The organism is Pseudomonas sp. Z4-20, from assembly GCF_051131955.1.
Classification (GTDB): Bacteria; Pseudomonadota; Gammaproteobacteria; order Pseudomonadales; family Pseudomonadaceae; genus Aquipseudomonas; species Aquipseudomonas marvdashtae.
In genome coordinates, this window is the sequence record NZ_CP071641.1 from 281,800 (window position 1) to 336,558 (window position 54,759).

The following is a 54,759-nucleotide window of genomic DNA, read 5'->3' on the forward strand; positions in this document are numbered from 1 at the left end:
GCCAGACGCCGTCGGCCACCTTGATCTTGCCACGGCCGTCGACAATCGCTTCATGCACCAGGAAGGCCTTGCCGATGAGCTCCTGGCCACGCAGGTTCAGGTGCGGCTGATCGCTTTGGCGAACAGCGCTGCGCTGGCGTCGCCACCAGTACAAGGCTGTCGCGATGGCGAACAGGCCGAACAGCAGGAACTGCATCTCCCAGGGCAGCTGCGGCAGGACGAACGTGAGCACGCCGACGGCGGCAGCTGCCATGCCGATCCACAGCAGGTACCCGCCGGCGCCAAACACTTCCAGGATCAGCAGGATGACGCCCAGCGCCAGCCAATCCCAGTACGACATTTGCTGCAGGAATACCCACATACGCGCGCCTCAGGCTTTCTTGCTGTCGAAAGTGGCCTTGACGATTTCGCCGATGCCGCCCACTGCGCCGATGACCTGACTGGCCTCCAATGGCATCAGGATCACCTTGCTGTTGTTGGCCGAGGCCAGGCGGCCCAAGGCGTCGATGTATTTTTGCGCGACGAAGTAGTTCACGGCCTGGACGTTGCCGTCGGCAATAGCCTGTGAAACCACTTGGGTCGCCAGGGCTTCGGCTTGCGCCTGGCGTTCGCGGGCTTCCGACTCAAGGAACGCAGCCTGACGGCTGCCCTCTGCCTCGAGAATCTGCGCCTGTTTCTTGCCTTCGGCGGTCAGAATCGCCGCCGCTCGCAAGCCCTCGGCTTCGAGGATCTGGGCGCGCTTGATCCGTTCGGCTTTCATCTGCCCGGACATGGCGGCCATCAGGTCGGCCGGTGGGCTGATGTCCTTGATCTCGATCCGCGTGATCTTGATGCCCCACGGCGCCGTGGCTTCATCGACGGTGCGCAGCAGTTTTTCATTGATGCCGTCGCGTTGGCTTAGCATGGCGTCCAGTTCCATGGATCCGAGCACCGTGCGGATATTGGTTTGCAGCAGGTTGCGGATGGCGTGTTCGAGGTTATTGACCTCGTAGGCGGCCTGGGCCGTGTTGACCACTTGGAAGAAGCACACGGCGTCGATCTGTACCGTGGCGTTGTCGGCAGTGATGACTTCCTGAGGCGGGATGTCCAGCACGCTTTCCATGACATTGATCTTGCGACCGATGCGATCCATCACGGGAATGATGATGTTCAGGCCGGGCTTGAGCGTGTTGGTGTAGCGGCCGAACCGCTCGACGGTCCATTGGTAGCCTTGGGGCACGACCTTGAACCCCATGAACAGGATGGCGACCACGAGGCCGATAAAAAGTAGAAGTACGCTACCGATTTGCATGACTGTTCCCTGTGCGAATTGAATGGACCTGCGAAGCCCCAGTGTAGGGCAAACGGCCATTATCTTTGCCATGGTCGTTTCCGGTTTATTTGTGGGACCTTTCCGTTCCTTCGCCGGACGCTGCCTACTTCTGCTCGCTCTGCGGCGTTACCCGCAGCACTTCCTCGACGGTGGTCAAGCCCGCCGCGACCTTTTGCGCCCCTGAAAGTCGCAGGCTGCGCATGCCTTCCTTGAATGCCTGGCGGCGCACGGCCAGTAGGTCGGTGTCGGGGTGGATCAAGCCTTTGACGCTGTCTGTCAGTTGCATGATTTCGTACACCCCGGCGCGCCCGCGATAGCCGGTGTCGCGACATTCCGAACAACCGACGGCTTGATGGGCGTTGGTGGGCAGGGGAGCCTGCCAGGGACGCGTCAGGGTTTGCCAGTCGTCTTCGTCCAGGGTCAAGGACGCTTTGCAATGCGGGCACAAGGTGCGGACCAGACGCTGGGCCATGACCCCGAGCACCGTGGCCTTGATCAGGTAATGCGGCACGCCGAGCTCTAGCAGGCGGCTTATGGCACTCGGCGCATCGTTGGTGTGCAACGTCGATAGCACGAGGTGCCCGGTGAGTGCTGCCTGGATCGCCATTTCCGCGGTTTCGAGGTCACGAATCTCACCGATCATGATGATGTCCGGGTCTTGTCGCATCAGCGCGCGCACGCCCGCGGCAAAGGACAGCTCGATATTGTGCTGCACCTGCATCTGGTTGAAGGACGACTCGACCATTTCAATCGGATCTTCGATGGTGCAGAGGTTCACCTCAGGCGTCGCCAGTTTCTTCAGCGTGGTGTAGAGCGTGGTGGTCTTGCCGGACCCGGTGGGGCCCGTTACCAGGATGATGCCGTTGGGCTGGCGGGTCATGTCCTGCCAGCGCCGCAGGTCGTCGGCGGAAAAGCCCAGTTGGTCGAAATCCTTGAGCAGCACTTCCGGATCGAAAATCCGCATGACCATTTTCTCGCCGAACGCTGTCGGCAGGGTCGACAGCCGCAACTCCACTTCACCGCCGTCCGGGGTCTTGGTCTTGACGCGGCCGTCCTGCGGCTTGCGTTTTTCAGCGACGTTCATTCGGCCCAGGCTCTTGAGTCGGCTGATGATGGCCATCGTCACTTGTGGCGGGAACTGGTAGACAGTGTGCAGCACCCCGTCGATGCGGAAGCGCACGGTGCCTTGCTCGCGGCGTGGTTCGATGTGGATATCGCTGGCGCGTTGCTGGAAGGCGTACTGGAACAGCCAGTCGACGATGTTGACGATATGCGCGTCGTTGGCGTCCGGCTCCTGATCGCTGGCGCCCAGGTTGAGCAATTGTTCGAAATTGGTCAGGTTGCTCGGTTGCTGGTCGACCGTGGTGGCGCCGCTGACCGACTTCGCCAGGCGATAGAACTCCACGCTCAGGCGCTGGATATCCACCGGGTTGGCGACCACCCGCTTGACCGGTAGCTTGAGCACGTGGGTCAGGTCCGATTCCCAACTGTTGACATAGGGCTGGGCACTGGCGACGGTGACGGCGTCACGATCGACCGCCACGGCGAGGATCTTGTGACGTTGCGCAAAAGCGTAGGACATCAGCGGCGTAACGGCCGCCACGTTGATTTTCAACGGATCGATGCGCAGGTAGGGCTGGTCGGCCTGCTGGGCCAGCCACAGGGTCAGGTTTTCCAGGTCCAGGCGCTTACCGGGACGACTGAGGTCGTCGAGGTGCTGGTTGGCGATGAATTCCAGCGGGTGCAACTGGCTGTTGGCGTTATGACGTCGACGGGCGTTAAGCGCCGTTTCGGCTGAATCCTGGCTGATGATGCCCTGGGCGACCAGCTGGCGCAGCAGATCGTTGAGGTCCAGCCAGCGATCCTGAGTGGCATGTTTGGTGGACATGAGCGTTCGAGTTCCTATTGGACAGTTGCAGCAAAGCCGCGATGCAGACGCTTCGGCATTCCGGCTTGTTCTGCAAAAGAATAGTCCCGACCCTATGAACCGTTGGGCCACTACCCGACCAATACGTTTCCAATTCTTGCCCGAGCCCCCTCAACCAGCCGCTTGAACCGGCCCGGCCCGCGCAACTTCGGCGTCTTGTACGTCCACCGCACAGATGCTGATCAAGTTACGCAATTTCTCAGCAAGCACTTGGGCACGGTGCCAGCTCACGCCGCCCAGAAGGATCGCCATGGACAGCAAATCGTCGTGACGCTCGATCTGCGCCGCGTCCAATGTCAGGCCCTGCAAGGCAAACAGGTTCAGCACTCGGCAGGGCAGATCCGGCTCGGCTTCGCCCAGCAGCTGAAATTGAACGCGACAATGTGTGTTGGCGGTGTGCCAGACATCGGCGCGGGTCGGGGCTGTTACGACGGTTTCGAGTGAAGGCATGTGCGTTCTCCTGAGGGCGGAGAAATGTTTACATGCGTGGCGGGGTATTTCTTATCTAAGATGCGTAAAATTACTAAAAATACGAATTGATCAAGTCCATGATTGGCTAGTTAAAGGTTTATTTATGCAAATTGAGCTGGACGGCTACGACCGCAGGATATTGGCCCTGCTGCAAGAGGATGCATCCCTTTCCAGCGCACAAATCGCCGAGCAGGTAGGTTTGTCCCAATCACCTTGTTGGCGGAGGATTCAGCGGATGAAGGAAGAGGGGGTCATACGTGGGCAAGTGACGCTTCTGGATCGCAAGAAAATTGGCCTGAACACGCAGATTTTCGCCGAGATCAAGCTCAACGCCCATGGCCGCTCGAATTTCACCGAGTTCACCGAGGCGATCCGTGGCTTTCCCGAGGTGCTGGAATGCTACGTGCTGATGGGATCGGTGGATTTCCTGCTGAGAATTGTCACGGCGGATATCGAGGCCTATGAGCGATTCTTTTTCGAGAAACTGTCGATGGTGCCGGGGATTCAGGAAGTGAATTCGATCGTGGCGCTGTCGGAGATCAAATCGACGACGAGCTTGCCGGTTGTGCGCTGACCGGCCGTTTCTGTGGCGAGGCAAGCAAGCTCCCTCGCCACAGTTTCAGCGCATCACAGGCGCAACAACGTCTTCCAGGCCCGATTCTGATACACCGCGATAGCCTGCTGCTTGCGCGCATCCAGGGTTTCGTCGGTGATCGGCTCGTTGGCCAGTTGCGCCAGTTTGTTCAGTTCGCCATAGAGGCGGTCCATCTCCGGGATTTCCAACACTTGGCGAGCATGGTGAAGCCAGGCCTGGATGCGCTCGATGCGCGGCAATTGCTCCGCGAGGTCTTCCGGCTGCTGCTGGTAACGTTGCAGTTGCAGCGACGAGGCCTCCGCGCCAAGCAGGCGTGGCAGCCAGCTGGCCAGTTGCGCCGCGCCCTGGCGATCGCCACGGGTGTTGCGGCCGGTGGTCCAGCTACGGGCCAGCAGCCAGCGTGAAGCGGTCAGCGAAAAGAGGCCCCAACGTGGGTCTTGCAGTTCTTCGAGGAACTGCTCCGGCGCTGCCTTGCGCACGTCTTCGTCATCCAGCCCAGCCTGGACCAGCGGACGCCAATCTTCCAACAGCGCATCCAGGGCGACGCGCAAGTCGTGGGTCGATTGGCGCGGCGCGGCCTGGCCAAGGCTGCTGAGCAAGGCGCGCAGTTCGGCGAGGTTCTCCACCCAGTCCTGCAACAGCCGCCAGTGCCCGTTGAAGCGATATTGCTCGGCCAGGCGCTGGCTGCTGCCGAGCAAATGCCAGCTCAACGCGGCGAAGGCGTCGTCCAGCGGTGTCTCGCCGGTCAGTTGCGGGGCAGGCAGGCTCAGGGCGTAACTGCTGGCGTCATGCAGACGATAGCCACGTTCGGCCTTGCTGATGTCGCAAGGCATCAAGGGCAGGGTTGCGGCCAGCTCGGCGGCCAGTTCCAGCAGGGCAGCCGGCTCGCCTTCGCGCAATTCCAGCTCCAGCTCGCAGATTTCTTCCTTTTGCTTGCCGACTACGACGTGACCCAGGTCCAGCGCGGCTTCGATGACGACTTTGCTTTTGCCACGGCCCCAGGCGATCTCGGCGCGTTCGCGGACGAAATCCGTGGTGAAGATTGCCTTGAGGGTCTTCTTGTCCAGTTCGGCCAGCGCCTCTGGCCAGCATTCGCCTTCCAGTTTCTTGATGTCGAGCTTGGCCTTGGCCAGGTGCCAGTCGTATTCGTTACGCTCGGACAGGCCGGCGACGCTCTGGCCGCGAGTCTTGAGGGTCTGGATCACCTCTTCGCCGTCGCGACGCAGGCGCAGGGCGACTTTGGCCCGGGCCAGGTCACGCTCCGGCGTGTCGAAGTACTGGTTCATCAGTTCGTGGCGTTCCCAGCCACTCTTGTTGCGCTTTTTCAGCAGCGGATGCTCGCGCAGGGCTGCCAGGGTCTCGCGGCTGACGCGGAGTTTGATTTCGGTTTCTTTCTGCATGGCCGGAAAATCCAGGGATCAGGTGCGCAGCCGGGGGAAGGTGTGGCTGCCAAGGTCGTGCAGTGTACAGGACTCGTCCATCCTACGCGCCGCGACGGTTCCTTCCTGACTCCCGATGGTTCTATGATGGGCGTCAAATTTGTATGTCCCGGAGCCAGCGATGCCTTTGCCATCCATGAAAGATCAGTTCGCTGCCCTGATCGCCGCGCCTTCGGTCAGCTGTACCCAGCCAGCGCTGGACCAGTCCAATGCTGCCGTGATCGAACTGTTGGCGGGCTGGCTTAACGAGCTTGGATTTTCCTGCGATATCCAGCAGGTCAGCCCTGGCAAGTTCAATCTCTTGGCCGGTTTCGGCACCGGCCCCGGCGGGCTGGTGTTGGCCGGCCACAGCGACACGGTGCCGTTCGATGGCGCGCTGTGGCGGACCGATCCCTTGAAGCTCACCGAGATCGATGGGCGTTGGGTGGGCCTGGGCAGTTGCGACATGAAGGGCTTCTTTGCCTTGGCCATCGAAGCGGTCAGGCCCTTGCTGGATCAACCGTTCAAGCAACCGTTGCTGATCCTTGCCACTTGCGACGAAGAAAGCTCCATGGCCGGCGCCCGTGCCCTGGCCGATGCAGGACGTCCGCTGGGGCGCGCGGCGGTGATCGGCGAGCCGACGGGCTTGAGACCGATCCGCATGCACAAGGGGATCATGATGGAGCGCATCGACATCCTCGGGCGCAGCGGTCACTCTTCCGATCCAAGCCTGGGCCATAGCGCCCTGGAGGCGATGCACGATGCCATGGGCGAGCTGCGTGGCTTGCGCCTGCAATGGCAGCGGGAGTTCCGTAACCCTCAGTTCACCGTGCCACAGCCGACCCTGAATTTCGGCTGTATCCACGGCGGTGACAACCCCAATCGGATCTGCGGCCAGTGCTCCATGGAGTTTGACTTGCGGCCCCTGCCGGGCATGGACCCGCAGGTGTTGCGGGCGGCGATCCAGCAGAAGCTTGATCCCATCGCCGAGCGTCACAAGGTCAAAATCGACTACGCGCCGCTGTTTCCCGAAGTCCCGCCGTTCGAACAAGCCGAGGATGCCGAATTGGTCCGGGTGGCCGAACGGCTCACCGGTTATCGCGCCGAAGCAGTGGCGTTCGGCACCGAAGCGCCTTATCTTCAGCACCTTGGCTGCGAAACCCTGGTGTTGGGCCCTGGCGATATTGCCTGTGCCCACCAGCCCGGCGAATACCTTGAAATGTCACGTTTGCAACCTACCGTACAGTTGTTGCGCCAGTTGATCGGGCATTATTGCCTGACACCGGCCACCGCCGATTAAATTGCCCGCCTGCGGGCCCGTATTTCATCTCATGAGGAGAGCGCGCGTGTCGCCAAGCCTGTTCCGACGATAACCACCAGCCCGCTGTGCGTTCTGCTTCGTCTTTTTTCGGCTGTTATTTATTACAGGCCCAGGTTCATGCCCGAATACGTCAATTGGCTTCGTCACGCTTCGCCTTATATCAATGCCCACCGCGATTGCACCTTCATCGTCATGCTGCCCGGCGACGGGGTGGAGCATCCCAACTTCGGCAACATTGTCCATGACCTGGTGCTGCTGCACAGCCTCGGCGTACGCCTGGTGCTGGTTCATGGTTCGCGCCCGCAGATCGAAACCCGCCTCGCTGCGCGGGGCCTGACGCCGCATTATCATCACGGCATGCGCATCACCGATGCCGCCACGTTGGAGTGCGTGATCGACGCAGTCGGGCAGTTGCGCATTGCCATCGAGGCGCGCCTGTCCATGGACATGGCGTCCTCGCCGATGCAGGGTTCGCGGCTGCGGGTCGCCAGCGGCAACCTGGTCACCGCGCGACCGATCGGCGTGCTCGAAGGCGTCGATTATCACCACACTGGCGAGGTGCGTCGGGTCGATCGCAAGGGCATCAACCGGCTGTTGGACGAGCGCTCCATTGTGCTGTTGTCGCCGTTGGGCTACTCGCCGACCGGCGAAATCTTCAATCTGGCCTGCGAAGACGTCGCCACCCGGGCGGCCATCGATCTGGCGGCCGACAAGCTGCTGCTGTTCGGTGCTGAACAGGGATTGATCGGCGAAGATGGCCGACTGGTTCGCGAATTGCGCCCGCAACAGGTGCCGACGCATATGCAGCGGCTGGGTAGTGACTATCAAGCCGAATTGCTGGATGCGGCCGCCCAGGCTTGCCGAGGCGGTGTCGCGCGCAGCCATATCGTCAGCTATGCCGAAAACGGCGCGTTGCTGGCAGAGCTGTTCACCCGTGACGGCAGCGGCACGCTGGTCGCCCAAGAGCAATTCGAAGTGGTACGCGAAGCGGCCATCGAGGACGTTGGCGGCTTGTTGGACCTGATCAGCCCGCTGGAAGAGCAAGGAATCCTGGTGCGTCGCTCCCGCGAGGTGCTGGAGCGGGAAATCGAACAGTTCAGCGTGGTCGAGCGCGAAGGCATGATCATCGCCTGCGCGGCGCTGTACCAGATCGCCGATTCGGACGCCGGGGAGCTGGCCTGCCTGGCGGTGAACCCGGAGTATCGCCATGGCGGCCGGGGCGATGAATTGCTGGAGCGGATCGAAACCCGGGCCCGTGCCAAGGGGCTCAAGACCCTGTTCGTACTCACGACCCGAACCGCCCACTGGTTCCGTGAGCGGGGCTTTGAACCCAGCAGCGTCGAGCGCCTGCCAGCGGCGCGAGCGTCGCTTTACAACTACCAGCGCAACTCGAAAATCTTCGAAAAAACCTGTAGCCGATCGTCCTAAACTTTCCCGCGGCCGCGATCTTCTTGATTTCAGACAATGAGCAGCTAGTCTGGAACACGTCAAGATCGCGGCATGCCGAGCCGTCGTGATTCTGATCGATGCCATTGAGGCGTCGGAGCCCATCTCGCCGCCAGGATTCGCGGACCCTCGCAAATGCCCGATTAAACACTATTCAGTAATCCTCGACGTCGCCGATAAGCCATGTCACGGCTTGATGACGCTTTGATGGCAACCATATGTCGAAACGAGCTGAAAACTGGTGAAACAATTCTTTTTGGATTTATACAGAATCCATTATTCTTCGGGCCGGTGTCGCGGGGTTAGACCATGGTCGTAGTCCGAAAGGGTTACGGTTGACTTGCCAGTCACGGTCTGGCGCTAATCGCGCATCCGCGGATTCCGGGCGTTCGATCCGGAACCAACGACACACAAGAATTAGAAAACGAGAGGAGCGAAACATGAAGAAGTCCACCTTGGCCATGGCAGTGGCCGTTGGGGTATTGGCGCAGCAAGCAGGCGCCGCCGGTTTTATCGAAGACAGCAAGGCGTCTGTCAATTCTCGTACGCTGTACTTCAACAACGACAACCGTGAAACGGGCAAAGAGGACCTGCGCGAAACGGGTACCGGCCTGAAGTTCGACTACAAGTCTGGCTTCACGCAAGGTGTTGTTGGTTTCGGTATCGACGCTCAGGCACTGGTGGGTATTCGTCTCGATGGCGGAAGGGGCCGTAACAACAGCTCCTATATGCCAGCCGATACTGATGGCTCGGCGGTACATGAGTGGAGTCGTTTGTCCGGTAACGTAAAGGCGCTTTTCTCCAAAACCGAAGCTCACGTGGGTGGCGCTCTGGCACCAAGCTTGCCGATTCTGGTTGCCAACGACAGCCGTCTGCTGCCACAGACCTTTGAGGGTGGAACCATCACCTCCAAGGAAATCGACAACGTTACTTTCAACGCTGGTCAGTTGGAACACGCCACAGGTCGTGCATCGAGCAACAGCACTGGTCTGGCAGTGGCGGGCGGTACCGAGGAAAGCAATCAGTTCCGTTACGCAGGTGCTGACTGGAAAGTCACCAAAGACCTGACGCTGCAGTACTACTACGCTAATCTGCAGGATTACTACAAGCAGCACTTCCTGGGCGCGGTACACGTTTTCCCGATCAGCGAAGGACAATCCTTCAAAACCGACCTGCGTTACTTCGACAGTAGCTCGGATGGCCGTAACGGGGACGCCACCCATTTCTTCACCAATAACGGTGGTTATGCCAAGACCCCGGGTGAGGTCGATAACAAGACCTGGAGTGCGATGTTCACTTACACCCTCGGCGGCAGTGCCTTCTTGTTGGGTCACCAGCAAGTTGGCGATGACGGTGGCTTTGTCTACCTGAACCAGGCCAACGTGGTTGACGGCAATGGTAATAACGAAGGTGCGGGCGGCGCGAGCTTCTACCTGTTCACCGACAGCATGATCAACGGGTTTGTCCGTGCCGGTGAAAACACCACTTTCGGTCAATACTCCTATGACTTCGCTTCCCTGGGCGTTCCAGGCCTGAAAGCCGCGGTTTCCTACCTGCGTGGTGACGACGTCAAAACAGCCTCCGGAACGAGTGAATACTCCGAGTGGGAACGTGACATGCGCGTGGATTACGTAGTCCAGCAGGGCGCGTTGAAAGGCTTCGGTACTACCGTGCGTCACGGTTCCTACCGCAGCGGCGGTGTCGGCGACGATCAGGACCAGACTCGCGTAATCTTCAACTACACTTACAACTTCATGTAAGACGTAGCGAAGTAAAAAAGCCCCGCCCGGCAGCACGCCGGGCGGGGCTTTTGCGTTTTTGGCTCAGCGAGCCGGATATCGCCTTATTCCTTGGGCTCCGTTGCGTCCTTGCGCAAGATGAACGCGCTGAACCCCAGGAAATCGTCCAAGTGCCCGGTAATGATCGCGACCATGATGGGCAGTTGCAGGGCTTGGTAGTCATGCACCGCGATGTTTCTGAATCCCACCATGTTCTTCAGGTTTTTCACCAGGCCTTCCTCCACCCAGCCACCTTGGAAAAGGACTTCGAACACATCCCTGGCACTTTGTGGGACACCCAGTCGCTCACGGCGAATCAAATGTTGCCCCATGTCCAATGCCGCTTCACATGCACGCTGGATGTTCAGGACCGCCGAGTCCTGGCGGGTGAAATCGGTGGCGAAGGTGGCGGGATCTTTCTCGTATTCTTCCCGCACTCTGGCGACGCAACGCTCGATGCTCGCTGCTTTGTTGATCAGTACGTCATCGGCCATACACGCTGCCTTCTTCCTGAATATCCTTGAGCAAACCTGCCCGAGCCTCGTCGAAGGCGGTTTTTTCGCTGAGGATAAAGCTTTCGAACAACCCAGCCTGCACATCGTGAGCCCAAAGTCTCTGACCTCGGGTCACAATCTGGTATTGCATCACGGTCGACGCAGCCCTTAGATCAATCAGATCAACCGGACTGCCAGCAATATCCGCCAGATCCCCTGAAAGCTGCCATAACGACACAGGGTCGATTTCGCCGGCCAAGAGCACAGCCAAATCCACATCACTCTCAGGACCGGCGGTCCCATGGGCATGACTGCCGAACAGGTAGACAGCCAGTAAGCCGGGCAAGTGGTTTTGCAAATGGGTTAACAAGGCTTGAGTGTTCATGCCGCCTATCCTAGCCGCTCGCCCTGAAACCACGTCAACAATTTCCGTACTATGGCTACAAAACAAAAAAAGCCCCGCCCGGCAGCACGCCGGGCGGGGCTTTTGCGTTTCGGGTCAGGCCCACCCCTGTAGCCTTTCCCGAACCTTCTCCTCTTTCAGCAACTCGAGGCCTTCTCGAACCTCGGGGGTGATCTTCGGTTGCTATGCGCAATCGCGCCAGTGAACAGTTTTTTATATTCGCTATAAGTATAAATAAATGGATATTCATTCTTTTTCAAGTAATCAAAACCGGTGCACAGTTGGGCTCACAAAACCAACCAGGAGCCGAACCATGAGCCTCAGACTTGGCGATATCGCCCCCGATTTCGAACAGGATTCCAGCGTCGGCACGATTCGCTTCCACGAATGGCTCGGCGACAGCTGGGGCGTGCTGTTTTCCCATCCGGCGGATTTCACTCCGGTGTGCACCACCGAGCTGGGCCTGACCGCCAAGCTCAAGGACGAGTTCGCCAAGCGTGGGGTCAAGGCCATTGCCCTCTCGGTAGACCCGGTGGACTCGCACCACAAGTGGATCGAGGACATCAACGAAACTCAGAATGCCGTGGTCAATTTTCCCATCCTGGCCGATGCCGACCGCAAGGTGTCGGACCTGTACGACCTGATCCACCCCAACGCCAGTGACACGTTGACCGTGCGCTCGCTGTTCGTGATCGACCCGAACAAGAAAATTCGGCTGACCATCACCTACCCGGCCAGCACCGGCCGCAACTTCAATGAAATCCTGCGCGTGATCGACTCCTTGCAACTGACTGACAACTACAAGGTTGCCACGCCGGCCAACTGGCAGGACGGCGACGAAGTGCTAATCGTGCCGTCGCTCAAGGATGAAGCAGAACTCAAGCAGCGCTTCCCGAAGGGCTATCGCGCCGTGAAACCCTACCTGCGCCTGACACCGCAGCCCAACAAGTAGTCATCGAAGAGATCGTTCCCACGCAGGGCGTGGGGACGATCTACACCTGTGCACCAAGGGTTTTGGCCGTTCCGACGGCCTTTTTTTACGCCTCGAATAAAGTATTTTTAATATCTCTTTATCGAATAACCAAATGAATAAATATGATTTAAAGATATATAAATCCGCTGTTATGGTTTGCTCCATACAGCGAGATCGCCCACCGCGAATCGCACGTGACAGTTAAGGAAGGGTAGGCATGTTGGTCGTCTCACTCGGTGGCAGTCCCAGCCTGCGCTCCCGTTCAGGCGTGCTGTTGGAGCGCTCGCAACGTTGGTTGCAACAGCAGGGTGTGGAAGTGGTGAGCTATCAGGTGCGGGATTTTCCGGCCGAGGATTTGCTCCATGCTCGCTTCGACAGCCCCAAGGTGATAGACCTGCTCGCCCAGATCGAAAACGCCGATGGGCTGTTGATCGCAACGCCGGTTTACAAGGCATCTTTTTCCGGCGCATTGAAGACGGTACTGGACCTTCTGCCGGAGCGCGCACTGGCCCATAAGGTTGTGCTACCCATGGCTACCGGCGGCAGCATCGCCCACATGCTGGCGGTGGATTACGCCCTCAAGCCGGTGTTGTCAGCGCTCAAGGCCCAGGAAATGCTTCACGGGATCTTTGCCGAGGACAGCCAGATCGCCTACGGCGAAGGCAGCGCCCAGGCGCAATTGGCACCGGCCCTGCAACAGCGCCTGGATGAGGCACTGGAACAGTTTTTCAGCGCCATGGCCCGTCGGCCCAGGCCGTTGGACCCGCATGTATTGAACGAACGTTTGCTGAGTGCTCGCTGGAGCATTTAAACCCGAAACACCACCGATTCAACTCACCTTACTCAGCCGTCAACGGCCAAGCAGGTGCAGCCAAAACCCCACAGCAAAAAGGAGAGGCGCCATGCGCACTGTCATTTTGCGTCGCGGGCTGGTCGCTCTGTTTGCTGCGGCTGTGTCCTTCGGCGCCATCACCCAGGCTCAAGCCGAAACCTTGCGGATCGGTTATCAGAAGTACGGCACGCTGGTGCTGCTCAAGGCCAAGGGCACCTTGGAAAAACGCCTCGCAGCCCTTGGCGTGGATGTGCAATGGACCGAGTTCCCCGGCGGCCCGCAGCTGCTTGAAGGCTTGAACGTCGGCTCCATCGATTTTGGCGTGACCGGCGAAACCCCGCCGGTGTTCGCCCAGGCCGCGGGCGCCGACCTGCTCTATGTCGCTTACGAGCCCCCGGCGCCAAACAGCGAGGCGATTCTGGTGCCCAAGGGGTCGCCCATCCAGTCGGTGCAAGACCTCAGAGGCAAGAAAGTCGCGCTGAACAAAGGCTCCAACGTGCATTACCTGCTGGTTCGTGCCCTCGAAGATGCCGGCCTCAAGTACACCGATATCCAGCCCGTTTTCCTGCCGCCGGCCGACGCCCGTGCCGTGTTCGAACGCGGCAGCGTGGACGCCTGGGTCATCTGGGATCCGTACCAGGCTGCCGCCGAACAACAGTTGCAAGCGCGCACCCTGCGCGACGGCAAGGGCATCGTCGACAACCACCAGTTCTACCTGGCCACCAAACCCTATGCGCAAAAAAATCCCCAAGTGATCACGACGCTGGTGGAAGAGGTGCGCGCGGTGGGGGAGTGGTCCAAGGCCAATCCTGAAGACGTGACCCAGCAAGTCTCGCCGCTGCTCGGCCTGCCTGCCGACATCACGCTCACTTCCGTCAAGCGCCAAGGCTACGGGGCGCTGTTTCTCACCCCGGAGGTGGTGGCGGCGCAACAGAAAATCGCCGACAGCTTCCACCAGCTCAAATTGATTCCCAAGCCCTTGAGCATCAAGGACGTGATCTGGACGCCGCCGGCGGCCGTTGCGAACGCGCAGTAATTCGATCCCTTAGGAGACCACTCCATGAGCCTCAATATCTTCTGGTTCCTGCCCACCCACGGCGATGGCCATTACCTTGGCACCGCTGAAGGCGCTCGCGCTGTTGATCACGGTTATCTGCAACAAATCGCCCAAGCGGCGGATCGGCTGGGTTTCGGCGGAGTATTGATCCCCACTGGTCGTTCCTGCGAAGACTCCTGGCTGGTGGCCGCTTCGTTGATCCCGGTGACCCAGCGCCTGAAGTTCCTCGTTGCCCTGCGCCCCGGGATCATCTCCCCGACGGTAGCGGCGCGGCAGGCCGCGACCCTGGACCGGTTGTCCGGCGGGCGGGCGCTGTTCAACCTGGTCACCGGTGGCGACCCGGACGAGCTGGCCGGCGATGGGCTGTTCCTTGATCATGAACAACGCTATCAGGCGTCCGTGGAATTCACCCGCATCTGGCGCCGGGTGCTCGAAGGCGAGACCGTGGACTACGACGGTGAGCACATCAGTGTGAAGGGCGCCAAATTGCTCTATCCGCCGATCCAGCAACCGCGTCCGCCGCTGTATTTTGGCGGCTCGTCCGAAGCCGCCCAGGACCTGGCCGCCGAGCAAGTGGAAATGGTCCTGACGTGGGGCGAGCCGCCGGCCGCCGTCGCGCAAAAGATTGCCCAGGTGCGAGCCAAGGCCTCGAAGCTGGGGCGCACCGTGCGCTTCGGCATCCGCCTGCACGTGATTGTGCGTGAAACCAACGCCGAAGCCTGGCAAGCGGCGGATCGGTTGATCTCTCATCTGGACGACGAGACCATCGCCCGGGCCCAGGCGTCGCTGGCGCGCTTCGACTCGGTGGGCCAGCAGCGCATGGCCGCGCTGCACGGTGGCCGGCGCGATAAATTGGAAGTCAGCCCCAACCTGTGGGCCGGCGTCGGCCTGGTCCGGGGCGGCGCCGGTACGGCGCTGGTGGGCGATGGCCCGACCGTGGCCGCGCGGGTCAAGGAATACGCGGAGCTGGGCATCGACACCTTCATCTTCTCCGGTTATCCACATCTGGAAGAATCCTATCGGGTCGCGGAGCTGCTGTTCCCGCACCTGGACGTCGAGCGTCCCGAGCTGCCAAAGAGCCAAGGCTACGTGAGCCCGTTCGGTGAAATGGTCGCCAACGACATCTTGCCCAAAGCCGCGTCCCAGAGCTGAGGCGGCCATGAAGAAAATCATCCACAACCTCGCGCCCTGGGCGGTGCCGCTACTGTTGTTGGCGGTGTGGCAACTGTCGGTATCGGCGGGCTGGTTATCCACGCGAATTCTGCCGGCGCCGTCAGCGGTGATCGAGGTCGGAGTGAGCCTGGTGCGCAGCGGCGAAATCTGGACGCACCTGGCGATCAGCGGCTGGCGAGCCGCAGTCGGCTTTTTGATTGGCGGCGGCATCGGCTTGGCGCTGGGCTTTATCACCGGCCTGTCGAAATGGGGCGAGCGACTGTTGGACAGCTCCGTACAGATGGTCCGGAACGTGCCGCACCTGGCGCTGATTCCACTGGTGATCCTGTGGTTCGGCATCGATGAGTCAGCGAAGATTTTCCTGGTCGCGCTGGGCACGCTGTTCCCTATCTATCTCAACACCTACCACGGCATCCGTAACGTCGATCCGGCACTGGTGGAGATGTCGCGCAGCTACGGCTTGTCCGGCTTCAGTCTGTTTCGCCAAGTGATCCTGCCGGGCGCCTTGCCTTCGATCCTGGTGGGCGTGCGGTTTGCCCTGGGTTTCATGTGGCTGACGCTGATCGTGGCGGAAACCATCTCGGCGAGTTCCGGCATTGGCTACCTGGCGATGAATGCCCGGGAATTCCTGCAAACCGATGTGGTGGTGCTGGCGATTCTCCTGTACGCCGTACTCGGCAAATTGGCCGACCTTGCCGCCCGTGGCCTCGAACGGGTCTGGCTGCGCTGGCACCCGGCGTACCAAGTGAACAAGGGAGGTGTCGCATGACCGCCCAACAACCGCCGCGCCTGCTGCGGGGCATTGCGCTGGCGGTGCGCAATCTGCAAAAGACTTTTGGCTCGCGCCAAGTGCTGCGTGACATTGATTTGCACGTTCCGGCTGGGCAGTTCGTCGCGGTGGTCGGTCGCAGCGGCTGCGGCAAGAGTACGCTGTTGCGATTGCTGGCAGGCCTCGATCAACCCACGGGCGGCCAGCTGTTGTCCGGTTCGGCGTCGCTGGATGCTGCACGGGAGGACACGCGACTGATGTTCCAGGAGGCGCGTCTGCTGCCGTGGAAAAAGATCATCGATAACGTTGGCCTTGGGCTCAAAAGCAATTGGCGGCCGCAAGCCTTGCAGGCGCTGGAGGCCGTAGGGTTGGCTGATCGCGCCCATGAGTGGCCGGCGGCGTTGTCCGGCGGGCAGAAACAGCGAGTGGCCTTGGCCCGCGCGCTGATCCATCAACCGCGCCTGTTGTTGCTCGATGAGCCCTTGGGCGCGCTCGATGCGCTGACACGGATCGAGATGCGGCAATTGATCGAACGCCTGTGGCAGCAACACGGTTTCACCGTACTGCTGGTGACCCATGACGTCAGTGAAGCGGTGGCAATTGCCGACCGGGTGATCCTGATCGAAGACGGCCAGATCGGCCTCGACTTGGCCATCGACCTGCCACGTCCACGTGCTCGCGGCTCCCATCGGCTGGCGAGCCTGGAAACCGAAGTGCTCAATCGCGTGTTGTCCTTGCCCGGCCAACCGCCGGAACCCGAACTCATTTCACCCTTGCCCACGCAGTTACGGTGGGCGCAATGAAGCAGCTTCAAGCGGCAAGCTACAAGCTGCAAGAAGAAGCGCAGTGCTCTTACTTGCAGCTTGTAGCTCGAAGCTTGCAGCTCATTTCGACCCTAGGAGAAAGACCATGACTATCAAGGCCATCAACGTACGCAACCAGTTCAAAGGCACCATCAAGGAAATCGTCGAAGGCGACGTGTTGTCGGAAATCGACGTGCAGACCGCTTCCGGCATCGTGACCTCAGTCATCACCACCCGCTCGGTCAAGGAGTTGGAACTGGCGATTGGCAGCGAAGTGATTGCGTTTGTGAAATCCACCGAGGTGTCTATCGCCAAGTTGTAAGCGATGCCTCACCCACAGCCCCGGACGGCGTGAGCCCTTCGGGGCTTTTTCGTTTCCACGCGAGCGTGGGAACGATCAATTCGAACGCTTGGGCAAATACGGTGGCAGATACAGCCCCAGGTACGCATCGAACACGCGCATGCCTTCCTCTGCCATGCGTGGGGTGATCTGCCCGTGTTGCTGCACCGAGCGGGCGTAGACGCGGTCGCCCAGTTCCATCGCCAGGGCAAACACATCGACGTCGCCGGGCAGGGCCGGCAATGCGAAGTGGCGGTCGAAAAGCTTATGCATCAAGTCGCTCAGCTCGAGGTCGTGCTGACGGTCAGCCTGGGTGATTTCGGCCAGGCCATGCTGGGCCAGGATCAACTGCCGCGCGGCGGCGTCGTCGCTGTAGATCATCAGCATCCGCTGCTCCACCAGCCGCGACAGGTCGTGCCAGTGGTTCAGCGCGGCATGGTCGATTGGCGCTTGCAGGCAGGCGCGGAAGGCCGCGTGTACATCGGCGGTCAGGGCTTCGAGCAAGGCCGGGACGCTGGCGAAAAAGTGATACACGGAGGAGGGCGGGATCCCGGCGCGCTCGGCGACGCTGTAGATCGACAGGCTGGCCACGCCTTCGGCGGCGAGCAGCGTACGGGCGGCGTCGAGAATCGAGTCGATCCGGGCCTGGCTGCGGGCGCGAGGTTTGCGTGGGGTGGCGATGCGCGTCATGGAGGTCTCCTGCGGGGCTGCCGGGCATTGTACGCAGAGCGAACGCGGGGTCCATAACTGCTTCATGTCGGATGGGATTTCCCGTGGCGAGGGAGCTTGCTCCCGCTCGATTGCGCAGCAATCGCAAAAAGCCGGGGCCGCTGCGCAGCCCAGCGGGAGCAAGCTCCCTCGCCACGGGAACGGCGAAAAAAAAACGCCGCGGCCCTGGAGGCCTGCGGCGTTTTCTTTTTTACTGCAACCACTTACACGGTATGCAGGTACCAGTTGTACTCAAGGTCGGAGATGGAGTGTTCGAATTCCTCCAGCTCGCTTTCCTTGCAGGCCACGAAGATATCGATGTATTTCGGATCGATGTACTTGGCCATGACTTCGCTGTCGTCCAGCTCACGCAGGGCATCGCGCAAGTTGTTCGGCAGGCTTTGCTCGTTCTGCTCGTAGCTGTTGCCTTCCACCGGCGCGCCGGGCTCGATCTTGTTGACCAGGCCATGGTGCACGCCCGCCAATACCGCCGCCATCAGCAGATAAGGGTTGGCGTCGGCGCCGGCGACACGGTGTTCCAGGCGCACGGCATCGGAGGAACCGGTGGGTACGCGCAGGGCCACGGTGCGGTTGTCCAGGCCCCAGGTCGGCGAGTTCGGCACATAGAACTGAGCACCGAAACGACGGTAGGAGTTGACGTTCGGGCAGAGGAAAGCCATCTGCGCGGGCAGGGTCTCGAGCACACCGCCGATCGCGTGACGCAGCGCGGCGTTCTGCTCGGGATCCTCGCTGGCAAAGATATTGTTGCCCTCTTTGTCCAGGATCGAGATGTGAACGTGCAGACCATTGCCCGCCTGGCCCGGATACGGCTTGGCCATGAAGGTGGTGTCCATTTCATGGTCGTAGGCGATGTTCTTGATCAGGCGTTTGAGCAGGACCGCATAGTCGCAGGCCTTGATCGGGTCGGCGACGTGGTGCAGGTTCACTTCGAACTGCGCCGGGGCACTTTCCTTGACGATGGCGTCGGCGGGAATGCCTTGCTCCTTGGCACCTTCGAGGATGTCCTGGAGGCAATCCACGTATTCGTCGAGATCGTCGATCAGGTAGACCTGGGTCGAATGCGGGCGTTTGCCGGAGATCGGCGAGCGAGGCGGTTGCGGGCGGCCATTCACGTTCTCCTGGTCGATCAGGTAGAACTCCAGCTCGAACGCCGCGCAGATGGTCAGGCCCATCTCATCGAACTTGGTCACGACCTGGCGCAGCACTTCACGCGGGTCGGCGAAGAAAGGTTCGCCTTCGAGTTCGTGCATGGTCATCAACAGTTGCGCCGTCGGGCGCTTCTGCCAAGGCTCGTTGCACAGGGTGTCAGGGATTGGATAACAGATCCGGTCGGCATCGCCGATGTCCAGGCCCAGGCCGGTGCTTTCCACCGTAGAGCCATTGATATCCAGGGCAAATAAAGAGGCCGGCAGGTTGATGCCTTTCTCGTAAACCTTGTGGAGGCTGGTGCGTTCGATGCGCTTACCGCGCACCACACCATTCATATCCGCAATCAGAAGGTCAACGTACAGAACCTCAGGATGTTCCTTAAGGAACGCGTTCGCTTCGTTAAGCTGAACGGCACGCGGGGGTACCGACATGATGCAACACCTTTGTTGTTAAAAATATCAATCATTGATTGCTTTGAAACCCAGTCAACCCGAACGGCATGCCGAAGTCAAGCGGGGGCTTTTTTGCCCTAAAAAAGCACCTGCAGGGCTTTTTTGGGGCAATTTGGGGCGTTTTTTGCCCCGCAACGGGCTTGCCGCCCGCAGGCTTGAGCGTGCCGTGTTGTATTTTTTACGGGGGTGTTGTGTAAAAAAATGAACAAGGCTAAGCTCGATTCAAACCCATAACAGCAATAATACCGGGGTGCTTCATGTCTCGCCTGCCGTTAATCGGCGTCACCACCTGTTCCAAGCAGATTGGTTTGCATGCGTATCACACCACTGGCGACAAATATGCCCGGGCCGTGGCAACAGCTGCCAAGGGCCTGCCCGTGCTGATCCCCTCGATGGCAGACCTGTTTTCACCGTCCGATATTCTGGACGCCCTGGACGGTATTCTTTTTACCGGCTCCCCTTCCAATGTAGAACCTTTTCACTATCAGGGCCCGGCCAGCGCGCCAGGCACTGCTCATGATCCTGCACGGGATGCCATCACCTTGCCGCTGATCCGTGCCGCTGTCGATGCGGGCGTTCCGGTGCTCGGCATCTGCCGCGGTTTCCAGGAAATGAACGTTGCCTTTGGCGGCAGCCTGCATCAGAAAGTTCATGAAGTCGGAACCTTTATCGATCATCGTGAAGACGACACCCAGCCGGTGGAGGTCCAGTATGGTCCGGCCCATGCTGTGCACATCCAGCCCGGCGGCGTTCTCGCGGGCCTGGGCTTGCCGCCGATGATCGACGTCAACTCGATCCATAGCCAGGGCATCGAGCGTCTGGCACCGGGGCTGCGGGCCGAAGCACTGGCGCCGGATGGCCTGATCGAGGCGCTCTCGGTTGCACAAGGCAAGACTTTTGCTTTGGGTGTGCAATGGCATCCTGAATGGGCGGTAGGCTCTAATGCGTACTACCTTGCGATTTTCCAGGCATTTGGCGATGCCTGCCGAGCAAGGGCAACACAACGCGACGCCGATGCGTCAAACAACGCCTGACTACTAATAGCAGCCAGGAAACTCACGCCTAGAGGCATTTATGAGTAACAACCTCGACCAGCTCACCGATTGGTTGAAAGACCACAAGATCACAGAAGTCGAATGCATGATTGGCGACCTGACCGGCATTACCCGGGGCAAGATCTCGCCGACCAACAAGTTCATTGCCGAGAAAGGCATGCGCCTGCCCGAGAGCGTTCTGCTCCAGACCGTGACGGGCGACTATGTCGAAGACGACATCTATTACGAACTGCTCGACCCGGCCGATATCGACATGATCTGTCGCCCGGATGAGAACGCCGTGTTCCTTGTGCCCTGGGCCATCGAGCCCACTGCCCAGGTCATCCACGACTCCTATGACAAGCAAGGCAACCCCATCGAGCTGTCGCCGCGCAACGTGCTCAAGAAGGTGCTCAAGCTTTACGCCGACAAGGGCTGGCAGCCTATTGTCGCGCCGGAAATGGAGTTCTACCTGACCAAGCGCAGCGACGACCCCGACTTTCCTCTGCAGCCGCCCATTGGCCGCTCCGGCCGGCCGGAAACGGGTCGCCAGTCGTTTTCCATCGAAGCCGCCAACGAATTCGACCCACTGTTCGAAGACGTCTATGACTGGTGCGAATTGCAGGAACTGGACCTCGATACGCTGATCCATGAGGACGGCACCGCGCAGATGGAAATCAACTTCCGTCACGGCGACGCCCTGTCCTTGGCCGACCAGATCCTGGTGTTCAAGCGCACCATGCGCGAGGCGGCGCTCAAGCACGACGTGGCCGCCACCTTCATGGCCAAGCCCATGACCGGCGAGCCGGGCAGTGCGATGCACTTGCACCAGAGCATCATCGACAAGGAAACCGGCAAGAACGTCTTCTCCAACGAAGACGGGACCATGAGTGAATTGTTCCTGCACCACATCGGTGGCCTGCAGAAATTCATCCCCGAGCTGCTGCCGCTGTTCGCCCCCAACGTCAACTCGTTCCGCCGTTTCCTGCCCGACACCTCGGCGCCGGTGAACGTCGAATGGGGCGAAGAAAACCGCACCGTGGGCCTTCGCGTGCCGGATGCCGGCCCGCAGAACCGCCGTGTGGAAAACCGCTTGCCGGGCGCCGACGCCAATCCGTACCTGGCGATTGCCGCGAGCCTGCTGTGCGGCTACATCGGCATGGTCGAGGGCATCGATCCGAGTGCGCCGGTAATCGGCCGTGGCTATGAACGCCGGAACCTGCGTTTGCCGCTGACCATCGAAGATGCCTTGGAGCGCATGGAAAACAGCTCCACCATCGAGAAGTACCTGGGCAAGAAATTCATCACGGGCTACGTCGCGGTCAAGCGGGCCGAGCATGAAAACTTCAAGCGCGTCATCAGTTCGTGGGAGCGGGAATTCCTGCTCTTTGCCGTCTGATGCGCCGGGCGGGGCTGCCATGGGCCCCGCCCCCAATGGAATAAAAGGAGAATTCGCATGACCCGCAACAATCCGCAAACCCGTGAATGGCAGGCCCTGAGCAGCGATCACCACCTGGCACCCTTCAGCGACTTCAAGCAGCTCAAAGAGAAAGGCCCGCGCATCATTACTCACGCCAAGGGCGTGTACCTCTGGGACAGTGAAGGCAACAAGATTCTCGACGGCATGGCCGGGCTCTGGTGCGTGGCCGTCGGCTACGGTCGCGATGAGCTGGCGGACGCCGCCAGTCAACAAATGCGCGAGCTGCCGTACTACAACCTGTTTTTCCAGACCGCCCACCCGCCGGTGCTGGAACTGTCGAAGGCCATCGCCGACATCGCCCCGGAAGGCATGAACCACGTGTTCTTCACCGGTTCCGGCTCCGAAGGCAACGACACCATGTTGCGCATGGTCCGCCACTACTGGGCGATCAAGGGCCAGCCGAACAAGAAAGTCATCATCAGCCGCAAGAATGGCTATCACGGCTCGACCGTGGCCGGCGCGAGCCTGGGCGGCATGACCTATATGCACGAGCAGGGCGACTTGCCGATCCCGGGCATCGTCCACATTGCCCAACCCTACTGGTTCGGCGAAGGCGGCGACATGAGCCCCGAAGAGTTCGGTCTCTGGGCGGCCAATCAACTGGAAGAAAAAATCCTCGAAATCGGCGTCGACAACGTCGGCGCCTTTATTGCCGAGCCGATCCAGGGCGCAGGCGGTGTGATCGTGCCGCCGGATAGCTACTGGCCGCGCATGAAAGAAATCCTCGCCAAGTACGACATCCTGTTCGTCGCCGATGAGGTCATCTGCGGTTTTGGCCGCACGGGTGAGTGGTTCGGTACCGACTATTACGGGTTGAAACCGCACATGATGACCATTGCCAAGGGCCTGACCTCTGGCTATATCCCCATGGGCGGCCTGATCGTGCGCGACGATGTGGTCGCGGTGCTCAACGAAGGCGGTGACTTCAATCACGGGTTTACCTACTCCGGTCACCCGGTAGCCGCCGCAGTGGCCCTGGAAAACATCCGCATTTTGCGCGACGAGAAGATCATCGAGCGTGTCCACGGCGAAACGGCACCCTATTTGCAGCAACGCCTGCGGGAACTGAACGATCATCCGCTGGTGGGTGAAGTGCGCGGTGTCGGTTTGCTGGGGGCGATCGAACTGGTCCAGGACAAGGCCACGCGCAAACGCTACGAAGGCAAGGGCGTGGGCATGATCTGCCGGCAGTTCTGCTTCGATAATGGGCTGATCATGCGCGCGGTGGGTGACACCATGATCATTGCTCCGCCGCTGGTGATCAGCAAGGCCGAGATCGATGAGCTGGTGGCCAAGGCACGGCAATGCCTGGACCTGACGCTCAGTGCGTTGCAGAGCTAAATGCTAGGCTGTGAGCGAGGTGCCGGCATGGGCCTCGCCCGGTGAATAAAAGGCGGGGCTGTTGTTGAAAGCCTGCCCTGTAACTTGCCAGACTACCGCCTGTTCAAGTTGCCCGAGCCGGCTACTGAACTGTGGCTAAGAAGAATAACTGGAGCATTTTTTCATGAAGGCATTAGGTATGAAGATAGCTGGCAAGACCCTCCTCGCCATGTCCCTGGCGGGCGTGATGGCGGGCGCCGTCCAGGCGGACGACAAAGTGCTGCACGTCTACAACTGGTCCGACTACATTGCGCCAGACACGGTCGCCAAGTTCGAGAAGGAGACGGGGATCAAGGTCGTCTACGACGTCTTCGACAGCAACGAGACGCTCGAGGCCAAGCTGCTGGCGGGCAAGTCCGGCTATGACGTCGTGGTGCCGTCGAACAATTTCCTGGCCAAGCAGATCAAGGCCGGCGTCTACCAGGAGCTGGACAAGTCCAAGCTGCCCAACTGGAAGAACCTGGACACCGACCTGCTCAAGGCCGTTGGCGATGCCAGCGACCAAGGCAACAAGCATGCCTTCCCCTACATGTGGGGCACCATCGGCATCGGTTACAACCCGGAGAAGGTCAAGGCTGCATTGGGCGTCGACAAGATCGACTCCTGGGACACCCTGCTCAAGCCCGAGAACATCGCCAAGCTCAAGAGCTGCGGCGTGAGTTTCCTCGATTCGCCGACCGAAATGATTCCGGTGGCGCTGCATTACCTGGGCTACCCGACCGACAGCCAGGACAAGAAGCAACTGGCCGAGGCCGAAGCGCTGTTCCTCAAGCTGCGTCCATCGATCGGTTACTTCCACTCCTCCAAGTACATTTCGGACCTGGCCAACGGCAACATCTGCGTAGCCGTGGGCTATTCGGGTGATATCGAACAATCCAAGAGCCGTGCTGCCGAAGCGGGTGGCAAGGTGAAAGTGGCCTACACCATTCCCAAGGAAGGTGCCGGTTCGTTCTACGACATGGTCGCCATTCCCAAGGATGCCGAAAACGTCGAGGCCGCTTATAAGTGGATGAACTTCATCATGCAGCCGGAAATCATGGCGGAGATCACCGATAACGTGCGTTTCCCCAACGGCAACAAGGCCGCCACCGCGTTGGTGGACAAGGAAATCTCCGGTGACCCGAGCATTTATCCATCGGACGAGGTGAAGGCCAAGCTGTACGCCATCAGCGATCTGCCGGCCGCGACCCAGCGGCTCCTGACCCGCAGCTGGACCAAAATCAAATCCGGTAAATAAGCCGGCTTGAAGCAGTCTCCTGTTGCCGCGGTCACCGCGACGGCGGCAACAGGCGCAATTAAATAACTAAAAGTTTTGCTGGATCGGTTTATCGAGGGTAAGTTGCGCGCCGGTTTTGTTGCAGGGCACATCGTTGCCCGGTAACGGGGGCAACTTGGGCCCAACTATTAAAGAGGACCTCCACGTGCCTGTTTTTTCTTTGTTACGCAACGCCTTGCTGGTCAGTGCCGGCCTGACGCTCGCCGTCAGTGTCCAGGCCGCTTCTACCGTGCATATTTATAACTGGTCGGACTACATCGGCGAATCCACCCTGGCGGACTTCGAGAAAGCCTCCGGGATCAAGCCGGTCTACGACGTGTTCGATTCCAACGAAACCCTGGAAGGCAAGTTGCTGGCCGGTCGTACCGGTTACGACGTGGTGGTGCCGTCCAACCACTTCCTCGGCAAGCAGATCAAGGCCGGGGCGTTCCAGAAGCTCGACAAGGCGCAGTTGCCCAACTATGCCAACCTCGACCCTGCGCTGCTCAAGCGCCTGGACAAGAACGACCCGGGCAACCAGTACGCCGTTCCTTACCTGTGGGGCACCAACGGCATCGGCTATAACGTCGAGAAGATCAAGGCAGTCCTGGGCGTCGATAAAATCGATTCGTGGGCCATGCTGTTCGAGCCGGAAAACATCAAGAAACTGTCCAGCTGCGGCGTTTCGTTCCTTGATTCGGCTGATGAGATGATCCCGGCGATGCTCAACTACCTGGGCCTGGATCCCAACAGCCAGAACCCTGATGACTACAAGAAGGCCGAGGCCCAGCTGCTCAAGATTCGCCCTTACGTGACCTATTTCAACTCTTCCAAGTACATCTCCGATCTGGCCAACGGCGAGATCTGCGTGGCCGCCGGCTTCTCCGGCGATATTTTCCAGGCCCGCGAACGGGCCAGCGAGGCCGGCAAGGGCGTCGATATCGCCTACGTGATTCCCAAGGAAGGCGGCAACCTCTGGTTCGACATGCTGGCAATCCCGCGCGATGCCAGCAACGTCAAGGAGGCCCACGCGTTCATCAACTACCTGCTCAAGCCCGAGGTTATCGCCCAGGTCAGCGACTACGTCGGTTACGCCAACCCGAACCCCAAGGCCGGCGAACTGATGGACCAGGAAGTACGCACCGACGAGGCGGTCTATCCACCGCAAGCGGTCGTCGACAAGCTCTACGTCAACTCCGAGTTGCCGCCCAAGATCCAACGACTCATGACCCGCAGCTGGACCAAGGTCAAGTCGGGTAAATAACGTCAACATTCTTGTTCGTCCGCGTGGGGCGAGCTGCAAATTTTGTGGGAGTTTCGTAAATGGCAGTTGCCTCCGGCGCCTATAAGAAAGCCCTCGAGGGCGACCAGACACCCAAGCAGGTGTTGGTCAAGATCGACCGGGTCACGAAGAAGTTCGACGAGACGATTGCCGTGGACGACGTGTCCCTGGAAATCAAGAAGGGCGAGATCTTTGCCTTGCTCGGCGGTTCGGGATCGGGCAAATCCACCTTGCTGCGCATGCTGGCAGGTTTCGAGCGGCCCACGGAGGGGCGGATTTTCCTCGATGGCGTGGACATCACCGACATGCCGCCCTATGAGCGGCCGATCAACATGATGTTCCAGTCCTACGCCTTGTTTCCCCACATGACGGTGGCGCAGAACATCGCCTTCGGTTTGCAACAGGACAAGATCTCGAAATCCGAGATCGACGCCCGCGTGGCCGAAATGCTCAAGCTGGTGCAGATGAGCCAGTACGCCAAGCGCAAGCCGCACCAGCTCTCCGGTGGCCAACGCCAGCGCGTGGCCCTGGCCCGTTCCTTGGCCAAACGACCGAAACTTCTACTGCTCGACGAGCCGATGGGCGCCCTGGACAAGAAGCTGCGCTCGCAAATGCAGCTTGAGCTGGTGGAGATCATCGAGCGCGTGGGCGTGACCTGCGTCATGGTGACCCACGACCAGGAAGAAGCCATGACCATGGCCGAGCGCATCGCGATCATGCACCTGGGCTGGATCGCCCAGATCGGCAGCCCGATCGACATCTACGAGACCCCGACCAGCCGGCTGGTCTGCGAGTTCATCGGCAACGTCAACATCTTCGAGACCGAAGTGGTGGAGGACGCCGAGGGCCACGCGGTGCTGGCCTGCAAGGACCTGGACCGCAACATCTACGTCGGCCACGGCATCAGCACCTCCGTGCAGGACAAGGCCGTGACCTATGCCATTCGCCCGGAGAAACTGCTCGTTACCTCCGAGCAGCCGACCTGTGAGCACAATTGGTCCAGCGGCAAGGTCCATGACATTGCCTACCTGGGCGGCCACTCGGTGTTCTACGTTGAATTGCCAAGCGGCAAGCTGGTGCAGTCATTCGTGGCCAACGCCGAGCGTCGCGGCCAGCGTCCGACCTGGGGCGACCAGGTGTTCGTCTGGTGGGAAGACGACAGCGGCGTGGTGCTTCGCTCATGAACATGCGCAAACTCAAACGCCGACTCGCCCGAATAACGCCCGGTGGCCGTCAATTGGTCATCGGGGTGCCCTTCATCTGGCTGTTCCTGTTCTTCATGTTGCCGTTCTTCATCGTATTGAAGATCAGTTTCGCCGAAGCCGATGTCGCCATCCCGCCGTACACCGAGATCTATAGCTACATCGACCAGAAGCTGCAAGTGCTGCTCAACCTCGGCAATTACGTGATGCTCAGCGAGGACGAGCTGTACATCGCTGCCTACCTCGGCTCGCTGAAAATGGCCCTGATCAGCACGGTGCTGTGCCTGTTGATCGGCTACCCGATGGCCTACGCCATCGCCAACGCCCGTAAAGAGATGCAGACGGTGTTGGTGTTGCTGATCATGATGCCGACCTGGACCGCGATCCTGATCCGCGTCTACGCGTGGATGGGCATCCTCAGCAACAACGGTTTGCTCAATGGCTTTTTGATGAGCATGGGCTGGATCAGCGAACCGCTGCAAATCCTCAACACCAACCTGGCGGTGTACATAGGCGTCGTCTATTCCTACTTGCCCTTCATGATCCTGCCGCTGTACGCCAACCTGGTCAAACACGACCAAAGTCTGCTGGAGGCCGCCTCCGACCTGGGCTCGAGCACCTTCAACAGCTTCTGGAAAATCACCGTGCCGCTGTCCAAGAACGGCATCGTCGCAGGCTGCATGCTGGTGTTCATCCCCGTGGTGGGCGAGTTCGTGATCCCGGAACTGCTGGGCGGCCCGGAAACCCTGATGATCGGTAAAGTGCTGTGGCAGGAATTCTTCAACAACCGTGACTGGCCGGTGGCATCCGCCCTGGCGGTGGTGATGCTGGCGATCCTGATCGTGCCGATCATCTTGTTCAACCGTAGCCAGGCCAAAGAAATGGAGGGCAAGGAATGAAGCGCTTCCGTTTTTCAAGCCTGATGCTGGTGCTGGGTTTGCTGTTCATCTACGCGCCGATGCTGATCCTGGTGATCTACTCGTTCAACGCCTCGAAACTGGTGACGGTGTGGGGCGGCTGGTCGGTCAAGTGGTACGTCGGCCTGCTGGACAACAGCCAGCTGATGGGCTCGGTGATGCGCTCGCTGGAAATCGCCTGCTACACGGCGATTGCCGCGGTGGCCCTCGGTACGCTGGCGGCCTTCGTGCTGACCCGCATCACCCACTTCAAGGGGCGCACGCTGTTCGGTGGCCTGGTCACCGCGCCGCTGGTAATGCCGGAAGTGATCACCGGCCTCTCGCTGTTGCTGCTGTTCGTGGCGATGGCGCAAATGATCGGCTGGCCCCAGGAACGTGGCATCGTCACGATCTGGATCGCCCACACGACCTTCTGCGCGGCGTATGTGGCGGTGGTGGTCTCGGCGCGCTTGCGTGAGTTGGACCTGTCCATCGAAGAAGCGGCGATGGACCTCGGGGCGCGGCCGTGGAAGGTGTTCTTCGTGATCACCATCCCGATGATCGCGCCGTCGCTGGCGGCGGGCGGCATGATGTCGTTCGCCTTGTCCCTCGACGACCTGGTGCTGGCAAGCTTCGTTTCCGGCCCTGGCTCGACGACCTTGCCGATGGAAGTGTTCTCGGCGGTACGCCTGGGGGTCAAGCCGGAGATCAACGCCGTGGCGAGCCTGATCCTGTTGGCAGTGTCCCTGGTGACCTTCCTGGTTTGGTACTTCAGCCGTCGCGCCGAAGAAAACCGCAAGCGGGCGATCCAGCAAGCCATCGAGGAAAGTGCCGCCGATTCCTGGAAACAACCGCAGGTACGCCGCCCCGAGACCGCTTCGGTCTAACCCGACGCACGACCCACGGTGGGAGCAGGCTTGCTCCCGCAGTGGTCTGTTCGTTCACTTCTTCAGCGCATCATGGGCGGTTGATGGCCAAAAGATTCACTCCGCCCTGGCGGGTAGCAGTTTCAAGGTGCTGCGGCTATTGGCCGTGACTTCTTCCTCGGCCAGGTGCGCCTGGTGATACAAGCCCTCGATGTAGGCTTCGGCCTGGTCCTCGTAGTGCTTGTCGAACGGCACGCCGCTCTGGCCGACAGGGTTGATGGTGAGGCTGTGGGTCGGGTCGGCAAAGTCGATGATGCGTCGGGTGGAGGGGCCGTAGGTCACTGGCCAGGGCGCTGGGCCAATCTTCGCCGAGAGATTGTTGGGTACTTCATGGGTGCCGGGCGCCGCGAACGGGCCGACATTGAAGATCCGGTCCAGCGGTTTTTGCTGGCCCAATGGATGTCCGTGGGTCAGGGTGTGGGCCTTGCCCCACTGCCATTGGCTGGCATCCTGGCCCAGGGTGGCTTTCAAGTGCACCACGGTTTTGTTCCAGGCTCTGATCACCGTATCCGCACGGGTTTCGGTGCCCAGTGTCGAGCGATCATCCCACCATGGCGAGTCCTTGGCGGCGGCCAGGCGTGGAAGCGCGGCGTCAATCACGCGGGTCGACAGCGCCGTCTCGAAAAAGCCATCCCCTAGTTCATCGCGCAGGGCGGTGTCGGCCAGGTCGAACAGCATTTGGTTGAACAGCGTGGCGCTGACCGAATCCAGTGGATAGTCACCCTTCCACTGGGCCAGTTGCTCGACCCATTTGCGCTCCTGCGGGTCGCTGACCGCTTCGCGCAGTATCGGCAACAAGGGTGCAAGCAGGCGCGGGCCATAAGCGGTGGTGGTGCCCAATTGCAGCTTCTGGGTGGTCTGGAGGTCCCACTTGGCCTGCTTGTCGCTCAACTGCTGGTCGAGCTGCTGGCCGCGGTCGGGAAGATTGTAGTAGCCGGGAATTTCGATCCCGCTGGCCGGCACCGGCTGGAAATTCGCCGAGAGAACGTAGCCCCGGGCCGGATTTTCTTCCTGGGGGTTGCTGCTGAAAGGATAGAGACCTTCTTTTTCCGCTTCAGCAGCGCTGCCGTCGAGGATGAAACCGGGCTTCACGCCGTCCGGCCGCTTAGGCAATTGCGCCGCGGCCCACCAGCCGATATCGCCCTTGGCGTTGGCCCAGACCACATTCAGCCCCGGGGCATGGATCTTGGCCGATGCGCCGCGGGCCTTGGCGAGGGTGTCGGCGCGGTTGAGCTGGTAGAAAGCTTCGAGGATCGGGTTGCGACTCTCCAGGAACCCCCACCACATGGCGACCGGGGTCTTGCCGGCGTTGGCGCCGAGGGCGTCGTTGACGATCGGCCCATGGGGCGATTGGCGCAGCACCAGGGTTACGGGGGCCTGGCCCTTGACCGCGACCTGCTGTTCGCTACGGGTCATGTCCACCCATTTGTCGCGGTACCAGACTTGTTCAGGGTTGTCCGGGTTGGTCTTCTCGGCGATCAAGTCCAGGTCGTCGTTCTGGAACATGGTGATGCTCCAGCCGAAATCCTTGTTCATGCCCAGCGTTGCAAAGGGCACCAGCGCCTGGTATTGGCCGTAGAGCTCGAAACCTGGCGCCGACAAGTGCGCCTCGTACCACACCGACGGCGCGGAAAAGCGAATGTGCGGGTCACCCGCCAGCAGGGGTTTGCCGCTGTGGGTGCGACTGCCGGAAACCGCCCAGGCGTTGCTCCCCTCGAACTGCGGCAGGCCGTTATCGGCCAAGGCTTGCTCGCTCAGCCGCGCCAGGGCATTGAGGCCTTTCCAATCGGTGGCGGTCAGTGACGGAGCGCTTGCGGGACTCTGCGGCAAAACGCCCTGGGACTGCCAGTCGAGGTCGAAGATGCTCAGGTAATCGGCACCAAGCTCGTCGCGCACATAGGTCAGCAAGGGTTCGGTGCGAAAGGCGGCGGCAAAACTGTACGCCATATAGCCGACGATGCTGGCGGTATCTTCAGCGGTGAACGGACGCTTGGGAATGCCCAGTACATCGAACTCCAGCGGCCGGGCATGGGTTTGCTGATAAGTGTTGATGCCGTCCAGGTACGCCTGTGTGGCGATCCACGCCGGGGACTGGCGATCCTGCTCGGCAACGTAGCTGGCGGCGCGCTCACGAATGCGCAGGCTGCGCATCAGCTTGTCGGTGTCGAGCAGCTTCGGCCCGAGGATTTCCGCCAGTTCACCGCGGGCGAGGCGGCGCATGATCTCCATCTGGAACAGCCGGTCCTGGGCATGGACATAACCGAGGGCGCGATACAGATCAGTTTCGTTCTCGGCGCGGATGTGCGGCACGCCGCGTTCGTCGTAGCGCACCGTCACCGAGCCCTGTAGCCCTTGCACTTGCACCGTGCCCTGGCGGGTGGGCTGCTTGCTGTAGAGGTAGCCGCCCGCGACGATCACGGCGGTGACGACCAGTGACAGGAAGGCGATGAGGGTGCGTTTCATGGTCATTCCTTAGGCGAGTGGCAGCGGTCCCGTTGATCCCCTGTTTAACACGCGAGCGCTTCCTGGCGCATCGTTCCTCGGAAGGATTTTTCCCAGGCAAACCCATTCCCGTGGCGAGGGAGCTTGCTCCCGCTCGGCTGCGCAGCAGTCGTAAACCGGTCAATGCGATATCACTGAATAACCATGGTGCCTGGCTTTTGGAACTGCTGCGCAGCCCAGCGGGAGCAAACTCTCCTCGCCACGGGTCGCGGTCGAGCTGCCAAGTGAAGTGTGTCGGAGCGTGTCGCAAGGGCTGGCGCAGGAACTTCCTGCGGCCAGCGTGGAGGGAGGGATGCCGGACCATCGATGATGCTCCGGCGGCTTTCTCAGGTTGGTCGGGGGGTGGGCGTTTGTTCGTTGGACGGTCCGCCCAGGGGTGGCGCTTCGCCGCGTTCGGCCAGTTCTATGTTGTCGCCAGCGGGAGCATTTTTAGGCCTCGTGGCTACGCTTTTAACCCAATCGGCGCTCAGGTTAAGTGCGGTGACAGACGTTTGCGGGATGATCTGGCTGAAGCCTCGGGACACGTGATAGGCGTTCTCGATGGCGAGCCGCGCGCCTTCGGACTGGGTGTGCGGCAGTGTTTCCCGATTTGGATGGAAGGTGTTCTGGAGTGCTACGTTGCCTCGCTTGGTCAGGTCATCCTTGCCGTCGCCCAATGCCTTGCCTTCGAGCGGTGCCGTCACGCTGTTGGGAAAGAATGGCATCAGCGTCAGGCCGGAAGAGAAGAAGGTTGCGATGATCTGTTCCATTTTCTCCCTCACCTCCGGATCTTCGCCCACCGCGGCCGCGTCTCCCACCGCTGTGCGCATGGCTATCCCTTCGCCCGCGCCAATGATCCGGGCGGCAACATCGCTGATGTTGGCCAGGTTGAACGGGTTGAGTTTGCCTGTCGCTTCGGAGAATGCCTTGGGCAGGAGCTCCTTCCACTCGCGGTTCTCCTTGGTGACGCGATAGGTGGGGATCTGCTCATCGCCATGGGTCTGGGCATATTTGGCCACTGCCTGGCCGCCCGCCATGAAGGTGCCGCCCACCGCCGAAGCGGCGCTGCGGGCAGCGATCCCTGACGCGTTGATGGAGGTGAACAGGTCCAGCGTGTCGCGTACCGCGTGGGCGGCACCGAAGGCCAGGTAGCCGGTGAAGTCGCCACTCATGGTCCCGAAGTTGTTGGCGTTCTGTTTGAGTTTGAAATCGGCGCGCTTTTCGCTTTGTGTCGCGTCGAGGGTTTCGAACTGTGGGTTGGCGACTCGGCGGCCGTTCACGGTGATGTCTTGCAGGGCCTTGGGGTACACCGCCAGCGGATCGACTTTTTCCAACCCCCTGCCGATGGTCTTGTCGACGAGGATCTGGACGAACGGGCGAAGGCCGTCGCTGATCACCTTATGTGCGCCGCCAAGGACCGCTGAAGTTGCCGCCACATGTTCGCCAAAAGGCCGATCCGCCATCTTCTCATCGATCGCCGCAGTGCTTGCACCGAAGTGTCCGGCAGAGGCGAAACCCTGGGGGATTCCCGCATCGGCGAATACGGCCAGGCCCGTCACGAAACCACTGTGGGTCTTGAGTTCGGCCACATAATCCTGGCGTGCGACGTTCTTCAGCGCGGTGTCCAGCACCTCGTTCTTCTTCGTCGCCGTGGCCAGTGCGCTAGGGTTGTCGTCCTCTTTTTCCACGAACTCGCCAAGCTCTTCCTTGACCTTGTTCAACTGGGTCAGTTCGGCGCTCGCCTGAGTGCGTTCGGCCTCGGAAAGGTCCTGGTTGCTCGCGGCTTGTTGGGCATGCTCGATCCGGCTTGCGAGGAAGTCATCCAAGCGCTGGGGCATGTCTTGTGCCATGGCTTGCATGACGCCTTTGGCATAATTGCGGAAGGCGGCGTGACTGCTTTGCAATGACTTCAGGCCATCTCCCTCCGGGGTGCTGTCGATGACCTCCTGACACAACGAGTGGTAGGCGCCGAGGGTGTTACCCACGCGCCCGCAATGTTTGTCCCAGACGGCTGCGAAACCACCGCTTTCGTTCCTGGCGGCCTTGCTCATGCCCAGGTACTGATTGAAGTCCTTGGCGAATGCCTCGGTTTCTTCCTGTCCCGAGAGCATCGGGTGGGTCGCGCCGCCCAGGCCGGCCAGATGCTTGCGCACCTCTTGGTAGCTGGTGCCTGGCGCGTATTCCAATGCCTTGCCTTCCAGCGCCATGTGCGCCCGCGCGAAGCCGATAGGGTCGCTCTCGGGGTTCATTTTGCCGAGATTTTTGATATCCGCAGTCAGGCGGCTCTGCATGGAAGTGAATTTTTTCGCCGTCGCCTCGCTGGCGTCGCCGGCGAAATGGTAGGGCACCAACGACGTGGTGGAGGGGCGAACCTGCTCGGACAGGCTGGTTCTCACCGGCAAGATCCGATCGTCCTGTTGCGGGGGTAATGGCGCCGAACCCGAGGTTCCGCCTACTGATGCTGCTGGCATGTCGTGTTCTCCTTCCTAGATCGACAGGGCGTTGTTGAGCCCTGTGCTACGCGGGGTGGGTTTGTGCTGGGTGGGCTTGGCGGCTTCGTTTGGGCGAGTACCGTCGAAGAAGTAGCCATCGCGCCAGATCAGTGCCATGTCGGCGGCACCGCCCATCAGCCCGAGCAGGCGCTCGGCCGTGAGGCCGTCCAGGGGGACGTGGCCGATCAGGACGACCTGTTTGCTGTCGTGGTTGTACGACAGCGATGGGCAGAACGCCCCGCTCAGCAAATACAGGTTGGTTTCCAGCAGCCGTTGCAGGACCGCTTCGCGATTCGCCACGGGCAACGGTCCGAAGCCGCAGTAGATAAAAACATCTCCCTCGCCCACGCCAGGCGTGTGCTTGAGGGAAAAATCCACATCCTTGACCGACAGGTTCGCCTCTTCGTAGAACGCCGACGGGACAGGAATCATCGTGAGTTCGCACAGCTGATCGATCAGCTTGCAATAGGTGGGTGACGCCATGATTGACCTCGCATTGTCATCCAGGCACCGACGAGTGCCTGCTGCCCCTGATGAGTGACCGCAGCGTCATTTCGGTTCCACCGCATGGCGTGGAACCGCCGACAGCTGATCTGCCACCCAATGGCGCCACCTCACTCAAGGTTGACCGCCCATGCTCCGATCACTCGCACCTTTGCCAGCCCTTCGATTCGTCCCCAAAGGATTGTCCATGCTGGCCATGGGGACCTTGCTGTGCGGATGCCAGCACCTCGAACCGCAGCTGACCATTGATGATCGTTTCGCCAACGAGCCTTACCGTGCCCAACTGCGCTGGCTTGAACCGGCACCCACGGACACGATCATCGAGATTGGCGAGTCATCCCCGCAAAGCGGCGGCAGCCTGTGGGCGCGAATGCGCCAGGGTTTTTCCTTGCAGGCAAGAACCCAAGGGGTGGCACGTATTGACGAGCAACGTCGCTGGCTGATGGAACGCCCGGCCTTTCTCACCCAGACCGGACGCGCGGGCAGCCGTTACTTGCATTTCATCGTGGGCGAATTGAGCAAGCGCAACATGCCCTTGGAGCTGGCGCTGCTGCCGGCCATTGAGAGTGGGTTCAATCCGAACGCAAAATCCCCTGCCCAGGCCTTGGGGCTCTGGCAGTTCATTCCAGCCACCGGACGCCGTTACCAATTGCAGCAGCGCGGTGACTACGACGAGCGCCGGGACATTCCGTCTTCCACGCGGGCCGCCTTGGATTATCTGTCCTACCTGCACGATTACTTCGACGGTGACTGGCTGTTAGCGCTGGCCGCATACAACGCCGGGGAGGGGCGGGTGCGCGACGCCATCACGCGTAATCGCGCGCGGGGCTTGGCGACCAACTATTGGAACCTGTCACTGCCGGGCGAAACCCAGAACTACGTGCCGCGCTTGCTGGCGTTATCGCAGCTGGTGAACAAGCCTGCGGATTTTGGCGTGAGCCTGGCGCCGATCGCCGACCAGCCGTATTTCCAGATGGTCGCGTTGACGCAACCGGTGGACCTTGCGCAATTGGCGCAGTTGTCGGGTGTTCATGAACGGGAGTTGCGCATGCTCAACCCTGCCGGGCGGGGGCGGGCCAGAGGACGTTTGCTGATGCCCGTGGAAGCGTCGCGCAGGCTGCTGGCGCAACCGGACATGATCGCCAAGGCGGCGCTGCCTCGCGTCGCCGGTGATGAAGAACAGGTGGTCGCTGCTCCCGACACCGCCACGGTCGAGCCACAGGTGGCGGAGGTGGCTGCGCCACCTGGGGTGTGAGTGCACGGGTCAATACGATTCGCTTGCCGACATTTAACCCGTGGCGAGGGAGCTTGCTCCCGCTTGGGTGCGTAGCGCCCATCAACAATGGGATTGCTGCGCAATCCAGCGGGAGCAAGCTCCCTCGCCACGGATTGACCATCGCCGAATTCGGGTTCTACAAACAATCCATCGCGACATTCGCCAGGCCGCGTGCGCGAGGGTCCATCAAGACATAGGAGCCAATGGTGTTGCAGGCAAAACCGAACGCCACGCCGCGCTCGGGGTCGGCAAAGCCGATGGTGCCACCGGCGCCCATGTGGCCGAAGGTCTCGGCGCCCATGCCATAACTGCCGTTCGCCACGTTCGACTGGTTGAGCATGATGCCCAGGCCAAAACGGGTGGGGGTCTGGATGGTCGGGTCGTATTCGGCGCTGTGTTCGCGCAGCATTTCGTTGAGCAGGGGCGATTCCAGTATCCGTCCGTCGAGCAGGCCGGCGTAAAACTGCGCCAGGCTGCGCGCGTTGCCGTGGCCGTTGGCCGCCGGCTGGGCCATGCGCTTCCAGCCCGGCTCGTTACTGCGCCCCAGCGCCATCGGTGGGTTGGCGAAGGCCAATGTACTCATGGCCGTCGGCTCGGTGAGCACGTACCGCAGCACTCGGCCAAAGGCCTCATCGTCGACCTCATCCTTGGTGCGCGCCATGTAGGCGCATCGAGCGATGGTCGCGTCGTCCAGACCCATATGGAAGTCGAGGCCAAGTGGCACCGCCACCCGCTGGTGGATACTTTGCGCCGGGCTCAAGCCATCCACCCGGCGCAGCAGCTCACCCAGGATCCAGCCGAACAGCAACGGCGAGTAGGTCTGCGCTGTTCCAGCCTCGGCCCACGGCTGCTCTTCGGCGATCAGGTCGGTCATGGTGTCCCAGTCGTAAAGCGTTTCTGGCGCCAGGGGCGTGCGCAGCGCGGGCAGCCCGGCGCGATGGCAAAGCACCTGGCGAACGGTAATGGACGCTTTGCCCGCATTGGCGAATTCAGGCCAGTAGCGGCAGACCGGCACGTCCAGGTCCAGGCGTCCCTCGCCGACCAACTGCATGATCGCCACCGCCGTGAAGGGCTTGGTGCAAGAAAACAGGTTGAGCAGGGTGTCGCGCTGCCAATGCTTGTCCGGCTCCGGCCCGGCAATTCCGGCCCACAGGTCGACCACCGTTTCGCCATCAACCTGGATGCAAAGGGCGGCACCGCGTTCGAAAGGGCTTTGCATCAGCCCGATAAAAGCTTCTCTGACGGGTTCGAAGCGAGGGTCACAGTGGCCATCGAAAGCAAGTGCATGCGTCATGTCAGCTCCGCGCGGGGTAGGGGTTCCCCTTGAGTGACGGCGGGCGGGCAAACGGTTCATCAAGTTTCAAGAACTCCTGTGGGATCTTTTCAGGCGAGCCGAGCCACTCAGGAGCAACGATCCCCGCCCTTGGAGAGTTTCATGGCTTACGAGCGTACCCTTGATTTGAATAGCGACGCGTTTCGCGGCGCGGCTTATCGGCATTATGCGGCGCTGCGCCAGGAGTCTCCGGTGTTCCTCAGCCAGCCCGAAGGGCAGTCGCCGATGTGGTACGTCACCGGCGCTCGGGAAGTCGAGGAAGTGCTGCTGGACAACGAGCGCTTCGCCCGTGACCCGTCACGGATCGATCCGCAATTTGCCGCAATGCTGGGTGGCGAGCAGTCCATCGCTTTTCTCAACGATCACATGCTCAACCGCGACGGGGAGAGTCATCGCCGCTTGCGTCGCCTGGTCAACAAGGCCTTCACCTTGAAGGCGGTAAACGCCATGCGGCCGCGCATCGAACAGATCGCCGAGACGTTGCTGGGCTCCGTACAGCCGAGCGGGCGAATGGATGTGGTGAGCCAGTATGCCTTTCCTTTGTCGATCACCGTCATCGCCGAACTGCTCGGTGTCCCCGCTCAAGACCGTGAGGATTTTCGACGTTGGTCCCACACGATCGTCCGGGAAGTGGGCCATGACCTGAGTGAACTGCAGCGCTGCTACCACGAATTCGCCAGCTACATGCTCGCCTTGATCGATCAGCGTCGGGCCCATCCGGCGGATGACTTGGTGTCGGCGCTGGCCCAGGTCGAGGAAGAGGGCAGCATGCTCAGCCGAAGTGAGCTGTGCAGCATGATTGCCCTGCTGATCATTGCCGGTCACGAAACGTCGGCGTCGATGATTGGCAATGCCGTGTACACGCTTGTGCAGCATCCTGATGCGCTGGCCCGATTGCGTGATGAGCCGGCGCTGATGCCCGACGCGGTCGAAGAACTGTTGCGTTACGACTCGTCGGTGGAGCGGGCGATGGTCCGCTTCGTCACCCGAGACACGGAGTTGGCCGGGCAGCGTTTGCAGCGTGGGCAGATGCTGGTGGCGGTGGTGGGATCGGCCAATCGCGACGAGGCGATGTGTGCCAATCCTGAACGGCTGGATATCACTCGCCCGGCCTGCCCACATATGTCGTTCGGCAAGGGCACGCATTATTGCCTGGGCGCATCGTTGGCCCGGCATGAACTGGAAATTGCCTTGGACACCTTGCTGCGACGTTGTCCGGGTCTGCAATTGGCGGTTGACCCCGGCGCTGTGCGCTGGCGCTATGTGCCCAACTTCAGGGGACCGGATGCGTTGCCGGTGTGCTGGTCGGTCGATTGATTGGGTTGTGCAAAAATTGGCATGGGCCGAATGCCCATGCCAGATGAACGATACGGCTCGTCCGACACGCCGGCCGGACGAGCCGTGAACTTACGCCAGGCTGGCCTCCAGTGTCTGCACAGGCGCTGAAACAGTGGCGGATGGCGTGTCGATTGGCATCAGGTCCAGCCCGTAGAGCACGACGTCCGCACGTTTGTCAGCGAATCGGGCGATACCCGGGAAACGTCCCCATTGCGCTGCGCCCAGTCCCTGCACGCCACGTTTGCTCGCCTCGTTGTGCTCGATGATCCAGGCCACCAGCGTCTCGAAACCATACTGCCTGGCCAATACCACCGCGGCCTGGCCCAGGCGAATGCCGACGCCGCTGCCGATGTGATCGTTGCGCACGTAGATCGACACTTCGCCGGTCAATCGGCAGGCCTGGGCGCCCCAACAAAAGCGGTTGACGATCAACCAGGCGACCACTTCGCCGGCGCGTTCGAGTACGTAGATCGGATCACCTTCCTTGACGAAACAATCGACGAAGAATGTCATTTCCTTCAGGGAAAACGCTCTGAGCACCGGAGAGCTGGTCCCCCCCAGAGCGCTTTCGTTGAAGATATCGGTCATCACCGGCAAGTCGTCGGGCGTATAGCGGCGCACGCCACGTGGCAGGTCGGGTCGGCTGTTCAAACGATTACTGATCATGGTCGGGCTTCTCCGTAGACGCTTCGCTTGAGTTGTTCACGGGCGCGAAACAACCGTGAGCGCACAGTGCCAATGGGCACGCCCAGCCGTTCGGCGGCATCGCGGTAGCTGCTCTCGGTGTCCACGGCAGTCCACAGGGTTTCGCGCATGTCCTTGGGCAGCGCGTCCATGGCTGACAGCGTACGGTCCAACAGCCGCCGGTTGTCGCACAGCTCGCTCAGGTCGATGTCTTCGCTGGATGGGATGAAATCGCTTTCGTCGAACGTACTCAGCGGTGGTTGTGCATAGAAGCGACGGAAGTGGTTGCGGATCAGGTTCAGGGCGATGCCGCACAGCCAGGTGTCCGGCTTGGCCAGGCCCTTGAACTTCTCCTGGTTGCGCCAGGCTTCCAGATAGGTGAGTTGGATGATGTCGTCGGCGTCGTCTTGGTTGAGCACACGCTTTTGCACAAACAGACGCAGCTTGCGCTCGTCGCCGAAGCAGGCGCTTGGCGCGCTGGGGCGTGTCGGTGAGGCTTGCGGGGCAAGCATGAGATTCAGACTGTTCATCAATAAATCCCTCTGAATAGGTTCCATAGCGCCGACCCGTATGTCGGCGTTACCCCTTCAGCAGGACCTGTGCCAATCCCGACCTATCCTTTAACTAACTGATATTGAAGTGGTTTTAGCTGGTGCTTTTGCTCTATTTGTGCAAGGGCATGCACGGCTTTCACGGAACTCAATGCATGAAATTGCACCGGCTGGTCCCCCGAAAATGGCGTGGGAACGATGCCGCCGAAAGGATCGAAAAAGGCCTGTCCGGCGATGGAACCGAATGCGGGATCGGCGCCACCCACTGAGCGTCCGAAACCACGCTCCCGGCCATCATGAAAGTAGAAGCCCCGACCAACGCGCACACCGCCGTCAATCTCGCCCAGGCCGCTTCGGCTGTGGCGGGCATTGGCAGGCCTGTCGAATCGTCGCAGGCCGCGCAGCCCAGTTCGATGGAGGAGGTCGGCATGACCTTCAGTCATCACGTGGAGCGCAATACCAAGGCGCTGAGCCAGCGACGCATCCGCAGCGCCCGCAGTGAGGTGGGCCGCACGCGAGTTGAAACCCGGGAGCAGTTGGAGGAGTGGTACGACCAACTCGGCCATCCGGGCAAGCAGAGCCTGGGGGCCATGGCCGCCCAGGCCGGTGTGCTGCTCAATGGCCAACCGATACTCGAAGAGGTGGTCCAGTCCACTGGCGGTGATCCGGCCCGCACCGACCTGATCTTGCAACAAGCGTTGCTGGACGCCGAGGCGCAAGGTCGCCTCGTCGAAGCCAAGCGTGCCCGGGACTATCTGCAGCTATTGCGTGAACGTTATGGCGCGCAGATCCAAGCAGGCATGAACATCGCTGAGGCACTGCTCGCTTCGGGCGGCGATCCTGAACTGCGTCAGGCGGTACGGCGGCTCTATTACGACACCGTGGTGCTCAAGCAGTCGTTGCCGACCATGATGCAAGCGTTGCTTGGCCTGTTCGGCGAAGCGGCGTTCGTGTCGGGGCTGGACATGATGCGCCGCGCGCTGGCCGATGACATCGCCGCCCATACGCCTTCACGGCCCACCGCGTTGCTGCGCACGCTGTTGATCGGCCTGGCTGCCTCGACGCAATTGAGCAGCGTGCTGCAAAGCTGTCGCGGTTTGCTCGAGCGACTGGCCTACAGCTGCCCAGCCAGCCAGCTCACGGCCGTGCTGCTGCTACAGCGCATGCTGGGGTTTGTCAGCAGCGGCCTGTCTTCGGCGGAGGTCCGTCGTATCGGCCGTGAACTGGGTGGAGACCAGGAGCGAGATCAACTCGTCTCCCTGAACGGCTTGTACCCGTTGCTCAAGCGGTTGCCGCTGGCGCTCTGGCGTGATGCCAAAAGCCGCCAGAACGCCCTGAAAAACCTGTTGGTGCTGCTCGATGAGCGCTCCCGTGGCGAGACCCGCGGACAGACCGCCGAACCGGTCATTGGAGCGCGGCCATGATCGCGATACTGAACAAAGTCGCCAACGCGGCGGTGCGCCGTATCGAAGTGGCCGGGGCGTTCGTGGTGCTCGGCATCGTGTTCATGCTGATCCTGCCCTTGCCGACTTCGGTAGTCGATGCGCTGATCGCGATCAACATTTGCATTTCCTGCCTGCTGATCGTGCTCTCGCTGTACTTGCCACGGCCGTTGGCGTTTTCTTCGTTTCCGGCAGTACTGCTGCTGACGACTTTGTTTCGGCTGGCGCTGTCGGTGGCAACCACGCGGCTGATCCTGCTCCAGGGCGACGCCGGCCACATCGTCCAGGCGTTCGGCAATTTCGTGGTGGGGGGAAACCTTGCGGTCGGGTTGGTCATTTTCCTGATCCTGACGGTGGTCAATTTCCTGGTGATCACCAAGGGCTCCGAGCGGGTCGCCGAGGTGGCGGCGCGGTTCACGCTGGATGCGTTGCCAGGCAAGCAGATGTCCATCGACAGCGACTTGCGCGCCAACCTGATCGATGTCAGCGAAGCCCGGCGCCGCCGTGAGGAACTGAACAAGGAAAGCCAGCTGTTCGGGGCGATGGACGGGGCGATGAAGTTCGTCAAGGGCGACGCCATCGCAGGCTTGGTGATCGTGGTGATCAACCTCATCGGCGGCTTCTCGGTCGGCATGGTCCAGCATGATATGAGCGCGTCTGACTCGATGCACTTGTATGCCGTATTGACCATCGGCGACGGCCTGATCGCGCAGATTCCTGCACTGCTGATTTCCCTCACCGCCGGCATGATCATCACTCGCGTGTCACCGGAAGGGCAGCCGGCGGGTAGCAGTGTCGGCAAGGAAATCGGCCAGCAATTGACTGCCGAACCCAAGGCCTGGGTGATCGCTTCGGTGGGCATGCTCGGCTTCGCCGCGTTGCCCGGCATGCCAACCCTGGTGTTCATCGTCATCGCCCTGATCACAGGCACCGCGGGCATTCTCCAGTTGTATGCCCGTGCACGCCGGGCCCGTGAGGGTGACCAGCCTGAAGCGGTGGTGACGCCCGAACAGAATGGCGCCGAAGACCTGCGCAGCTTTGATCCAACCCGTGCCTATCTCTTGCAGTTTTCCAAGTTGATGGAAGGCAAGCCAGCCGCCGAAGAAGTCATCCAAGCGATCCGCAAAAAGCGCAACGCGTTGGTGGCCGGCTTTGGCCTGACCTTGCCACCGTTTGAAATCGAATACAGCACGCTCCTGGAGGACGACGAGTTCCGCTTTTGTGTGCACGAGGTGCCGATGCTGAGGGCGACCTTCGGTAACCGCGTGGCGGTAGCGCGCGGGCCACTGCCGTTCGAACCGCGGGACGCGCAGGTCGGCAGTGAAGTGCGTGACGAGCATCAGTGGCTATGGCTGGCGCCGGACGATCCGTTGCTTGCGGACGAGCGCGTGGAGGCGGTGCCGGCGGGTGAGTTGCTGGTCGAGCGCATGAGCCGCGCGATGTTTGCCACCGGGCCGCAATTCCTCGGCTTGCAGGAAAGCAAGTCGATTCTCAGCTGGCTCGAAGCAGGGCAGCCAGAGCTGGTGCAGGAGCTGCAACGAACCATGCCTTTGGCCCGTTTCGCCGCAGTGCTGCAACGCCTGGCCGGGGAAGGCGTGCCGCTGCGGGCGGTACGGTTGATCGCCGAGTCGTTGATCGAGCATGGCCAGCACGAGCGCGACGTGGGAGCGCTGACTGATTACGCGCGCATCGCTCTGAAGTCGCAGATCTATCACCAGTACCGCGACGAAGACGGCCTGCACGTCTGGCTGTTGACGCCGGAGACCGAAGGTTTGCTGCGAGACGCCCTGCGCCAGACCCAGACGGAAACCTTTTTTGCCCTGGAAAGCGTGCACACCCGCGCCCTGGTCTTGCAGTTGCGCGAAGGGTTTCCGCTGCGGGCCAAACGCGTGGCCGTGCTGTTGGTGGCCCAGGACCTGCGCGCGCCGCTGCGTGACTTGCTGCGTGACGAGTTCAACCACGTGCCCGTGCTCGCCTTCAGCGAGTTGCATAGCAATGCCCAGGTCAACGTGCTGGGGCGCTTTGATCTCGAGCAGGAAACACTTCGGGTCGAGGATGCCGCATGACGGTTTTTTTCGTTTGGCGCGCCAGCGGCGATGCCAAGCGTTGTGACGTAAATCCAGGTGCGTTCGATGGCCTGGCTGTGACAGTAGACGAGGGCCGTCCGCGCCCCGTCGTTCAACCTGATCGTGGGCGCACGTTTGTCGCGCCTTGAGGAATCGACCATGTTCGAACTGCGAGTATTGAGTGGTCTGCACCGAGGTGCGGCATTGCCGCTGGTGGGGGAGCAATGGGTGGTCGGGGCGGCGGAAGACGCCGACCTGGCATTGTACGACCCAGGCGTTTGCGCACGTCACGTGGTCCTCAAGCAGGTCCAGGGCCAATGGCTGCTGGATACGCTGGAAGGCCCCGTTTGCAATGGGCAAGGCCAGCCTTGGGCATCGACCGAGCCGTTGCAAGGCAACGCACCGTTTTCCATTGCTGGCGTCTGGCTGTGCCTGGCCCCGGCCGATCAGCCCTGGCCCGAAGAGGCGGCGCTGGATGAGGCGGCGCAGCTGACGGCGGAGCGCGAGACTGGCAAGTCTGCGACACGGCCATCGTGGCCCAAGCGCCTGGGGATTGCCGCAGCGGTGATCACCGTCGCCTCCAGCGCGTGGGCCTTTACCAGCCAACCGGCACCGACCGTGGCGCCCGGCGCGGCACAACAGCTCAAACCGTCCAAGGCGGCGTTGGGCTCTGTCGAGGCGGTCCGCCTGGAGCTCGATCGCATGCTTCAAGAGCGTGACTTGGATGCGGCTGTACGGGTCGAGGTCCAGGGCGAGCGGCTGGCCTTGGTGGGGGAGCTGCCGCGTCAACGCCTGGCGGTGGTCGAGCGCCTGATCGAGCGCTTCCATGCTCGCTACGATACGTCGGTCGGGATCACGGCCAACGTCAACGAGCGGTTGACGCAACTGCCGTTCCAGATCGCCCAGATCGTCGGTGGCAAACGTGGCCACGTCGTCACTTCCGACGGTCGCCGGTTGTTCCTCGGCGACCAGATCGACGGCCTGCGCCTGACCGCGATCGACAGCGGCAAAGTCACTTTCGAGGGCGAGCAACGCTACGAGGTGACCTGGTGATGCAAGCCGCCATCGCCCGAATGGAAACCTGGGAGGCCGGGCAGCGCGCGCATCTGCGGCGATTCGCGCCGGTCATGGTGCGTGGTCGGGTGCAGCGGGTCAGCGGGATCCTGTTGCAATGCCGGCTGCCGGGGGCGCAGATCGGCGACCTCTGCCAGGTCGAGCGCGAGGCCCGCGAGCCATTGCTCGCCGAGATCGTCGGCTTCGACCAGCACGACGCCTTGCTCAGCGCCCTGGGCGGGCTGGAAGGTGTCCGGGTCGGCGCGGCGGTGGAGCCGCTGGGCATGCCGCATCGGGTGGTCGTCGGGCCGCAGTTGCTGGGCCAGGTGTTGGACGGCTTCGGCCGGCCCTTGCTGGAAGGGGGCGTGGGTGCATTTGCCGGGCCGCGGGTGTTGCATGCCTCGCAAGTGATTGGCGAGGCGCCCGCACCCACCGCACGGCCGCGCATTCAACGGTCCTTGATGACAGGCGTGCGTGCCATCGACGGCCCACTGACGCTCGGCGAAGGCCAGCGGGTCGGATTGTTTGCGGGTGCCGGTTGCGGCAAGACCACGCTGTTGGCGGAGATCGCTCGCAACGTCGATTGCGATGTCATCGTGTTCGGCCTGATCGGCGAACGTGGGCGTGAGCTGCGCGAATTTCTCGACCATGAGCTGGACGATGAGCTGCGGTCCCGTGCGGTCCTGGTGTGTGCCACCTCCGATCGCTCCAGCATGGAGCGTGCCCGCGCGGCATTCACCGCCACGGCATTGGCCGAGGGCTTTCGTGCCCAGGGCCAGCGGGTCCTGCTGCTCATCGATTCGCTGACCCGCTTCGCCCGAGCCCAACGGGAAATCGGCCTGGCGGCTGGCGAGCCGCTGGGTCGCGGCGGCCTGCCGCCGTCGGTCTACAGCCTGTTGCCACGCCTGGTCGAGCGGGCCGGGCTGAGCAACGAAGGCGCGATCACCGCGCTTTACACCGTACTGATTGAACAGGACTCCATGAACGATCCGGTGGCGGACGAAGTGCGTTCACTGCTCGACGGCCACATCGTCCTGTCGCGCAAGCTCGCCGAACGTGGTCACTACCCGGCCATCGACGTGTTGGCCAGCCTGTCGCGCACCTTGGTCAACGTGGCCGAGGCCGATCACCTGCGAGCGGGGATCAATCTGCGCCGCCTGCTCTCGGCCTACGACCAGATCGAGCTGATGTTGCGCCTGGGCGAGTATCAGGCCGGCGCCGACCCCTTGACCGACCTGGCAGTGGAGTCTCGTGGCGCCCTGGACGCTTTCCTGCGCCAAGACCTGCGCGAGCCGGAGGCGTTTGCCTCGACACTCGCCCACCTCCAGCAGCTGACTGCTTATGTCCCGGGCTGATCTGGACGCCCTGGCGCCGGTGCGCCGGCATCGCGAGGCGCAAGCCGAACGGGCCTGGCGTCAGCAACGCGATTTGTTGCGCGAGCGCGAAGCGGCGGTCGTCGCCGCGCGGGCGCGCTGGCAGGCCGCGTCCGAACAGCAGGCAGCGCGGCGCGAAGCGTTGTACGGCGAGCATCGCGGCCGTGCGGTGAGCGTCTGCGAATTGAACGCGTGGAGCACCGAGGAGCGACGCTTGATCGGTGAGCTGGCCAAGCAAACCCAAGCCTTGCAGGCATTGGATGAGGAACAGGCGCAACAGGCGCGCAACACCGAAGCCGCCCAGCAACGGTTGCAAGGGCGCAGGCGTGACCTGGAAAAACTCAGCGCCATGATGGACTACCTGGTGGAGGCCTCCAGTGATGAATGAACGCACCGTGCATGGCGGTACGCCGCCGCATCGCCCCGCTGTCCCCGTCCGTCACGCGCCGCACGCTTACGAGCAACCCCTTGCCCAGGCGAGCCGGGCAAGTTGTCTGGCAGCACGCGAGCCCGCGCTTGCATCGGAGCGCGACCCCGAAGTGATGCCCGAGCGCAGTGACGGCTACTGGTTTCGCCAATGGGTCGACGCAACCCGGGGCCATGGCGAGGACGACACCGCAGGTACCGGTTCCCTGTCGGGGATGGCGGGCCCGGAGGGAGGCGAAGTGGAGGCTTTCGTCGATCAGTTGTCGCCACGCCTGCGCGCCACGCTCGACCAGCAATTGGACCTGCTGCTGCACCTTCCGCACTTGGGACGGATCAGGGTCTCTGCGCAGCGTTTGGGCGGGGCGTCTGGCTGGGATATCGGCCTGACTGGCGAAACCCAACAAGCCCATGCGCGGCTGTCGAGTCGCTCCGGTCGCCTTGAGGAAGCACTGGCCCAGAGCCTGGGCCAGCCGGTGACGGTGCGCGTGATGCGCGAAGAACAGGCGAACATGACATGACCGTACGTGCATTGACGCTGCCATCGGTGTGCGGCGATGACGTCGCCGCCCGCTTGTTGCTGGGAACGGGCGTCAGCTTGCCCTTCGAGGTAGCAGGCGAAACGGGTTTGCTGGAACTGACGCCGAGCAGCCGCACGGCAGGCGCGCCCTGCTTGTTGGAGTGCGCCCATGGCGCGTTGGCCTTGGCCGAGCCCGGCCCGGTACTCAGCTTGTTCGGCGAATGCCCGGTGGTCCTGCCCGCCGAGCCTTGCGCGGATGACGCCTGGTTCTGGGCGCTGTTCCAGCAAACCCTGAGCGAGTCCTTGCGCCAGGCGTTCGGCTTTCTCAAGCCCCTGGCCGGGCCGATGATCCGGGGCATCGCGTGTCGGCTCGACGTGAGGGTGGGCGCTGCCTGTGTCGCAAGTCACGTGGAAGTGACCGGCGCAACCCTGCTCGGGCTGCTGGGTGCCGCGCCGTGGCAGCAACGCAAAGCGCCTTGGAATGAAGATTTCGTGCTGCACGTTCCGGTGCTGTTGGGGCACCTGGCGCTGGATACCGGGCTACTGGCGGTACTGCGCCCCGGTGACGTGCTGGTGCCGCAAACCGCTCTGTTCGACGCATCCGGCCAAGGGCAGGTTCGCCTGGGCCGGCACTGTTTGCAGGTGCGGGTGCACAGTCGCGCCGCACCGTTGCGCCTGACCGTATCCGCTCTGGAGGAGACCGCTATGAGCACCCATGCCGACACCGATATCCTGACGCCCGACTGGGACGATACTAGCCGCTACGAACCGGATGCCCAGGCTCCCGACTCGGCCGATTACCCGGTGCCTGACGATGCGGACACTGAAACCGCGGAGGCACCGATGCAGGAGCGGGGCGTCGGCAACGAGCGCTTCAGCGACCTGCCGCTGGCGCTGACGATTCGCTGCGGTCACTTGAGCCTGAGCTTGGGCGAGTTGCGCAACCTGGCGCCCGGCGCGGTGCTAGAGGTCCAGGGTGTGGCGCCGGGTGTGGCGGCGTTGTTCCATGGCGAGCGGGCCCTGGCCCATGGCGAGCTGGTGGAGATCGACGGCCGGCTGGGCCTGCAAGTCACTCGCGTGGACGTGGCTGGATGAGCTTCCAGGGGGTCGACCCCTTTCTGCTGGCGCTGTTCATCGGCGGGATCTCATTGGTCCCCTTGCTGCTGATCATTTGCAGCGCCTTCCTCAAGATCGCCATCGTGCTGACGATCACCCGCAACGCCATCGGCGTCCAGCAGGTACCGCCCAACATGGCGCTGTATGCCATCGCGCTGGCCGCGACGCTGTTCATCATGGCGCCGGTCGGCCACGACATTGCCGAAGAATTGAAAGAGCGGCCGCTGGATTTCAGCAATACCGAGGCGTTGCAGGGTTCCGCCTTGAACGCGGTCAAGCCGCTGCAAGCCTTCATGTCGCGCAATACCAACCCGGACATCCTTGCGCATCTGCTGGAAAACACCCAGCGGATGTGGCCCAAGGAGCGCGCCGAGCAAGCCAGTCGCGACGACCTGATGCTGCTTATCCCGGCCTTCATGCTGTCGGAACTCGAAGCAGGCTTCCAGATGGGGTTCCTGATCTACATCCCGTTCATCGTCATCGACCTGATCGTGTCCAACCTGCTACTCGCGCTTGGCATGCAGATGGTCGCGCCCATGACCATTTCGCTGCCGCTCAAGCTGCTGGTCTTCGTCCTCGTGCAGGGTTGGACGCAATTGCTCGACAGCCTTTTCTATTCCTATCTCTGAGGGGCATGCGATGGACGCGCTGACGTTGTTCAAGGAAGGCATGCTGCTGGTGGTATTGCTCTCCGCGCCGCCCTTGATCGTGGCGGTGGTCGTTGGCGTGTTGACTTCCCTGGTGCAGGCCTTGATGCAGATCCAGGACCAGACCTTGCCCTTCGGCATCAAGCTGGTGGCGGTCGGGCTAACCTTGCTGGTCACCGGCCGGTGGATCGGAGGCGAGTTGCTGGGGCTGTTGCGCCGGGCCTTTGAAATGATGGCCAATACCTGATGACGGCCCAGGCGTTCGTCCCGTATTTCGACCTGCTGCTGTCGATCGCCCTCGGCATGGCGCGCATCTATCCTGTGGCCTACCTGGTTCCGGTGTTCTGTTTCCAGCATCTGCGAGGCTTGCCGCGCCATGCCGTGGTGTTCGCCCTGGGCATGCTGCCGGCGCCGGGCATCCGCCAGGCCTTGATCGACGCGCAGGTCAACTGGCTGACGTTGGGCGGCTTGATGTTCAAGGAGGTCGTGCTGGGCCTGCTGCTTGGCGTGTTGCTGGCGATGCCGTTCTGGTTGTACGAGTCGGTGGGCGCGTTGCTCGACAACCAGCGCGGTGCGCTCATCGGTGGCCAGTTGAACCCTGCCCTTGGCACGGACACGACGCCCTTGGGCCATTTGTTCAAGGAGATGACCATTTTACTGTTGGTCGCCACCCTGGGCATCGGCACGCTGACGCAGGTGATCTGGGACAGCTATCTGGTGTGGTCGCCCACGGTCTGGTTTCCGTTGCCCGGCGCGGATGGCTTCGGCGTGTTCCTCGGGCTGCTCGCCGAAATGTTCATGCACATGATCCTCTACGCCGCGCCTTTTATCGGCTTGCTGTTGCTGGTGGAGTTCGCCCTGGCCTTGCTCAGCCTGTATAGCCCGCAATTGCAGGTCTTTGTCCTCGCCATGCCGGCCAAGAGCCTGGTCGGCCTGGGCTTCCTGCTGTTCTACCTGCCCACCCTGTGGGACGCGATGACCGGGCGTCTCAGCCGATACGGAGAAATCCGCCATCTGCTGCATCTGTTAGTGCCGTCGCCCTGAAGGAGGGGCTCGTTCATGAGCGAAGACAGTGGCGAAAAGACCAAACAGGCGACACCGAAGAAAATCCGCGACGCGCGCAAAAAGGGTCAGGTCGGCCAAAGCCAGGACCTGAGCAGCCTGCTGGTGCTCACGGCAATCACCGAAGTGGCCTTGAGCCAGGCCGACAGCAGCATGCAGGCGCTGGGTGACATGGTCGCGTTCCCGCTGCACCGGTTGGATGTCGACTTCGTGCGAGCCTTCGAAGAAACCCTCGCCCATGCCGGCGGCGTGCTGCTCAATTTCACCCTGATGACCGTGGGGCTGGCGATCGCCACGCGCCTGATCGCCGGTTGGGTGCAGTTCGGCTTCCTGTTCGCGCCCGAGGCCCTGCAACCCGATCCGAACCGCTTGAACCCCTTGAACCAGGCCCAACAGATGTTCTCCGCCCAGGCGCTGATCCAATTGTTCATGGGGCTGGTCAAGGCCGTGTTCATTGCCAGCGTGCTGTATCTGGTGACCATGCCCGCCCTCGGGTCATTGATCAGCCTGGTCAATGGCGACCTGAACACGTATTGGCGCGGGTTGGCGAGCTTGTTCCGGCACATCATGCACATCTGCCTGGGCGTGTTGCTGGTGCTGGCGATTCTCGATTTCGGCTTGCAGAAATACTTCTTCGCCAAACGCCTGCGCATGAGCGAGGAAGAGGTGCGGAAAGAGTTCAAGGAGATGGAGGGCGACCCTCACGTCAAGATGCATCGCCGCAGCCTGGCCCGACAGTTGATCGACCAGCCCGCCGGTAAGGAAACCAAACCGGTGGAGGAGGCCGACATGCTGGTGGTCAATCCGACGCACTTTGCTGTCGCGCTGTTCTATCGACCTGAGGAGACACCGTTGCCGCAGCTGATTACCAAAGGTGTCGATGCCGATGCCCGTGCGTTGATCGAGCGGGCCAAGGCGGCGCGCGTCCCGGTCATCCAATGCATCTGGTTGGCGCGGACGATTTACCGGGAAGACGTTGGCGGCTATATCCCCCGGGAAACGCTCCAGGCGGTTGCGCACATCTACCGGGTATTGCGCGAGCTGGACGACGAGGCCAAGGATGACGTGATCGAAATTCCGGAACTGAACCTGCGCTGAGGCCGATGGAACCGGTGCGCACGGGTATGCCACTCAGGTAGTGAGCCGGGCTCGCCTGGGCGATGCCGGCTTGCCGACAGTATCCACCGCAAACATAGACTCGTGGAGATTCTCATGCCTGAACCCAATGCGTTATCCAGCGCCATAAGAGGCACGGGTGCCCTGCATGGCACCGAAGGCTTGCACCCATCGCGTTCACCCTCGTTGAGCCAGCAGTCTCGCGATGCGCAGCAGCGCACCGGCACTCAAAGCCTGCATGATCGAGGGCGCTCGTCCTCCGCGCCCCCTGCGGTGCACCAACGCGGCCGGACTCGTACAAGGGGCACGAACCGCACGGCCGCACCGCCTGACGATCGACCGCTGAACGACAGGCAAAGGTCCGATTCCGCTCCGGCACCTCGCACTCCCGATTCGTTCATGAGCGAGATGGAAAGCCGTCAAAAAGACCTTATGCAAAGGCAGTTCGATATGCAGATGCAGATGGAAGAGCGCCAGAGCGCCATGGTGCTCGTCAAAAGCTCCGCCGACATGACCAAGCTGATGAGCGATACGGTGACGGAGGTCACCAAGGGCTTCATGGACAGCGCAAGGAAAGTCATGCAGGAAGGAGGTGAAGCGATGAAGCTTCGGTAAGGCTCGCAATGACTTGGAAAACGATGGACCCGTGGCGAGGGAGCTTGCTCCCGCTGGGCTGCGCAGCAGACCTTTTTTGTGAGGGCTTCGCCCTCAAGCGGGAGCAAGCTCCCTCGCCACGTTTTTTCGCTGTCTAGCCCAGTCGGGTGCGGCTTGTGTTGAGCGAGGCCGGACGAGGGGCGCTCGGTGTGGCAGGCACCGCCAGGCGTCCACGAACTTCGCCGACCTGGGCGATGAAACCTACGATCCAATGGCAGAACTTCGCCTCATCGAGCAGCGACAACGGACAGTGGGCGCATAAACGAACGCTGCCCTTGTCGTCCAGGGCCAGCCAGCTGCCGCCGAGCAGATCCAATCGAAAGTTGAGCTCCAGCAAGCGTTTGTGCAGGCCAGGCGCATGGGCAGGTACGTCGATCGAACAATGGAGAATGGCGACGTCGCCGGGATCGGGCAGCTCGATGATCGCGGCTTCCCGGTTGCTCGCGTCATACAGTGCGCATACGCCACCTTCCAGTTGCAAGTCTGCATTCAGGTGTTGCGCGAGGGCATGGATCAGACGCTGGGCGAACGGTGTGACGGACATGGGAAACCTCCCTCAATAAGTTGCCGAATATTCATCAAGGTCTTCCAGGCCCAACAGCGACAACTGCCGGGACTGGATTTCATCGAGCAGTTGCGGTGATATCGATGATTCTGGCAACGCCTGCCAAACCACCAGCGCCCGCTGCGGATCCAGAAACAGGAACAGCTGCGCGTAGTCGCTCGGGTGGGCGAAGCGTCGTTCAAGGGCCCGTTGGACCTGATTCACGCCTATCACGTGGCTTTGTATCTGCAAGGCGAGCCCCACGCTGTGAGGTTCCCGGCGCAGACAGAACTCAATACCAGGGGCAATTTCCCAATACGTTGCGATGCCGGCGATGATGTTTTTCTGAAAAGCCTGGCGCGTGCTTACGCTGTGTACCGAAAAAGACATACCGTTCAGTTCTCCAATGGAACGACCGAATGGTCGAGCGGGTGTTCGGGGGAGCCCAGGCCGCCGCGCATGCCCGGCGACCACCAGATCACCAGTCGGCCGTTGTCCGGTTCGGCGCGGCTACAGGCATCGCCCTGGCAACCCCAGCGGCTTGCGCAGCCAGCGAACACCGGCAGACTCAGCAGTAAGACGAGCAGCATCAGCGTGCGCCTCATGGTGTGATCCTCGCACTGGTTTGCAAGAGAGAAGAGCGCCCACCGCCTGGCGTGCGCTTGGGTTGTTTCATGACCACGAACACTTCCGTTTCCTCGCCGGGCTCAAGCCACGCTTTTGGCCAGGCGGAGGCCGCCATGGTCCAGCGGCTGCTGCAGCTCGCCTCGTCGAAGCGCAGTCGATCCTGGCCATCGTTGCGCACCACGCCCACGGCAATGCCGTAGTCGGGACCGGCGAACCACTGCGCCCGTGAAGCGTCCAGCGATAAACCGGGCTGCAACGCACACAAGGTATCGGGCGAGTAAGGAATCGAGGCGGCTTGTTTGAACGTCGCCGGAATGTTGCCGTCGGCAAGTTGCGCAAGCACATCGCTGACTTCGATTCGACCGACGGGCCGAGTGCCGTTGCGACGTTCCTCCAGGCGCGCCATGGCGCCGTCCACTTGCTCTCGGTCAAGGGCAGAGATGTAGCGGGCCGGGTCGACCTGGTCGCCGATCAGGCGGGGCGTCAGAATGAACACCCGTTCACGGCGGCTGGTTTCGCGCGTGGTCGAGGAAAACAGCAGCGGCCCGACCAGTGGGATACGCCCCAACCATGGCACCCGCTCAAGATTGTCGCCGGTTTCCTCGGTATGAAAGCCGCCCACCACCAACGAGCGGCTTTCCCCCATCACCGCCTGCGTGCTGACAACCCCTCGCCGCACGCTCGGCGTTTGTTGGCCAACCTCCGAGGGTTCGATGCGGCCGTCTTCGATGTCGAGGAACATCTGGATCTGGTTGCGGCCGCCGGTCTCGATGGCATGGGGCACGACCTGCAAGCTGGTGCCCGCCGTAATGGGCTCGACAGTGGCCACACGCTCGCCAATGGCGGAGATGTACTCGGTCCGGCTGAAATCAATGACTGCCGGTTGGTTTTCCAGGGTCAATACCGATGGGTTCGCCACCACCGAGGCCAGGCCGCGACCTTCCAGGGCGCGCAATTGCGCGGAAAAATCGCCGTAGTCTTGAATGAACACGGTCGAGCTGGCGCCGGGTCGAATCATCGAGGCGCCGCCGATCAGGTCGCCGCTTTCGACGTTCCAGTTCGAGGCCAGTTCGGCCAGTTGGGTGCGGTCGATGTCGAGGATGATTGCATCGATCTCCACCAGTTTGCGCGGCACGTCCACATCCCGAATCAGCGGTGTATAGATCTCCCGCCGCTTGGGTGAGTCGTAGATGAGCACCGCGTTATTGCGCACGTCGGCCTCGACCCGGATCCTGCCGCGGCCGCCGGAACTTGTGTTGCCGCCGGGCTGCACGCGGTGGGTGTTCGGGCGGCCCATGCCGTTCAACGCCAACTGCTCGATGTTGCCCATGCTCATGGACTGATGGGCCTGCATGTTCTGGAACGCCGCTTGGGGGGAGGTCGCCTGCATCCCTCCGGAAACGGCGCTGCGGCTTTCCAGCAGGCCTTTGAGGATGGTCGCGACCCCGGGAATCACCAGCGTATCGCCCCGGTATTTGACGCTGCGGTCGGCGGCGGTGGCGTAGCGCAGCGGGAAACTGATCACTTCCTGCTTCTCTTCAGGTGTCTTGCGTGCTTCGGCAAACTGCGCCACCAGGCGCACGTAGCGTTCCGGGCCGGACACCAGTACGACGCCTTCGTCGGGCAGCTCACCCCAACCGAAACGCGGGTCCAGCAGGCCGATGTCGATCAAGGCTTGCTTCATGTCCGGTGCCGCGTCGGCGGACACTTCCAGGCGCTTGGAGTCCTGGTTCTGCAACGGACTGACGTACAAGGAGTTGCCATACATGAACCACTGGAAGCGATTTTCCAGGCCGAGCCGATCGAGGAACGCCTGGGGACTTTCAGCCCGCATCCGACCGTCGACGGTGCCTTTCACGGTCCCGTCGAGTACCAGTTGCACGCCGAATGTGTTGGCAAAGTCGCCAAGCACCTTGGGCAGGGCAGTATTCTGGGCGTCGTAGGCGTAAGGCGTGTTCTTCCAGTCGGTCGGCACCGCAGCCTCCACCGGCATGCCCGCACCAAGTGCGCCGGCCAATACCAGCGCGAGCAACGAAGACTTCGTCCAGCGCCGCGCGACCGAAGAGCTGCCCGCGGGCATCGAGCGGTAGGGTGCAAGCCACCTGTTAGGCATGACGGATTCCTGTTCCGAGCGGATGAAAATGCGCCGGGCGTCGAGCCCCGGCACGTGGGTCTTTGTTGAACATCGATTGCCAGGTGTCGCGCTGATTGAGCAGTGCTTCCAGCACGTCGAACAGGTCGTCGACGTGTGCATCCGGCGCCAATTGCGCCAACAGCCATAACCGGCCGTCCTGCGCCGAGCGGGCCAGTGCTCCAGGAAATCGCGAGAGGCTTGGGTGCGCCAGCCGAAGCACGTTTTCCAAGGATGCTTCTTTCGCTTGTGCTGCCATCAGTTCGACCGACACCAGCAGGCCGCCGTCGAGCTTGTTGAAAACTGCTTCGCCATCGTCGACGACAACCGCGAAGTGCTCCGGGCCGTCGGCGCTGGCGCTCCAGCGGGCAAGCTGTGTGCGCAGCTCATGGCATTGCATCGATGATCGCCTTGGCGAGGTTGTGGTGG

Annotated in this window: 55 protein-coding genes (2 of these 55 cut by a window edge); 33 read left to right on the forward strand and 22 right to left on the reverse strand. The window is 61.6% G+C overall.

Features of this window, described 5'->3' with window-relative positions:
• The 4 genes from J3P82_RS01365 to J3P82_RS01380 form a co-directional block, all read right to left on the reverse strand.
• Positions 1 to 361: the 5' portion of an NfeD family protein gene (locus J3P82_RS01365; protein WP_186633892.1), read on the reverse strand. Its footprint begins 89 nt before the window's first position; the window shows 361 of its 450 coding nt (coding positions 1-361); it begins with the start codon at positions 359 to 361; its stop codon lies beyond the left edge, outside the window.
• A 9-nt stretch (positions 362 to 370) separates the two neighbouring features.
• Positions 371 to 1,291 carry an SPFH domain-containing protein gene (locus J3P82_RS01370; RefSeq protein WP_434560100.1) on the reverse strand — a complete coding sequence of 307 codons (921 nt, stop codon included), beginning with the start codon at positions 1,289 to 1,291 and terminating at the stop codon, positions 371 to 373.
• A gap of 124 nt (positions 1,292 to 1,415) precedes the next feature.
• A complete protein-coding gene (locus J3P82_RS01375; protein WP_434560102.1) occupies positions 1,416 to 3,200 on the reverse strand; it encodes a GspE/PulE family protein in 1,785 nt (594 codons plus the stop codon).
• Between the two features lie 150 nt (positions 3,201 to 3,350).
• Entirely contained in the window at positions 3,351 to 3,689 is a 339-nt protein-coding gene (locus J3P82_RS01380) for a hypothetical protein (protein WP_434560104.1), read from the reverse strand.
• 124 nt (positions 3,690 to 3,813) lie between these two features.
• Between J3P82_RS01380 and J3P82_RS01385 the strand changes: the two genes are divergently transcribed.
• Complete coding sequence (locus J3P82_RS01385) at positions 3,814 to 4,284, forward strand: Lrp/AsnC family transcriptional regulator (protein ID WP_434560106.1); 471 nt, start codon at positions 3,814 to 3,816, stop codon at positions 4,282 to 4,284.
• A 53-nt stretch (positions 4,285 to 4,337) separates the two neighbouring features.
• Here the strand turns inward: J3P82_RS01385 and J3P82_RS01390 are convergent, their stop codons facing one another.
• Positions 4,338 to 5,705 (reverse strand): inorganic triphosphatase, encoded by a 1,368-nt coding sequence (locus J3P82_RS01390; RefSeq protein ID WP_434560108.1) that lies wholly within the window; start codon positions 5,703 to 5,705, stop codon positions 4,338 to 4,340.
• 160 nt (positions 5,706 to 5,865) lie between these two features.
• Here J3P82_RS01390 and argE point away from each other — a divergent pair, with 160 nt between their 5' ends.
• The 3 genes from argE (at position 5,866) to J3P82_RS01405 (ending at position 10,250) form a co-directional block, all read left to right on the forward strand.
• Positions 5,866 to 7,023, forward strand: coding sequence for an acetylornithine deacetylase (gene argE / locus J3P82_RS01395; RefSeq protein ID WP_434560110.1), 1,158 nt, complete (start codon positions 5,866 to 5,868; stop codon positions 7,021 to 7,023).
• Positions 7,024 to 7,161: 138 nt separating this feature from the next.
• On the forward strand, positions 7,162 to 8,472 hold the full coding sequence (gene argA / locus J3P82_RS01400; RefSeq protein WP_434560112.1) for an amino-acid N-acetyltransferase: 1,311 nt from the start codon (positions 7,162 to 7,164) through the stop codon (positions 8,470 to 8,472).
• A gap of 458 nt (positions 8,473 to 8,930) precedes the next feature.
• The gene (locus J3P82_RS01405; protein WP_434560114.1) at positions 8,931 to 10,250 is read left to right on the forward strand and encodes an OprD family porin; all 1,320 of its coding nucleotides are present in this window, start codon (positions 8,931 to 8,933) and stop codon (positions 10,248 to 10,250) included.
• Between the two features lie 83 nt (positions 10,251 to 10,333).
• On the opposite strand, the gene hepT is transcribed toward J3P82_RS01405, so the two are convergent.
• Both hepT and mntA read right to left on the reverse strand, forming a co-directional pair.
• Complete coding sequence (hepT, locus tag J3P82_RS01410) at positions 10,334 to 10,762, reverse strand: type VII toxin-antitoxin system HepT family RNase toxin (RefSeq protein WP_434560116.1); 429 nt, start codon at positions 10,760 to 10,762, stop codon at positions 10,334 to 10,336.
• Positions 10,752 to 11,147, reverse strand: coding sequence for a type VII toxin-antitoxin system MntA family adenylyltransferase antitoxin (gene mntA / locus J3P82_RS01415; RefSeq protein WP_434560118.1), 396 nt, complete (start codon positions 11,145 to 11,147; stop codon positions 10,752 to 10,754). The genes hepT and mntA overlap by 11 nt, the downstream gene beginning before the upstream one ends.
• Positions 11,148 to 11,478: 331 nt before the next feature.
• On the opposite strand from mntA, the gene J3P82_RS01420 reads away from it, so the two are divergent.
• The 7 genes from J3P82_RS01420 (at position 11,479) to J3P82_RS01450 (ending at position 17,094) form a co-directional block, all read left to right on the forward strand.
• Positions 11,479 to 12,117, forward strand: coding sequence for a peroxiredoxin (locus tag J3P82_RS01420; RefSeq protein ID WP_434560120.1), 639 nt, complete (start codon positions 11,479 to 11,481; stop codon positions 12,115 to 12,117).
• Positions 12,118 to 12,355: 238 nt separating this feature from the next.
• Positions 12,356 to 12,949, forward strand: a complete 594-nt coding sequence (ssuE, locus tag J3P82_RS01425) for an NADPH-dependent FMN reductase (protein ID WP_434560122.1) — start codon at positions 12,356 to 12,358, stop codon at positions 12,947 to 12,949.
• Positions 12,950 to 13,040: 91 nt separating this feature from the next.
• A complete protein-coding gene (locus tag J3P82_RS01430) occupies positions 13,041 to 14,006 on the forward strand; it encodes a sulfonate ABC transporter substrate-binding protein (RefSeq protein WP_434560124.1) in 966 nt (321 codons plus the stop codon).
• A 24-nt stretch (positions 14,007 to 14,030) separates the two neighbouring features.
• Positions 14,031 to 15,179: an FMNH2-dependent alkanesulfonate monooxygenase gene (ssuD, locus tag J3P82_RS01435; protein WP_434560126.1), complete on the forward strand. Its 1,149-nt coding sequence runs from the start codon at positions 14,031 to 14,033 to the stop codon at positions 15,177 to 15,179.
• A gap of 7 nt (positions 15,180 to 15,186) precedes the next feature.
• A complete protein-coding gene (ssuC, locus tag J3P82_RS01440; RefSeq protein ID WP_434560128.1) occupies positions 15,187 to 15,969 on the forward strand; it encodes an aliphatic sulfonate ABC transporter permease SsuC in 783 nt (260 codons plus the stop codon).
• Positions 15,966 to 16,772, forward strand: a complete 807-nt coding sequence (gene ssuB / locus J3P82_RS01445; RefSeq protein WP_434560130.1) for an aliphatic sulfonates ABC transporter ATP-binding protein — start codon at positions 15,966 to 15,968, stop codon at positions 16,770 to 16,772. Before ssuC ends, ssuB begins: the two co-directional genes overlap by 4 nt.
• Before the next feature lie 106 nt (positions 16,773 to 16,878).
• Complete coding sequence (locus tag J3P82_RS01450) at positions 16,879 to 17,094, forward strand: TOBE domain-containing protein (protein ID WP_003177394.1); 216 nt, start codon at positions 16,879 to 16,881, stop codon at positions 17,092 to 17,094.
• Between the two features lie 75 nt (positions 17,095 to 17,169).
• Here J3P82_RS01450 and J3P82_RS01455 read toward each other — a convergent pair whose 3' ends face one another.
• Positions 17,170 to 17,802 carry a TetR/AcrR family transcriptional regulator gene (locus tag J3P82_RS01455; protein WP_434560132.1) on the reverse strand — a complete coding sequence of 211 codons (633 nt, stop codon included), beginning with the start codon at positions 17,800 to 17,802 and terminating at the stop codon, positions 17,170 to 17,172.
• A 242-nt stretch (positions 17,803 to 18,044) separates the two neighbouring features.
• A complete protein-coding gene (locus J3P82_RS01460; RefSeq protein ID WP_434560134.1) occupies positions 18,045 to 19,421 on the reverse strand; it encodes a glutamine synthetase family protein in 1,377 nt (458 codons plus the stop codon).
• A gap of 278 nt (positions 19,422 to 19,699) precedes the next feature.
• Between J3P82_RS01460 and J3P82_RS01465 the strand changes: the two genes are divergently transcribed.
• The 8 genes from J3P82_RS01465 to J3P82_RS01500 all read left to right on the forward strand — a co-directional run bounded on the left by J3P82_RS01465 (position 19,700) and on the right by J3P82_RS01500 (position 28,858).
• Positions 19,700 to 20,476, forward strand: a complete 777-nt coding sequence (locus J3P82_RS01465) for a gamma-glutamyl-gamma-aminobutyrate hydrolase family protein (protein WP_434560136.1) — start codon at positions 19,700 to 19,702, stop codon at positions 20,474 to 20,476.
• 40 nt (positions 20,477 to 20,516) lie between these two features.
• On the forward strand, positions 20,517 to 21,875 hold the full coding sequence (locus J3P82_RS01470) for a glutamine synthetase family protein (RefSeq protein ID WP_434560138.1): 1,359 nt from the start codon (positions 20,517 to 20,519) through the stop codon (positions 21,873 to 21,875).
• A gap of 57 nt (positions 21,876 to 21,932) precedes the next feature.
• Entirely contained in the window at positions 21,933 to 23,297 is a 1,365-nt protein-coding gene (locus tag J3P82_RS01475) for an aspartate aminotransferase family protein (RefSeq protein ID WP_434560140.1), read from the forward strand.
• A gap of 178 nt (positions 23,298 to 23,475) precedes the next feature.
• Positions 23,476 to 24,573, forward strand: coding sequence for a polyamine ABC transporter substrate-binding protein (locus tag J3P82_RS01480; RefSeq protein ID WP_434563664.1), 1,098 nt, complete (start codon positions 23,476 to 23,478; stop codon positions 24,571 to 24,573).
• Positions 24,574 to 24,757: 184 nt separating this feature from the next.
• On the forward strand, positions 24,758 to 25,855 hold the full coding sequence (locus tag J3P82_RS01485; RefSeq protein ID WP_434560142.1) for a polyamine ABC transporter substrate-binding protein: 1,098 nt from the start codon (positions 24,758 to 24,760) through the stop codon (positions 25,853 to 25,855).
• A 59-nt stretch (positions 25,856 to 25,914) separates the two neighbouring features.
• The gene (locus J3P82_RS01490; RefSeq protein ID WP_434560144.1) at positions 25,915 to 27,057 is read left to right on the forward strand and encodes an ABC transporter ATP-binding protein; all 1,143 of its coding nucleotides are present in this window, start codon (positions 25,915 to 25,917) and stop codon (positions 27,055 to 27,057) included.
• Complete coding sequence (locus tag J3P82_RS01495) at positions 27,054 to 27,974, forward strand: ABC transporter permease subunit (protein WP_434560146.1); 921 nt, start codon at positions 27,054 to 27,056, stop codon at positions 27,972 to 27,974. Before J3P82_RS01490 ends, J3P82_RS01495 begins: the two co-directional genes overlap by 4 nt.
• Positions 27,971 to 28,858 (forward strand): ABC transporter permease subunit, encoded by an 888-nt coding sequence (locus J3P82_RS01500; RefSeq protein ID WP_434560148.1) that lies wholly within the window; start codon positions 27,971 to 27,973, stop codon positions 28,856 to 28,858. Before J3P82_RS01495 ends, J3P82_RS01500 begins: the two co-directional genes overlap by 4 nt.
• Before the next feature lie 96 nt (positions 28,859 to 28,954).
• On the opposite strand, the gene J3P82_RS01505 is transcribed toward J3P82_RS01500, so the two are convergent.
• From J3P82_RS01505 to J3P82_RS01515, 3 genes are all read right to left on the reverse strand, one after another.
• Positions 28,955 to 31,360, reverse strand: a complete 2,406-nt coding sequence (locus tag J3P82_RS01505; RefSeq protein WP_434560150.1) for a penicillin acylase family protein — start codon at positions 31,358 to 31,360, stop codon at positions 28,955 to 28,957.
• 365 nt (positions 31,361 to 31,725) lie between these two features.
• Positions 31,726 to 33,849, reverse strand: a complete 2,124-nt coding sequence (locus tag J3P82_RS01510; protein WP_434560152.1) for a type III effector — start codon at positions 33,847 to 33,849, stop codon at positions 31,726 to 31,728.
• 15 nt (positions 33,850 to 33,864) lie between these two features.
• Complete coding sequence (locus tag J3P82_RS01515; protein ID WP_434560154.1) at positions 33,865 to 34,353, reverse strand: CesT family type III secretion system chaperone; 489 nt, start codon at positions 34,351 to 34,353, stop codon at positions 33,865 to 33,867.
• Between the two features lie 208 nt (positions 34,354 to 34,561).
• Between J3P82_RS01515 and J3P82_RS01520 the strand changes: the two genes are divergently transcribed.
• On the forward strand, positions 34,562 to 35,629 hold the full coding sequence (locus J3P82_RS01520; RefSeq protein ID WP_434560156.1) for a transglycosylase SLT domain-containing protein: 1,068 nt from the start codon (positions 34,562 to 34,564) through the stop codon (positions 35,627 to 35,629).
• Between the two features lie 157 nt (positions 35,630 to 35,786).
• Here the strand turns inward: J3P82_RS01520 and J3P82_RS01525 are convergent, their stop codons facing one another.
• Complete coding sequence (locus J3P82_RS01525; RefSeq protein WP_434560158.1) at positions 35,787 to 36,944, reverse strand: serine hydrolase domain-containing protein; 1,158 nt, start codon at positions 36,942 to 36,944, stop codon at positions 35,787 to 35,789.
• Between the two features lie 141 nt (positions 36,945 to 37,085).
• Between J3P82_RS01525 and J3P82_RS01530 the strand changes: the two genes are divergently transcribed.
• Positions 37,086 to 38,300 carry a cytochrome P450 family protein gene (locus J3P82_RS01530; RefSeq protein WP_434560160.1) on the forward strand — a complete coding sequence of 405 codons (1,215 nt, stop codon included), beginning with the start codon at positions 37,086 to 37,088 and terminating at the stop codon, positions 38,298 to 38,300.
• A 90-nt stretch (positions 38,301 to 38,390) separates the two neighbouring features.
• Here the strand turns inward: J3P82_RS01530 and J3P82_RS01535 are convergent, their stop codons facing one another.
• The 3 genes from J3P82_RS01535 to J3P82_RS01545 all read right to left on the reverse strand — a co-directional run bounded on the left by J3P82_RS01535 (position 38,391) and on the right by J3P82_RS01545 (position 39,999).
• Positions 38,391 to 38,987 carry a GNAT family N-acetyltransferase gene (locus J3P82_RS01535; RefSeq protein ID WP_434560162.1) on the reverse strand — a complete coding sequence of 199 codons (597 nt, stop codon included), beginning with the start codon at positions 38,985 to 38,987 and terminating at the stop codon, positions 38,391 to 38,393.
• Positions 38,984 to 39,535 carry an RNA polymerase sigma factor gene (locus J3P82_RS01540; RefSeq protein ID WP_434560164.1) on the reverse strand — a complete coding sequence of 184 codons (552 nt, stop codon included), beginning with the start codon at positions 39,533 to 39,535 and terminating at the stop codon, positions 38,984 to 38,986. The genes J3P82_RS01535 and J3P82_RS01540 overlap by 4 nt, the downstream gene beginning before the upstream one ends.
• A gap of 83 nt (positions 39,536 to 39,618) precedes the next feature.
• Entirely contained in the window at positions 39,619 to 39,999 is a 381-nt protein-coding gene (locus J3P82_RS01545) for a hypothetical protein (protein ID WP_434560166.1), read from the reverse strand.
• On the opposite strand from J3P82_RS01545, the gene J3P82_RS01550 reads away from it, so the two are divergent.
• From J3P82_RS01550 to J3P82_RS01605, 12 genes are all read left to right on the forward strand, one after another.
• Positions 39,985 to 40,980, forward strand: coding sequence for a TyeA family type III secretion system gatekeeper subunit (locus J3P82_RS01550; protein WP_434560168.1), 996 nt, complete (start codon positions 39,985 to 39,987; stop codon positions 40,978 to 40,980). The genes J3P82_RS01545 and J3P82_RS01550 overlap by 15 nt on opposite strands.
• Positions 40,977 to 43,064 (forward strand): type III secretion system export apparatus subunit SctV, encoded by a 2,088-nt coding sequence (sctV, locus tag J3P82_RS01555; protein ID WP_434560170.1) that lies wholly within the window; start codon positions 40,977 to 40,979, stop codon positions 43,062 to 43,064. Before J3P82_RS01550 ends, sctV begins: the two co-directional genes overlap by 4 nt.
• Before the next feature lie 159 nt (positions 43,065 to 43,223).
• The gene (locus J3P82_RS01560) at positions 43,224 to 44,117 is read left to right on the forward strand and encodes an FHA domain-containing protein (protein WP_434560172.1); all 894 of its coding nucleotides are present in this window, start codon (positions 43,224 to 43,226) and stop codon (positions 44,115 to 44,117) included.
• Positions 44,117 to 45,472, forward strand: coding sequence for a FliI/YscN family ATPase (locus J3P82_RS01565; RefSeq protein WP_434560174.1), 1,356 nt, complete (start codon positions 44,117 to 44,119; stop codon positions 45,470 to 45,472). Before J3P82_RS01560 ends, J3P82_RS01565 begins: the two co-directional genes overlap by 1 nt.
• Complete coding sequence (locus J3P82_RS01570) at positions 45,459 to 45,878, forward strand: hypothetical protein (protein WP_434560176.1); 420 nt, start codon at positions 45,459 to 45,461, stop codon at positions 45,876 to 45,878. Before J3P82_RS01565 ends, J3P82_RS01570 begins: the two co-directional genes overlap by 14 nt.
• The gene (locus tag J3P82_RS01575; protein ID WP_434560178.1) at positions 45,871 to 46,434 is read left to right on the forward strand and encodes a type III secretion protein; all 564 of its coding nucleotides are present in this window, start codon (positions 45,871 to 45,873) and stop codon (positions 46,432 to 46,434) included. Before J3P82_RS01570 ends, J3P82_RS01575 begins: the two co-directional genes overlap by 8 nt.
• Positions 46,431 to 47,528, forward strand: coding sequence for a FliM/FliN family flagellar motor switch protein (locus tag J3P82_RS01580; RefSeq protein WP_434560180.1), 1,098 nt, complete (start codon positions 46,431 to 46,433; stop codon positions 47,526 to 47,528). The genes J3P82_RS01575 and J3P82_RS01580 overlap by 4 nt, the downstream gene beginning before the upstream one ends.
• Positions 47,525 to 48,178, forward strand: a complete 654-nt coding sequence (gene sctR / locus J3P82_RS01585) for a type III secretion system export apparatus subunit SctR (protein ID WP_039590376.1) — start codon at positions 47,525 to 47,527, stop codon at positions 48,176 to 48,178. Before J3P82_RS01580 ends, sctR begins: the two co-directional genes overlap by 4 nt.
• Positions 48,179 to 48,188: 10 nt before the next feature.
• Positions 48,189 to 48,443, forward strand: a complete 255-nt coding sequence (gene sctS, locus J3P82_RS01590; RefSeq protein ID WP_434560182.1) for a type III secretion system export apparatus subunit SctS — start codon at positions 48,189 to 48,191, stop codon at positions 48,441 to 48,443.
• The gene (sctT, locus tag J3P82_RS01595) at positions 48,443 to 49,240 is read left to right on the forward strand and encodes a type III secretion system export apparatus subunit SctT (RefSeq protein ID WP_434560184.1); all 798 of its coding nucleotides are present in this window, start codon (positions 48,443 to 48,445) and stop codon (positions 49,238 to 49,240) included. The genes sctS and sctT overlap by 1 nt, the downstream gene beginning before the upstream one ends.
• A gap of 15 nt (positions 49,241 to 49,255) precedes the next feature.
• Complete coding sequence (sctU, locus tag J3P82_RS01600) at positions 49,256 to 50,356, forward strand: type III secretion system export apparatus subunit SctU (protein WP_434560186.1); 1,101 nt, start codon at positions 49,256 to 49,258, stop codon at positions 50,354 to 50,356.
• Between the two features lie 417 nt (positions 50,357 to 50,773).
• The gene (locus J3P82_RS01605) at positions 50,774 to 50,989 is read left to right on the forward strand and encodes a hypothetical protein (protein ID WP_434560188.1); all 216 of its coding nucleotides are present in this window, start codon (positions 50,774 to 50,776) and stop codon (positions 50,987 to 50,989) included.
• Between the two features lie 133 nt (positions 50,990 to 51,122).
• Here the strand turns inward: J3P82_RS01605 and J3P82_RS01610 are convergent, their stop codons facing one another.
• The 6 genes in view from J3P82_RS01610 to J3P82_RS01635 are tightly spaced (at most 12 nt apart) and all read right to left on the reverse strand, a layout consistent with a single transcriptional unit that may run on beyond the window.
• On the reverse strand, positions 51,123 to 51,572 hold the full coding sequence (locus J3P82_RS01610; protein WP_434560190.1) for a type III secretion system chaperone: 450 nt from the start codon (positions 51,570 to 51,572) through the stop codon (positions 51,123 to 51,125).
• A gap of 12 nt (positions 51,573 to 51,584) precedes the next feature.
• Positions 51,585 to 51,962 (reverse strand): hypothetical protein, encoded by a 378-nt coding sequence (locus J3P82_RS01615; protein WP_434560192.1) that lies wholly within the window; start codon positions 51,960 to 51,962, stop codon positions 51,585 to 51,587.
• Between the two features lie 5 nt (positions 51,963 to 51,967).
• A complete protein-coding gene (gene hrpT / locus J3P82_RS01620; RefSeq protein ID WP_434560194.1) occupies positions 51,968 to 52,162 on the reverse strand; it encodes an HrpT family type III secretion system protein in 195 nt (64 codons plus the stop codon).
• Between the two features lie 11 nt (positions 52,163 to 52,173).
• Entirely contained in the window at positions 52,174 to 54,312 is a 2,139-nt protein-coding gene (gene sctC / locus J3P82_RS01625) for a type III secretion system outer membrane ring subunit SctC (protein WP_434560196.1), read from the reverse strand.
• Positions 54,305 to 54,730 carry a type III secretion system chaperone gene (locus tag J3P82_RS01630; protein WP_434560198.1) on the reverse strand — a complete coding sequence of 142 codons (426 nt, stop codon included), beginning with the start codon at positions 54,728 to 54,730 and terminating at the stop codon, positions 54,305 to 54,307. Before J3P82_RS01630 ends, sctC begins: the two co-directional genes overlap by 8 nt.
• On the reverse strand, positions 54,717 to 54,759 hold the 3' portion of the coding sequence (locus tag J3P82_RS01635; RefSeq protein WP_434560200.1) for a serine kinase. The gene runs 182 nt beyond the window's last position; 43 of the gene's 225 nt are visible here — the last part of the coding sequence; its start codon lies beyond the right edge, outside the window; the stop codon is at positions 54,717 to 54,719. The genes J3P82_RS01630 and J3P82_RS01635 overlap by 14 nt, the downstream gene beginning before the upstream one ends.

What these genes read in the sequence shown, in the direction of transcription:
- J3P82_RS01370 (WP_434560100.1), bottom strand. Translation starts at nt 1,291, where the DNA reads ATGCAAATCGGTAGCGTACTTCTACTTTTTATCGGCCTCGTGGTCGCC.
- J3P82_RS01375 (WP_434560102.1), bottom strand. Translation starts at nt 3,200, where the DNA reads ATGTCCACCAAACATGCCACTCAGGATCGCTGGCTGGACCTCAACGAT.
- J3P82_RS01380 (WP_434560104.1), bottom strand. Translation starts at nt 3,689, where the DNA reads ATGCCTTCACTCGAAACCGTCGTAACAGCCCCGACCCGCGCCGATGTC.
- J3P82_RS01385 (WP_434560106.1), top strand. Translation starts at nt 3,814, where the DNA reads ATGCAAATTGAGCTGGACGGCTACGACCGCAGGATATTGGCCCTGCTG.
- J3P82_RS01390 (WP_434560108.1), bottom strand. Translation starts at nt 5,705, where the DNA reads ATGCAGAAAGAAACCGAAATCAAACTCCGCGTCAGCCGCGAGACCCTG.
- argE (WP_434560110.1), top strand. Translation starts at nt 5,866, where the DNA reads ATGCCTTTGCCATCCATGAAAGATCAGTTCGCTGCCCTGATCGCCGCG.
- argA (WP_434560112.1), top strand. Translation starts at nt 7,162, where the DNA reads ATGCCCGAATACGTCAATTGGCTTCGTCACGCTTCGCCTTATATCAAT.
- J3P82_RS01405 (WP_434560114.1), top strand. Translation starts at nt 8,931, where the DNA reads ATGAAGAAGTCCACCTTGGCCATGGCAGTGGCCGTTGGGGTATTGGCG.
- hepT (WP_434560116.1), bottom strand. Translation starts at nt 10,762, where the DNA reads ATGGCCGATGACGTACTGATCAACAAAGCAGCGAGCATCGAGCGTTGC.
- mntA (WP_434560118.1), bottom strand. Translation starts at nt 11,147, where the DNA reads ATGAACACTCAAGCCTTGTTAACCCATTTGCAAAACCACTTGCCCGGC.
- J3P82_RS01420 (WP_434560120.1), top strand. Translation starts at nt 11,479, where the DNA reads ATGAGCCTCAGACTTGGCGATATCGCCCCCGATTTCGAACAGGATTCC.
- ssuE (WP_434560122.1), top strand. Translation starts at nt 12,356, where the DNA reads ATGTTGGTCGTCTCACTCGGTGGCAGTCCCAGCCTGCGCTCCCGTTCA.
- J3P82_RS01430 (WP_434560124.1), top strand. Translation starts at nt 13,041, where the DNA reads ATGCGCACTGTCATTTTGCGTCGCGGGCTGGTCGCTCTGTTTGCTGCG.
- ssuD (WP_434560126.1), top strand. Translation starts at nt 14,031, where the DNA reads ATGAGCCTCAATATCTTCTGGTTCCTGCCCACCCACGGCGATGGCCAT.
- ssuC (WP_434560128.1), top strand. Translation starts at nt 15,187, where the DNA reads ATGAAGAAAATCATCCACAACCTCGCGCCCTGGGCGGTGCCGCTACTG.
- ssuB (WP_434560130.1), top strand. Translation starts at nt 15,966, where the DNA reads ATGACCGCCCAACAACCGCCGCGCCTGCTGCGGGGCATTGCGCTGGCG.
- J3P82_RS01450 (WP_003177394.1), top strand. Translation starts at nt 16,879, where the DNA reads ATGACTATCAAGGCCATCAACGTACGCAACCAGTTCAAAGGCACCATC.
- J3P82_RS01455 (WP_434560132.1), bottom strand. Translation starts at nt 17,802, where the DNA reads ATGACGCGCATCGCCACCCCACGCAAACCTCGCGCCCGCAGCCAGGCC.
- J3P82_RS01460 (WP_434560134.1), bottom strand. Translation starts at nt 19,421, where the DNA reads ATGTCGGTACCCCCGCGTGCCGTTCAGCTTAACGAAGCGAACGCGTTC.
- J3P82_RS01465 (WP_434560136.1), top strand. Translation starts at nt 19,700, where the DNA reads ATGTCTCGCCTGCCGTTAATCGGCGTCACCACCTGTTCCAAGCAGATT.
- J3P82_RS01470 (WP_434560138.1), top strand. Translation starts at nt 20,517, where the DNA reads ATGAGTAACAACCTCGACCAGCTCACCGATTGGTTGAAAGACCACAAG.
- J3P82_RS01475 (WP_434560140.1), top strand. Translation starts at nt 21,933, where the DNA reads ATGACCCGCAACAATCCGCAAACCCGTGAATGGCAGGCCCTGAGCAGC.
- J3P82_RS01480 (WP_434563664.1), top strand. Translation starts at nt 23,476, where the DNA reads ATGAAGATAGCTGGCAAGACCCTCCTCGCCATGTCCCTGGCGGGCGTG.
- J3P82_RS01490 (WP_434560144.1), top strand. Translation starts at nt 25,915, where the DNA reads ATGGCAGTTGCCTCCGGCGCCTATAAGAAAGCCCTCGAGGGCGACCAG.
- J3P82_RS01495 (WP_434560146.1), top strand. Translation starts at nt 27,054, where the DNA reads ATGAACATGCGCAAACTCAAACGCCGACTCGCCCGAATAACGCCCGGT.
- J3P82_RS01500 (WP_434560148.1), top strand. Translation starts at nt 27,971, where the DNA reads ATGAAGCGCTTCCGTTTTTCAAGCCTGATGCTGGTGCTGGGTTTGCTG.
- J3P82_RS01505 (WP_434560150.1), bottom strand. Translation starts at nt 31,360, where the DNA reads ATGAAACGCACCCTCATCGCCTTCCTGTCACTGGTCGTCACCGCCGTG.
- J3P82_RS01510 (WP_434560152.1), bottom strand. Translation starts at nt 33,849, where the DNA reads ATGCCAGCAGCATCAGTAGGCGGAACCTCGGGTTCGGCGCCATTACCC.
- J3P82_RS01515 (WP_434560154.1), bottom strand. Translation starts at nt 34,353, where the DNA reads ATGGCGTCACCCACCTATTGCAAGCTGATCGATCAGCTGTGCGAACTC.
- J3P82_RS01520 (WP_434560156.1), top strand. Translation starts at nt 34,562, where the DNA reads ATGCTGGCCATGGGGACCTTGCTGTGCGGATGCCAGCACCTCGAACCG.
- J3P82_RS01525 (WP_434560158.1), bottom strand. Translation starts at nt 36,944, where the DNA reads ATGACGCATGCACTTGCTTTCGATGGCCACTGTGACCCTCGCTTCGAA.
- J3P82_RS01530 (WP_434560160.1), top strand. Translation starts at nt 37,086, where the DNA reads ATGGCTTACGAGCGTACCCTTGATTTGAATAGCGACGCGTTTCGCGGC.
- J3P82_RS01535 (WP_434560162.1), bottom strand. Translation starts at nt 38,987, where the DNA reads ATGATCAGTAATCGTTTGAACAGCCGACCCGACCTGCCACGTGGCGTG.
- J3P82_RS01540 (WP_434560164.1), bottom strand. Translation starts at nt 39,535, where the DNA reads ATGAACAGTCTGAATCTCATGCTTGCCCCGCAAGCCTCACCGACACGC.
- J3P82_RS01550 (WP_434560168.1), top strand. Translation starts at nt 39,985, where the DNA reads ATGACCTTCAGTCATCACGTGGAGCGCAATACCAAGGCGCTGAGCCAG.
- J3P82_RS01545 (WP_434560166.1), bottom strand. Translation starts at nt 39,999, where the DNA reads ATGACTGAAGGTCATGCCGACCTCCTCCATCGAACTGGGCTGCGCGGC.
- sctV (WP_434560170.1), top strand. Translation starts at nt 40,977, where the DNA reads ATGATCGCGATACTGAACAAAGTCGCCAACGCGGCGGTGCGCCGTATC.
- J3P82_RS01560 (WP_434560172.1), top strand. Translation starts at nt 43,224, where the DNA reads ATGTTCGAACTGCGAGTATTGAGTGGTCTGCACCGAGGTGCGGCATTG.
- J3P82_RS01565 (WP_434560174.1), top strand. Translation starts at nt 44,117, where the DNA reads ATGCAAGCCGCCATCGCCCGAATGGAAACCTGGGAGGCCGGGCAGCGC.
- J3P82_RS01570 (WP_434560176.1), top strand. Translation starts at nt 45,459, where the DNA reads ATGTCCCGGGCTGATCTGGACGCCCTGGCGCCGGTGCGCCGGCATCGC.
- J3P82_RS01575 (WP_434560178.1), top strand. Translation starts at nt 45,871, where the DNA reads ATGAATGAACGCACCGTGCATGGCGGTACGCCGCCGCATCGCCCCGCT.
- J3P82_RS01580 (WP_434560180.1), top strand. Translation starts at nt 46,431, where the DNA reads ATGACCGTACGTGCATTGACGCTGCCATCGGTGTGCGGCGATGACGTC.
- sctR (WP_039590376.1), top strand. Translation starts at nt 47,525, where the DNA reads ATGAGCTTCCAGGGGGTCGACCCCTTTCTGCTGGCGCTGTTCATCGGC.
- sctS (WP_434560182.1), top strand. Translation starts at nt 48,189, where the DNA reads ATGGACGCGCTGACGTTGTTCAAGGAAGGCATGCTGCTGGTGGTATTG.
- sctT (WP_434560184.1), top strand. Translation starts at nt 48,443, where the DNA reads ATGACGGCCCAGGCGTTCGTCCCGTATTTCGACCTGCTGCTGTCGATC.
- sctU (WP_434560186.1), top strand. Translation starts at nt 49,256, where the DNA reads ATGAGCGAAGACAGTGGCGAAAAGACCAAACAGGCGACACCGAAGAAA.
- J3P82_RS01605 (WP_434560188.1), top strand. Translation starts at nt 50,774, where the DNA reads ATGAGCGAGATGGAAAGCCGTCAAAAAGACCTTATGCAAAGGCAGTTC.
- J3P82_RS01610 (WP_434560190.1), bottom strand. Translation starts at nt 51,572, where the DNA reads ATGTCCGTCACACCGTTCGCCCAGCGTCTGATCCATGCCCTCGCGCAA.
- J3P82_RS01615 (WP_434560192.1), bottom strand. Translation starts at nt 51,962, where the DNA reads ATGTCTTTTTCGGTACACAGCGTAAGCACGCGCCAGGCTTTTCAGAAA.
- hrpT (WP_434560194.1), bottom strand. Translation starts at nt 52,162, where the DNA reads ATGCTGCTCGTCTTACTGCTGAGTCTGCCGGTGTTCGCTGGCTGCGCA.
- sctC (WP_434560196.1), bottom strand. Translation starts at nt 54,312, where the DNA reads ATGCCTAACAGGTGGCTTGCACCCTACCGCTCGATGCCCGCGGGCAGC.
- J3P82_RS01630 (WP_434560198.1), bottom strand. Translation starts at nt 54,730, where the DNA reads ATGCAATGCCATGAGCTGCGCACACAGCTTGCCCGCTGGAGCGCCAGC.